This is a genomic window from uncultured Campylobacter sp. (assembly GCF_938039205.1).
In the GTDB taxonomy this organism is placed as follows: Bacteria; Campylobacterota; Campylobacteria; order Campylobacterales; family Campylobacteraceae; genus Campylobacter_A.
This window is the reverse complement of record NZ_CALHVM010000010.1, coordinates 1-44796: the sequence shown is the minus strand read 5'-3', so window position 1 is coordinate 44796 and position 44796 is coordinate 1. Positions and strand designations below refer to the sequence as shown.

Annotated in this window: 46 protein-coding genes; 36 read left to right on the top strand and 10 right to left on the bottom strand. The window is 38.4% G+C overall.

Going from position 1 to position 44796, the window contains the following annotated elements; genetic code table 11:
• Window positions 1-5414 (top strand): SNF2-related protein (locus Q0394_RS01520; protein WP_298945226.1); only part of this gene is annotated, 5414 nt, incomplete at its 5' end.
• 47 nt (window positions 5415-5461) lie between these two features.
• Here Q0394_RS01520 and Q0394_RS01515 read toward each other — a convergent pair.
• The 4 genes from Q0394_RS01515 to Q0394_RS01500 form a co-directional block, all read right to left on the bottom strand.
• Window positions 5462-5719, bottom strand: coding sequence for a hypothetical protein (locus Q0394_RS01515; RefSeq protein ID WP_122866309.1), 258 nt, complete (start codon window positions 5717-5719; stop codon window positions 5462-5464).
• A gap of 3 nt (window positions 5720-5722) precedes the next feature.
• Window positions 5723-6280, bottom strand: a complete 558-nt coding sequence (locus Q0394_RS01510; RefSeq protein ID WP_298945225.1) for a hypothetical protein — start codon at window positions 6278-6280, stop codon at window positions 5723-5725.
• Window positions 6281-6408: 128 nt separating this feature from the next.
• Complete coding sequence (mobP1, locus tag Q0394_RS01505; RefSeq protein WP_298945224.1) at window positions 6409-7590, bottom strand: MobP1 family relaxase; 1182 nt, start codon at window positions 7588-7590, stop codon at window positions 6409-6411.
• A complete protein-coding gene (locus Q0394_RS01500; RefSeq protein ID WP_298945223.1) occupies window positions 7591-8151 on the bottom strand; it encodes a hypothetical protein in 561 nt (186 codons plus the stop codon).
• A 238-nt stretch (window positions 8152-8389) separates the two neighbouring features.
• On the opposite strand from Q0394_RS01500, the gene Q0394_RS01495 reads away from it, so the two are divergent.
• The 3 genes from Q0394_RS01495 (at window position 8390) to Q0394_RS01485 (ending at window position 10766) form a co-directional block, all read left to right on the top strand.
• Window positions 8390-8650 (top strand): hypothetical protein, encoded by a 261-nt coding sequence (locus Q0394_RS01495; protein ID WP_298945222.1) that lies wholly within the window; start codon window positions 8390-8392, stop codon window positions 8648-8650.
• 25 nt (window positions 8651-8675) lie between these two features.
• Window positions 8676-9332, top strand: coding sequence for a hypothetical protein (locus tag Q0394_RS01490; RefSeq protein WP_298945221.1), 657 nt, complete (start codon window positions 8676-8678; stop codon window positions 9330-9332).
• 519 nt (window positions 9333-9851) lie between these two features.
• Window positions 9852-10766, top strand: coding sequence for an Abi family protein (locus Q0394_RS01485; RefSeq protein ID WP_298945220.1), 915 nt, complete (start codon window positions 9852-9854; stop codon window positions 10764-10766).
• Between the two features lie 84 nt (window positions 10767-10850).
• On the opposite strand, the gene Q0394_RS01480 is transcribed toward Q0394_RS01485, so the two are convergent.
• Both Q0394_RS01480 and Q0394_RS01475 read right to left on the bottom strand, forming a co-directional pair.
• On the bottom strand, window positions 10851-11423 hold the full coding sequence (locus Q0394_RS01480; protein ID WP_298945219.1) for a GNAT family N-acetyltransferase: 573 nt from the start codon (window positions 11421-11423) through the stop codon (window positions 10851-10853).
• 82 nt (window positions 11424-11505) lie between these two features.
• Entirely contained in the window at window positions 11506-12432 is a 927-nt protein-coding gene (locus tag Q0394_RS01475) for a helix-turn-helix transcriptional regulator (RefSeq protein WP_298945218.1), read from the bottom strand.
• A 183-nt stretch (window positions 12433-12615) separates the two neighbouring features.
• Between Q0394_RS01475 and Q0394_RS01470 the strand changes: the two genes are divergently transcribed.
• From Q0394_RS01470 to Q0394_RS01420, 11 genes are all read left to right on the top strand, one after another.
• Entirely contained in the window at window positions 12616-13569 is a 954-nt protein-coding gene (locus Q0394_RS01470) for a hypothetical protein (protein ID WP_298945217.1), read from the top strand.
• The gene (locus Q0394_RS01465; RefSeq protein ID WP_298945216.1) at window positions 13562-14131 is read left to right on the top strand and encodes a hypothetical protein; all 570 of its coding nucleotides are present in this window, start codon (window positions 13562-13564) and stop codon (window positions 14129-14131) included. Before Q0394_RS01470 ends, Q0394_RS01465 begins: the two co-directional genes overlap by 8 nt.
• Window positions 14132-14139: 8 nt before the next feature.
• On the top strand, window positions 14140-14826 hold the full coding sequence (locus Q0394_RS01460) for a hypothetical protein (protein ID WP_298945215.1): 687 nt from the start codon (window positions 14140-14142) through the stop codon (window positions 14824-14826).
• A 27-nt stretch (window positions 14827-14853) separates the two neighbouring features.
• On the top strand, window positions 14854-15099 hold the full coding sequence (locus tag Q0394_RS01455) for a hypothetical protein (protein ID WP_298945214.1): 246 nt from the start codon (window positions 14854-14856) through the stop codon (window positions 15097-15099).
• Between the two features lie 615 nt (window positions 15100-15714).
• Window positions 15715-15996: a hypothetical protein gene (locus tag Q0394_RS01450; RefSeq protein ID WP_298945213.1), complete on the top strand. Its 282-nt coding sequence runs from the start codon at window positions 15715-15717 to the stop codon at window positions 15994-15996.
• A gap of 284 nt (window positions 15997-16280) precedes the next feature.
• On the top strand, window positions 16281-16859 hold the full coding sequence (locus Q0394_RS01445; RefSeq protein ID WP_298945212.1) for a hypothetical protein: 579 nt from the start codon (window positions 16281-16283) through the stop codon (window positions 16857-16859).
• 80 nt (window positions 16860-16939) lie between these two features.
• A complete protein-coding gene (locus tag Q0394_RS01440; protein WP_298945210.1) occupies window positions 16940-18142 on the top strand; it encodes a Cj0814 family flagellar-dependent secreted protein in 1203 nt (400 codons plus the stop codon).
• Window positions 18143-18188: 46 nt separating this feature from the next.
• Window positions 18189-19040 carry a hypothetical protein gene (locus Q0394_RS01435; protein ID WP_298945208.1) on the top strand — a complete coding sequence of 284 codons (852 nt, stop codon included), beginning with the start codon at window positions 18189-18191 and terminating at the stop codon, window positions 19038-19040.
• Between the two features lie 32 nt (window positions 19041-19072).
• Window positions 19073-19684 (top strand): hypothetical protein, encoded by a 612-nt coding sequence (locus Q0394_RS01430; protein WP_298945205.1) that lies wholly within the window; start codon window positions 19073-19075, stop codon window positions 19682-19684.
• 67 nt (window positions 19685-19751) lie between these two features.
• Window positions 19752-20852: a hypothetical protein gene (locus tag Q0394_RS01425; RefSeq protein WP_298945204.1), complete on the top strand. Its 1101-nt coding sequence runs from the start codon at window positions 19752-19754 to the stop codon at window positions 20850-20852.
• Window positions 20845-21435, top strand: coding sequence for a cysteine peptidase family C39 domain-containing protein (locus Q0394_RS01420; protein WP_298945203.1), 591 nt, complete (start codon window positions 20845-20847; stop codon window positions 21433-21435). Before Q0394_RS01425 ends, Q0394_RS01420 begins: the two co-directional genes overlap by 8 nt.
• Here Q0394_RS01420 and Q0394_RS01415 read toward each other — a convergent pair whose 3' ends face one another.
• Window positions 21436-22137 (bottom strand): XRE family transcriptional regulator, encoded by a 702-nt coding sequence (locus Q0394_RS01415; RefSeq protein WP_298945201.1) that lies wholly within the window; start codon window positions 22135-22137, stop codon window positions 21436-21438.
• Between the two features lie 425 nt (window positions 22138-22562).
• Between Q0394_RS01415 and Q0394_RS01410 the strand changes: the two genes are divergently transcribed.
• The gene (locus tag Q0394_RS01410; RefSeq protein WP_298945199.1) at window positions 22563-23714 is read left to right on the top strand and encodes a hypothetical protein; all 1152 of its coding nucleotides are present in this window, start codon (window positions 22563-22565) and stop codon (window positions 23712-23714) included.
• A 91-nt stretch (window positions 23715-23805) separates the two neighbouring features.
• The gene (locus Q0394_RS01405) at window positions 23806-25641 is read left to right on the top strand and encodes a response regulator (RefSeq protein ID WP_298945198.1); all 1836 of its coding nucleotides are present in this window, start codon (window positions 23806-23808) and stop codon (window positions 25639-25641) included.
• A gap of 96 nt (window positions 25642-25737) precedes the next feature.
• Here the strand turns inward: Q0394_RS01405 and Q0394_RS01400 are convergent, their stop codons facing one another.
• Complete coding sequence (locus Q0394_RS01400) at window positions 25738-26409, bottom strand: hypothetical protein (RefSeq protein ID WP_298945196.1); 672 nt, start codon at window positions 26407-26409, stop codon at window positions 25738-25740.
• Between the two features lie 2 nt (window positions 26410-26411).
• Entirely contained in the window at window positions 26412-26585 is a 174-nt protein-coding gene (locus tag Q0394_RS01395) for a hypothetical protein (protein ID WP_298945194.1), read from the bottom strand.
• 753 nt (window positions 26586-27338) lie between these two features.
• On the opposite strand from Q0394_RS01395, the gene Q0394_RS01390 reads away from it, so the two are divergent.
• Window positions 27339-28646: a replication initiation protein gene (locus Q0394_RS01390; RefSeq protein ID WP_298945192.1), complete on the top strand. Its 1308-nt coding sequence runs from the start codon at window positions 27339-27341 to the stop codon at window positions 28644-28646.
• Here the strand turns inward: Q0394_RS01390 and Q0394_RS01385 are convergent.
• Window positions 28643-28903, bottom strand: a complete 261-nt coding sequence (locus Q0394_RS01385; protein WP_298945190.1) for a hypothetical protein — start codon at window positions 28901-28903, stop codon at window positions 28643-28645. The genes Q0394_RS01390 and Q0394_RS01385 overlap by 4 nt on opposite strands.
• A 150-nt stretch (window positions 28904-29053) precedes the next feature.
• Here Q0394_RS01385 and Q0394_RS01380 point away from each other — a divergent pair, with 150 nt between their 5' ends.
• From Q0394_RS01380 to Q0394_RS01295, 18 genes are all read left to right on the top strand, one after another.
• Window positions 29054-29314, top strand: a complete 261-nt coding sequence (locus tag Q0394_RS01380) for an EexN family lipoprotein (protein ID WP_122866326.1) — start codon at window positions 29054-29056, stop codon at window positions 29312-29314.
• A gap of 72 nt (window positions 29315-29386) precedes the next feature.
• Window positions 29387-29725: a TrbC/VirB2 family protein gene (locus Q0394_RS01375; protein ID WP_298945188.1), complete on the top strand. Its 339-nt coding sequence runs from the start codon at window positions 29387-29389 to the stop codon at window positions 29723-29725.
• 1 nt (window position 29726) lies between these two features.
• Window positions 29727-32486, top strand: coding sequence for a VirB3 family type IV secretion system protein (locus Q0394_RS01370; RefSeq protein ID WP_298945187.1), 2760 nt, complete (start codon window positions 29727-29729; stop codon window positions 32484-32486).
• Window positions 32487-32497: 11 nt separating this feature from the next.
• Complete coding sequence (locus Q0394_RS01365) at window positions 32498-33223, top strand: type IV secretion system protein (protein ID WP_122866324.1); 726 nt, start codon at window positions 32498-32500, stop codon at window positions 33221-33223.
• Between the two features lie 9 nt (window positions 33224-33232).
• The gene (locus Q0394_RS01360) at window positions 33233-34186 is read left to right on the top strand and encodes a type IV secretion system protein (RefSeq protein ID WP_122866323.1); all 954 of its coding nucleotides are present in this window, start codon (window positions 33233-33235) and stop codon (window positions 34184-34186) included.
• A gap of 1 nt (window position 34187) precedes the next feature.
• A complete protein-coding gene (locus Q0394_RS01355) occupies window positions 34188-34370 on the top strand; it encodes a hypothetical protein (protein WP_298945185.1) in 183 nt (60 codons plus the stop codon).
• A complete protein-coding gene (locus Q0394_RS01350) occupies window positions 34370-35050 on the top strand; it encodes a type IV secretion system protein (RefSeq protein ID WP_122866321.1) in 681 nt (226 codons plus the stop codon). Before Q0394_RS01355 ends, Q0394_RS01350 begins: the two co-directional genes overlap by 1 nt.
• A gap of 11 nt (window positions 35051-35061) precedes the next feature.
• The gene (locus tag Q0394_RS01345) at window positions 35062-35388 is read left to right on the top strand and encodes a hypothetical protein (RefSeq protein ID WP_298945184.1); all 327 of its coding nucleotides are present in this window, start codon (window positions 35062-35064) and stop codon (window positions 35386-35388) included.
• A complete protein-coding gene (virB9, locus tag Q0394_RS01340) occupies window positions 35385-36299 on the top strand; it encodes a P-type conjugative transfer protein VirB9 (protein ID WP_298945182.1) in 915 nt (304 codons plus the stop codon). The genes Q0394_RS01345 and virB9 overlap by 4 nt, the downstream gene beginning before the upstream one ends.
• Window positions 36296-37492: a type IV secretion system protein VirB10 gene (gene virB10 / locus Q0394_RS01335; protein WP_298945180.1), complete on the top strand. Its 1197-nt coding sequence runs from the start codon at window positions 36296-36298 to the stop codon at window positions 37490-37492. The genes virB9 and virB10 overlap by 4 nt, the downstream gene beginning before the upstream one ends.
• Window positions 37482-38423 (top strand): ATPase, T2SS/T4P/T4SS family, encoded by a 942-nt coding sequence (locus tag Q0394_RS01330; RefSeq protein ID WP_298945178.1) that lies wholly within the window; start codon window positions 37482-37484, stop codon window positions 38421-38423. Before virB10 ends, Q0394_RS01330 begins: the two co-directional genes overlap by 11 nt.
• Window positions 38424-40271, top strand: coding sequence for a type IV secretory system conjugative DNA transfer family protein (locus Q0394_RS01325; RefSeq protein ID WP_298945176.1), 1848 nt, complete (start codon window positions 38424-38426; stop codon window positions 40269-40271).
• Window positions 40271-40705, top strand: coding sequence for a cag pathogenicity island Cag12 family protein (locus tag Q0394_RS01320; protein WP_122866315.1), 435 nt, complete (start codon window positions 40271-40273; stop codon window positions 40703-40705). The genes Q0394_RS01325 and Q0394_RS01320 overlap by 1 nt, the downstream gene beginning before the upstream one ends.
• Window positions 40706-40715: 10 nt before the next feature.
• Window positions 40716-41402 (top strand): TrbM/KikA/MpfK family conjugal transfer protein, encoded by a 687-nt coding sequence (locus Q0394_RS01315; protein ID WP_122866314.1) that lies wholly within the window; start codon window positions 40716-40718, stop codon window positions 41400-41402.
• Complete coding sequence (locus tag Q0394_RS01310) at window positions 41402-42214, top strand: hypothetical protein (protein ID WP_298945174.1); 813 nt, start codon at window positions 41402-41404, stop codon at window positions 42212-42214. The genes Q0394_RS01315 and Q0394_RS01310 overlap by 1 nt, the downstream gene beginning before the upstream one ends.
• A 1-nt stretch (window position 42215) precedes the next feature.
• The gene (locus Q0394_RS01305; protein ID WP_298945172.1) at window positions 42216-42899 is read left to right on the top strand and encodes a hypothetical protein; all 684 of its coding nucleotides are present in this window, start codon (window positions 42216-42218) and stop codon (window positions 42897-42899) included.
• A gap of 39 nt (window positions 42900-42938) precedes the next feature.
• A complete protein-coding gene (locus Q0394_RS01300) occupies window positions 42939-43952 on the top strand; it encodes a toprim domain-containing protein (RefSeq protein ID WP_298945170.1) in 1014 nt (337 codons plus the stop codon).
• A gap of 252 nt (window positions 43953-44204) precedes the next feature.
• The coding region (locus Q0394_RS01295) for a hypothetical protein (RefSeq protein ID WP_298945168.1) at window positions 44205-44796 on the top strand (592 nt) is incomplete at its 3' end.

Genomic DNA, 44796 nt, shown 5'->3' with positions numbered 1-44796 from the left:
AATCTTTATCAGGGATACATAGAGATATTGCGAACGATGAAAATGGGCAAGGACAGGATATATCCATACTCCAGGCAACTCCTGGAGGAGAAGGTTTTTATTATGTAACGAGCACCGGCGATACATCGGACTTCGTCCCGGGAGACGAAGTCCCGGTCTCCGGAGCAAAAGATAGATTCAAGAAAAATATCAAAGCCTTAAAACTCGTCAAAGAGTTAAACTCCATAAAACTGCCACAACCGTTAAAAGATAAAAAAATATACGCTACGAAGGAAGAACAAGAAATTTTAAACGGCTTTTCGGGCTGGGGATCTTTACCACAAGCATTCGACCCAAGCAACGAGGAGTGGCACAAGGAATATCAAGAGCTAAAAGGGCTTTTAAGCGATAAAGAATTTAAAGAGGCTCAAAGCTCTACCCAAAACTCATTCTATACCCCAAGAATCGTCATAAATACGATATACAAAAGCCTGGAGCGGTTAGGGGTAAATAATGACGACAACACAAAGGAAATATTAGAGCCTAGCGCCGGAACGGGTCTATTTTTAGGTTTTAATAAAGAGAAAAAATACCATTTTACGACGATTGAGCTCAATGAGCTAAGTCATCAAATTTGCGAAAAACTATATCCAAATCAACTTAACATTTATAGCGGTTTTCAAGACTATAATCCGCAAAAAAGATTTGATGCGGTAGTCGGCAACCCTCCGTATTCTCAAGCTAGGGTTTACGACGGAAATTTTAAAAATCTTAATGGGGCGAGCATCCATAACTTCTTTGCCGCAAAGAGTATTGAGCTTTTAAAAGACGACGGCATTATGGCGTTTGTCATTTCTAGCCACTTTTTGGATGCAAAAGATACGCAAATACGCGAAATGATCGCCCAAAAAGCTACTTTTTTGGGTGCGGTGAGACTTCCCAATACCGTTTTTAAAAGTGCCGGCACGACGCAGCCGGTTACCGATATCGTTGTATTCAAAAAGGGCGTTTCAAAAGAACTTGACCAAAACTGGGTCGGTACGAAAAAACTCAATGATGACAAATTTCACATAAACGAGTATTTCGCCGACAATCCGCAAAATATCCTAGGAAATTTGGAGATCAAAACAGGACGATACGGAGAGGAGCTCACGTGCGGCGAAAATAAAGATATAAATTTACAGGAGGCCTTGAGCTTATTTGTTGATACCTTGCCGAAAAATATTTATAAATTTAAAGAACAAGACGTCGACAAAAACATCGTCTATATAGATAAGCAAAACCCACTATATGTCAAAGACAAGGAATATTTCGATAGGTTAAAATCCGAAAACTACCTGGTCTTTGACGGCAAAATATATCTAAAAGAAAAAGCATACGATAATGACGACAAATTCGTTATTAGAGAAACTAATTTAAGCAAGCTTGAAGAAAAACGCGTCTTAGCGTTCATTGCAATGAGAGATACGTATAATCAGCTACTAGAGCTTGAAAAAAGCGATATAGCAGACGACGATCGAGTTTTAACGGCCGCCAGGACAAAACTAAACGAGCTTTACGACGACTACCATAAAAGCGGCGACTTCTTGCATAATCCTAGAAAAAACAGAGCGATTAGAGCCGACGTCGAAGCTCAAAAAGTTATTTCGCTCGAGGCTAATTACGACAAAGGTATAACGCAAAAAGAAGCAATACAAAAGGGCTTAACGCCTAGAAACGAAAATGCCAAAAAAGCAAACATCCTAGTAAATCGCGCCATACGCTCGCAAGCGGATATAAAATTCGACAATGCCCCAGACGGCCTTTTTGCTAGCATTAATAAATTCGGCAAAGTAAATATAGACTACATAGCAAAAGAGCTAAACAAGGATCAAAAAGACGTAATAAGCGAACTTATGCGTAAAAATATGATTTTTTTAAATCCGGACAAGCTTATCGCCGGAGAAACGCGATACGAATTTGCTCCCAAGTATTTAAGCGGCAACGTCAAAGAGAAGCTAAGGCTCGCGTCAGAAGTCGCAAAAACCTACCCCGAGATAAACCACAACGTTGCCGCGCTTACGTCTGTTTTACCCAAAGATATCGAGGCGAGCGAGATATCCGCTCCTATGGGTGCGCCGTGGATTCCACTAAAACACTATAACGAGTTTTTTGAGAAACAATTTGGTATAACCAGGGACAATTGGCAGCTAAGCTATAACGAAAAAGTCGGCTCCTGGAGCTTCACAGGTAGCGGCTATAGGATGAGCCGCTATAATATAAGCAAATTTTCATACGGCCACATAAACCCGAGGCAAAGCCTTAGCGTATTTCAAGTGGCCGAAGCGGCCTTGATGCGTAAAAGCATAAGGATAACCAAAGATAGCGAGACCGAGACATACGTAAATTCTAAAGGTGAGGCGGTGCCCAAAAAGGTTACCGACGTCGAAGCCTCTCAAGCGGCTAATCAAAAAGTCGAACTGATCAAAAATCTATTTGACGACTGGATTATGGACGATCCCAAAAGAAGAACCGAGCTGGCTAATATCTATAACGAAAAATTTAACTGCTATGTAAAAAAGAGCTACGACGGAGAGAGATTGAACATAAAAGGCTTAAATCAAGCCTATACCCTCAGAAAACACCAACTCGATGCCGTAGCTAGAGCCGTCAACGAAAGAATTTGCCTATTTGATCACGAAGTGGGAGCGGGCAAGACGCTATCGTCTATTTGCTCGGTCATGGAGCAAAAACGGATAGGGTTAATAGATAAACCGCTCATAGCCGTCCCAAATCACTTAATAAGCCAGTGGGAAAGCGAATTTATGAACGCGTATCCGGGCGCAAATATATTAGTGGCCGAGGAAAAATCGACAAGCCCAGACAACCGAGACGAATTTTTTGCAAAAATCGCAAACGGCGGCTACGATGCTATCTTGATAACCCACTCGCAGCTCGAGAGACTCCCCGTCCCTCTTGAAATAACGCAGCAAGTGCTGGAAGAGCAAATAAACGATTTAAAGGAGAGCATAGAGCTCAAAGAAAGAGATGAAAACGCGCCTAGAGTATCCATAAAAAGGCTAGAACAAAGAGTAGATAGCTTGGAGGCAAAGTTAAACGAGCTATTAAACGTCAAAGACAAGACGAAACTGCTCGACTTTTCCGATCTTGGAATAGACTGCCTAGTGATCGACGAAAGCCATATGTATAAAAATTTACCATTTTCTACCTCGCTTGATAAAGTTAAAGGCCTGGGATCTCCGGCGGGGTCTGCAAAGGCTATAAATTTGTTTGAAAAAACGACCTATCTGCACGAGAACGATAAAAAAATTATATTTCTTACCGGCACGCCGATCAGCAATAGCTTGACCGAGCTTTACGCAATACAAAAATATCTATCGCCCGATCAACTAAAAGCTCAAGGCATTTATTCATTCGATGCTTGGGCGGCGACCTTTGCCAAAATAGATACTACCTTCGAACTTGACGCCTCTGCCCAAAAATACAAAGCCGTTACCAGGTTTAGTGAATTTGAAAATTTGCCCGAGATCGCGGCCGCGTATTTAAATTTTGCGGACATAGTCACCAATGACGATATCAAACAATATCACGAGCACTACGTCCCGGAAGTCGAAGTTATTAAAAGCGTATCTAAACGATCTGATGAAGTTGCTAAATTTATCGGTATACAAGACGATAGAGGAGAATTTAACGAAGGCTCAATCATTTACAGAATGGAACACATGCCCGACGATCCTTCGGAGGATAACTACTTAAAATGTACCGGCGATGCCAAAAAGGCGGGGTTAGATTTTAGGCTTATAAATCCAAATGCACAAGACGCGCAAGATTCAAAGATCAATAACTGCGTCGAAAATATTCTCAAAGAGTATCGCGAGTGGAATGTCGATAAGGGCACCCAGCTCGTATTTTTAGATATCGGAACGCCAAGAACCGGGCAAACTTCTCAAAGCATATCTCTAGACGAAAACGCTACCGCGCAGCAAGATATTAACGCAAACAAATTCGTCAATATAAATCAATCCTTGGAAATGGAAGACGAATCGGAGGCCGCCGATATAACAATGCCGAACGATACCTTCTTTTTATACGGTGATCTCTATAAAAAACTGGTCGCAAAGGGCATACCTCGCGAAGAAATAGCCTTTATCCACGATACCAATGGCAGCAACACTAAAAAGATCGAGCTATTCGGTAAGGTAAATCGCGGCGAAGTTAGAATTTTAATCGGATCGACCGCAAAAATGGGAGCGGGAACGAACGTGCAGCAGCGGGTCACGGCTATTCACCATCTCGACGTGCCGTGGAGGCCGTCTGATTTCGTGCAAAGGAACGGGCGAGTGATCAGGCAAGGGAATTTTCTATTTATGCGCGACCCCAAAAATTTCAAAATCAAAGAATTCAGATATATCACGGAACAAACATACGATGCCGTTTCATGGCAGATCATCGAAAACAAAACTAAATCCATCGTAAATTTTAGAAAAGGGGTGATCGGCGGCGACAGGTCATTAAGCGGCTTTGACGAAGATATCGCAAGCGTGGCCGAAATGAAAGCCATCGCGACCGGCAACCCGCTCATGCTAACGCAAATTCAAATCAAAACGGCGCTCGATAAAGAAGAGATGCTATATAAAGAATTCAAAAAAGAAAGACATAGAAGCGAGGATATCCTAGCCTCAAACATCAAAAAGATCGAGCATATCGGTAAAGAAAATGAAAAACTCGTCCGCGCAATCAGAGAAGCCGCCAAATTTGAGAGTAGCGATTTTAAGTGTAACGCATACGTCGATAACGGGAATTTCACGGACATAATCCCCGTAACGATCCCCAAAGACGACGCCTCGGAAGCCGTCAAAACTATGCAAGAAAAGCTGGAAAAAACATTCAAAGATAATTTAGACAAGCTTTTCGCCAAGGATGGGCAAGAGGTGAATTTCGTCGATTTTAAGGGCTTCAAGGTCAGCGGATATTATGAAAGAACGCTCAACGCCGTAGTATTTGAGCTAGAAAATCTGGCGACCGGGGACACTCTAGCTCCATCAAATTTGACCTACAACCAGCAAAGCAGAACTTCTCTCATACGCGACGAGATAAAATTTAACGGCTTTTTTAGGCGTTTAAATAATTTCATAAACTCTATGGAAGAAACTATCGGTAAAAACGAAAAAAGAATATCCGAACTAAAAACGCAAAACAATGACTTAAGGCAAATCATCTCAGAAAGTCAAGAGTATGGCCGCATGAATATCTTAGAACTCCTTAGAGAAGACGACAGGAAGATCAACGCGGAACTTGATAAAGTAGCCGCCAACAAAAACTATAAAAGTAGCTTCATCGCTAGATCGCTGGAGCTTTTAAAAGAACACTCGGAAAAAGCCGTGCAAAAGCAAAAAGCAGGCGATATCGAGAAAAATGAAAGCTTTGAGCGGTAGATATATCAAAAGGACAAGGCTCGCATCTTGTCCTACGATCCCAAATTTTATTCCTCCATATCCATTTTTTTGTTGATGAGCGAGCGTAGGAATAAATTTTTGCTGATGAAATTCTTCTTGCAATATTCCTCTATAAAATTATATTCGGCCTCTGTGCAGTATAGGGTTATACGCTTATTGGCTTTATCTGCTTCTTCGAGCCTAGGCCTCCCCATCCTCTCTTTTTTATCCTCCGAGCTGAACGTGCGGTTAGCCCCGGTTCCTTTTAAGACTGAGTCTATGTCTAATTCCATATTTTTTGCCATAGTTTATCCTTTCAATTTCGTAAGTAGCGATTGATATTCGTCGAAGAATACCTGGTAGCTTCTTTGCGATAAAGCGTTTTCATTATAAAGCTCTGTAAACGATAGCCCGGTATTAATAGCGTTATTTACTATTTTGGAGTTCTTAAAATAAAACATCGGGATATTTTGAAATCTGTTCTTTAGGTTAGAATTTAGAAACTCTAACTCCTTGTCGTCCTTGTAGTTTGTAGCTATTACCACGATATTTGGATTGATGTGCGAGATCTCCTCGATAGTTTCAACCGTTCTCAATACGGCGTTATAAGAAGGCGTGCAAGGCACTATGATAGCTTTGCAACCCTTTAAAATATCCAGGACGCCTCCTGCGACGAATCCTCCAAAATCATAAACGCAATCGTCTATGCTTTGGACTTTATCTAAAATTTTAGCCTTTTTGGGATAAATGTTCTCTATACACGATTTATCGTTTGATTGCAAGAAGTATCCTAAATCCTTTGCTATACTAAAAGCAAACGGCGTCTTTCCTACGCCGCCCTTCTTGTTGATCACGGCTATTTTCATTTTTTGTCCTTATAAATCATAAGATATTTTACTTTAACATATTCTAAAGTAAATTGATGTATTCTAAAATAAAATATCTTGCAATATTCTTAATTATATTAAAATACCGTATTTTATAATACTAAAGTCTAGATTTCGCCTCTTTCTTTTTTGTCTCTATCGTCCCTCGAGTACCCCTTACCCGATCTACTTTGCTGCAACGTCGGAGCAATATTTACATCAGTCGAACTTTTTAACCTATGTGCCGCGCTGCCGTCTATGGTTTTAAATTGCGATTTGCTAAATTTGACTAAGGGCTCGAGTTTCTTTTCCGCGCGATCTAGGATAGAAGCGTCCCATTTCTTTTTAAAGGCCGTCTTTTCCACCACTATTTGATCATACACGCTTTGGCCAAGCTCGTTCGTCCTCTTAACTCTTTTTCTAAATTTGACCTTTACCTCTTCTTCGCCAGTGATCACAAACCTGACGAATTCCCCCGTATGGATATTATTTTCTTTGATAACTCTTTGTAGATCCTTACTCCAGATATTTACCAGCTTTCCGGAGCCGGTTTTGTATTGGACGTAATAGCTTTTTTCGCCGTTTTCATCAAATTTGTAATTGGCCTGGCCAAAAGATACTACTTCATAATAGTGGGGTTTTGTCTCGCGCTCTCCTATCTTTCGTTTAATGGTAGCCGTGGCCTCTATACCCAGGTTATTTAACTCGAGCGCAAAGCTTTTTCGTAGATCGGCTAAGTCTTTTTTATTTGGGTTGATCCTCTCTCCAAAGTTATTACTCATTTTTAAACACACGTGGCAATGCGGGTTGTCCGTATCGTTATGGACGGCTATAACAAAATAGTTGTCCGGGTATTTTTTCTTGATGACCTGAATTGCGGCCTTTTTGATTTTAGCACCGGGAGCAAGCTTGTGATCCTTCATAGAAAACACCAAATTTAAAGTTTCTCTCTTTTCCTTTAAAGATAAGGACTTTATTTCGGACGTCTTTGGAATTTGGATAAAGCTATTAAAGCTTTCGCCCATATCTTTTAATTTATCTTTACCTGAAAAAATCTCTTCGTCGCTTGATTCCACTTCAAGATTTCCATTCCTAGATATATATTTCAGATGAGCTTTTAATTTTTCAAAATTTGTAGAAGATCCGGTTATTTTTACGACAACTTCCGTATTTTTCCGCGTCGATGGCACATAAGATCTTTTGGCGCTTTTTAATCTATATGCGCCTGAGCTATTTTGTTTTTGGCTTGTTTGAATGAATACTTTCTTGGCAAACCACTCACCTTCTTTGCTAATCTTAACTTTTGGCATTTACACTCTCCTATCCAGGCGAGTTTTATACTCGGTGATTATGCCGTTCACCTTTTTGATTTGTAAATTTATATCATTTAGAACATCCAACATTTTTTCTAAATCTATATTAAATTTTACTCCTAGTCTCTCTTTCAATATAGCTACTAAAGAGTTGATGTTTCTACCTAGTTTATTAATATCCGCTAAAGCAGAGGCTAGTTCTTTCATCTCGATATTGTTATAAAATTTATCATTATATATAGTATTTTTTATCCTCCATCTAGTCTCTTTTGTTACAGAGGTAAAGCCGTGAGACTTTGCGCTATTTTGCAAAAATGAATATTCTTCTTCAGTCAAATTTATTCTGATCTCTCTTGAAAATACCGGACTATGTTCGCTTACTTGTTCTATGTCATTTTTTTCCATAAAAGAAATTATGATCTGATTTATTATCTCGTTCATAGACACCTTGTTATCTTTTTTAATTTTTTCTAAAAAAGTATAGGCATCTTCATCTATCTTTATAAGTTTTGCGACTCTAGTTCGGCGATGGTCTAAGGTCATTTTTTTATCGTTCATTGTTTACTTCCTTGTGAGCCTCGCAGAGAATTTGCATTTTACGTCGATAAAAATATATATTTTTTAGGCGTAAAATGCTATCCTGCATTAAAACAAATATCTTATTGATGTGATTATAGCAATATTTTCTGAGACTGTGATAAAATTTCATTGAGTATAGACTTGTATATTATTGCAAATTTTAGAACATTGAAGTATAATCTCATATACATTATCTAATATCTATAAAGGAGTCGTTATGACTGAAAACAATAATAGTACCAAAAAGCGTAAGGCGGTAGATATTGATGAAAATATCAAAATTTTACAAGAAAAAATCAATAAGCTAAAAGACAGGAAGAAGAATCAAAGTAAAAAGAATATTGATAGAATGGGGGCTTTACTGGCTCAGGCCATAGGCAAAAACGATCAGCTACTTACCGAGCTGCTAGAGCTGCTAGAGAAACATAAAGAAAATGAGATCATTGAGACAATAAAAAGTATTCTTGATATAAAATAATTCAGAATTGTTAAAGAGAGCGCCATTGAACCATTTTGTAAAAAACATAGAAAACCTGATATCGGCAAAAAGGCTAGAGTCGTATAATAATAGCGTAGAAGAGCATTCTAAGAATCTTGAGCTTATTTCAAAGCTTACGCCCGATATAGCGATGATAGAAATATCTATAAGGAATATTGTTGATTTTTATATCACTCAAAAATACGGCACAGATTGGATAGCAAATTCTAGCGATGAGGGGATCGTATCCGAAAGAGACAATATAAGTAGTAGATTAAAACGAGGGACAACGCTCACCCATGAACAATATTTATCAAATTTCAGCCTAGGTAAGATAATACATCTGGCCAAGGATAACTTTTTAGAACAAAAAATATTTAGTGACTTGAGCAAATTTAATTTTAAAGATTTTGCAACTAGTAATAGAAATTTTTACTTTTATAACAACAATAAAAACAACTTCACGAACTATGAAAAATCTGAAATAATCCTTTCGCTTCTTCTAACAATAAGAAACAGAAGCTATCACTGGGAAAATCTCTTAAAGACAAGACGCAGTAAAAATAATAACGATAACTTTCCTAGAATAACGCATAGGCTGCATGAAACCAATATAGGGATCATGCCGGACAAGATCGAGATATTTTTAAAAAGCGTTTTTATTGAAATTTGTAAAGAATAAAAAAATGCAGGATAAATTTTATCCTGCACCGGGCGTCATGTCCGCCCCTCGAAGTATGCTGAATTCTACCTAATAGTAGCTTAACTAGTTATTAATTTTCAATATTAATCTTATCGTTTTTTGCTAGATCCTCGCATTTTAAGAAAACTCACCAAAAAGCAAAATTTTATACCAAAACTTAAACAAATTTTGCCCATTTAAGCTTCTAAAACTTAAAATAATGGTTTTACCTTTTACGGATCATCGGTAAAAAGGAGGTTTTGATGCTTTTGTATTGAAAAGTGCAATTTTCATTGCGATACATTTTTGAATAAAACACTATAGCATAACTTTTAAGTCAATATTAAGTAAATTACGGTGATAATAAAAGTATAAAATTCTAAAGTTACAAAGATTAATGTATTATATTTTAGCATAATGTATACTACTATAGTATTATTTATAGTAAATAATACTACTTAGAAACTTTTGATTAGAAACTAGAAATTAACAGAATAAACAAAAATAAAAAGGATTTTTATGCAACATAAAGAAAAATATACTATTGACAAACAAATTGAACATATGAAAAATCAAAATATAAACTTTAAACTATATTCGGAGAAAGAAGCGAAAGATTTTTTAACAACAAATAACTATTACTTCAAAGTAAAGGCATTTGCAAAAAATTATAGAAAATATAACAACAAATATATAGATCTAGATTTTAGATATCTTAGAAAATTCACGATCCTAGATACGCTTTTTAGGGACTTGACTTTAGAACTATCTCTATTATGCGAACATTTGGTTAAAACCACTATATGCTATCAATGCAGTGAAAATTCTGATGATGATGGATACGAACCTGTTAATAAATTCATGCGAGAAAAATTTATTCCAAAAACTTTAAAAAATTATAATGAAGGTATTTTTAGTTTTTATTCAAAAGATCTTTTAGATAAATATCATAATGACTTACCAGTTTGGGTTTTTGTTGAAATCCTAACTTTTTCCGAACTTATCCAATTTTATAAATTTTATACTGAAAATTTCAATATGCCAAATTTTGTTAGTGATTTTGATCTGTATGCCATAAAGAGTTTAAGAAATATTGCAGCACACAATAGTTGTATTTTGCATACTTTAACAATGTTTCCACTAGGTAAAAACGTTTTCGATATATCACCTTCTCTCAAGCAAACATTACGAGAAAAAAAGCTTTTATCTCGCAAACACAATATACTTAGAATACCTATGATACATGATTTTTTATGTTTAATATTAACTTTCAATAAAATTTGCCCCAAAACGGGCATAAAAGATATCTCTAAACAGAATATTTTTAATTTTTTTAGCAAGTGCGAAGAGAAATGTGCATATTTTAACAATGAAGCCCTTATCAAGGAAAGATACAAATTTATTAAAGAGGCGACAAGGGCTATATTAAGCTAGTATTAAATTTTATTTGGTAGAATGGTTGCAAGGATAAAAATCTGAAAATGGTTTTAGCGGTCGGCGCTGTGCCTTGACCGCTTTTTATATAGTTAAGCTTTTCTTATAAATATTATAATATAATTTTCCTTTTTCGTAATTATATATACCAAAATCAGTATAGCCTAGTCTCTTAAATAGCGCTATTGCATCTTTAGAATGAGTTTTTTCGCACCTAACATATAACTCATTAACCTCGAATTCCTTGAATTCTTGTTCGAGCTCAAGTATAGCTTTAGCCGCTATACCCCTTTTCCTATAGTCATCCGCAATATATAATAAATTAATCTCATAACCTTTAAGTATCTTTTTTCTTTTTTTATCTGATGTCATAATATTATATCCAGCATACAAAAAGCCTACATCCGCATCATTAAATTTAAGTATTCTTAAAACACTATTTGGCATATTTTTACCTGTTTCGATCATTTTACTTATTTCTTCTTTTGACATAAACTTAAAATGATGCTCCTGAGCACCTGCTTTTATGCACTTGGATATAAAATCAAAATCATCAACATCTGCATATCTATACCCAAGTGTTTTCTGATGTATATTTTTACAAAATTTAGGTTTGCTGTTTTTTCTAGAAAATATTTTTTTAAAAATTCCAAACACCATAAACTCCTTTTTAATATTTCATAAGATTATATTTTGCAGCCGGGTTCTTACACCGGCTGCCATAAAAAATTGTTATAAGCTATTTTTTACCCTTAATTTCTTTTAGGCTTTTTATAATATCCGTGCACCTAACAAAGAAATCGCCATATATTTCCTTGTGAAAATAATCTAAATCAAACAAGTCATACAACATATAAGAATAGTCGCCCTTTTCTAAAATATTTTTAGCATAAAAATTCCTTGAGGCTAGCTTATCATATTCATCTCTTTTTAAAGATACAAGCGCAATATAATTTTTATGTTTCATATAAAATTCATATAGCTCAAAAAGATCTCTGCATTCGGTGTTTTCCATAAAGAAATCCTCGCCTATACAAAAATCAGTTCGAAAAAAATCAAATTTCCCGGTTTTATCTTCTACTATTATTTTCGTATGTACTTTATTATCGTTACAATGAATTATGTATATTTTGTTAAAATCGTAAAAATCCTCATCAAGGGACTTAAGTGTATTCGATTTTATAAATTTTAAACCGAATGGGTGGTCTTTACCATTTACAAGCCAATCATTTGAAATTTGAAAACCGTTTGAGAATTTTTCTAAAAAATCAAAGCTAGGAACATTTTTTAATTTTAACACCCTATCCAGATAATCAAAACTGGCTTCACCCAAGCGCTTACTAGCTTCCACGACGTTTAACCCGTATTCTTGCAAGACATATTTCATCCTAGATATTAGATCTCGCCAATCATCTTGTTCCTCGCTCGCAACTCCATAATTAGATTGATCAAACTCTTTCAGTTTAGAAAAAACCTCATTAAATTTTGAGATCAGCTCAGACTTAGAGTGATTTTCAAGCATGAGCTCGAGAGCCAACTTTGTCGTTTGAGACATCCTGGAAGGGTCACTCCAGCTGTCGATCGTAGATTTTGAGATACCGAGCTTTTCAGCTAACTCTAACCTAGTTATGCCGATAGTTTCGCATACTTTTTGATGCAGTAACATTTTTCTCCCTTTTTAGAAATTGTGATATTATAGCATAAAATATGTAAAACACAAGTATTATACAAAATTTTGTATATTTACAAATATACAGTAATATTACTTATTTTTCCTTGACATTATAGTAATTTTACTGTATAATTACGCAATAACTTAGTAAAATTACTAAGAAATGAAAGGAAAAACATGGAAACTTACGACATAGCCGCTCTAGGTAAAGAGCTTTATGCTATCAATTCTTCTGACAAATTTCTCAAAGAAATTTATTCTAATTCAAAAATCGTCGATCTAAAAGAAGTCGGCGATATGCTCGTAAAAGTCCAAGAGCAAATCGAAAGTATCAGCAAAAGCAAGGGGCTAGTAAAAAGCGTCATAGAAAAAATACCGCTAATCGGAAAACTAAGCAAAAACGTAGGCCATGAAGTAGCGCTACAGCAAAATTTAACCGATTATATAACCTCTACGCTCGAAAAATTTGAAGATAAGCACGAAGAGCTAATACAGCATCTGCAAAATTTCGAGAACACCAAAAAGAAATTTCAAAGCGACATAGCACAGCTTGACGAATGGATAGTCAAAGCCGAAGATCTAAAAAAATCAATAAACGATGTTCCTAGCATTGCAAGGCTCGACAAACTTTTAACCGAAGCCAAGTCCGAGCTAAAAAGAAAATTCGATACTATTGATAGCTTAATCTCTCCGATGATACTAGCGGCCACGAATTTAACTCAAAACATCAATGAGCTTACGCCGGTATTGCGCAATATCCTTTATGCCGAGCTAAAAACGATGGTAGGCGTAAATTCCTTTAAAGACGCGGCCAATATGATGATCACGCTTAAAAACAGTATAGTGGAGATCCAAAAGCTTAATATCATCAACGCCAACGAAACCATCGTAGATATTCTCGATAATACTAGAACAAACCTGCTTTCAAACCAAGATATGGAAGAGATGAATAGGCTAAGAATCGAGGGCAAGAAAAAAATACAAGAAAAAGCCGCCGAGATCAACAAGCTTCAAAAAGAAAACGCCGCATATATGGAAAAACAGTATCTAAATTTGAAGAACTCCGGCGCGCTCATGCTCGAAGATAATAAGGAAAAATACATCGAAATAGAGGAGATCAAAAATGCTTAACGAACTTCTAAGCGAATATTCTATAGTTAAAAACCTAAAAATCGCAAAAAACTTTTCGGAACCCCAAGAGCTAAAGCTTAAGGAGTTAAAAATAGTGCTAGATAAAATAACCCCGAGTAATTTCAAAGAGTTTAATAACCTAAATTACAAAAGCATACTTTTAAATAGACTCTATACGATCCCAGAAACCGGAATAAATTTTATACTCAAAGTGCCTAAAATTTTAGAAGCCAAGAAAAAAATGCTTGAAAAAGAGAAAGACGCTACGCTTGAGCTTGGCAAATTTATTCCCAACGAAAACGTGCAACCAAGCGACGATACGATAAATTTTTTCAGAAATTATTTTGAAAAATTATATATCTCGACGCTAGATAAAAACGGAACATTTTATAAATTTCTCCTTCTTATAGACGAAATTAAGGAAGAAATAACCGGGCATTCTTTCGTATTTCTCGACAAACGATACGGAGAGCCTTTGGCTAAAAAATTTATAAGAGAGTATGCCGACAATCAGTTTGCGGTATTTTACGGACTCGGATTTAACATATTAATTGAAGAATAGGAAAAGAGATGATAAAAACAAATAATGCAAGCATAATAAATAGTAAAATATTAAAAGGATTTTCGATCTTTTTTACTATTTGCGCTGTATGGACAGCAATTTGTCTTTTGTGGAGCTTTAAAGACTCTACTCAAACGCAAATCGTTGTTAAACATAGTTTAAGCCCCGCAGAAGCCGCAATGAACATAGTAGGGCTTATAAAATATTTTCCTGCACTGTTGGGCGGTATGTTAATAGTTTTCGCGGCGCACAGAATACTTCAAGGCATACGCGAGGGCGAGTCAAGTAGATCAGGCTTTATTATGGTTATCGGCGGAGTTTTGGCAATGAGCACGTCCTTTCTTTTGGATGGAATAATAGGAGACGGCGGCAGATCTTCTATGCCGGAACCGACGACCACCGAAAAAGTCGAAGAGAACGTATTTTTATTTAAATTGTATTTTGCTAATTTCAAAACGATGTTTGGTGCAAGCATTTCAACACTTATCAAAGTAGCCATAGCGATGAAAATATCTATAGTCCTTTTTACCGCTTATGAAATAGTTCGTTTGAAAAATTTAGAGTATCTAGCAAAAAGATACATAAAAGAATTTAAAAAACACGAGGGAGATCTAAACAAGCTTACTATCTTCAAGGCCGACAAATGGGTAGATCCAAAAGAGATGGGTAGAAATTTGGCTAAATATTTTGTATAATGCAAAAAATTTAGCAAAGGCTATAAAATGGCGACAAAATCGCAAAAACTCGATACTCTAGTATGCAATACCCTCGGCATTTCAAAAGAAGAATTAGCGAGTAAATTTGAAATCTCGGTGCTTACAATGGGCGGATGGGCCAAAAGTATGCCAAAGCCGGTAGAACTCGCCCTTAAGCTCATGCTCGAAAACCACGAGCTTAAGCAAAAAATTAGTAAAATATGCGAGGCTCACGAGATCGTGGCCTCGTTTAAAAAGGACAATAATGAATGAAAAACATAATTTTTTGGTAGAAGCAAAAGGGCTTATGAATTTGGAACCTAATAAAAAATTATGTAACAGAGAAATAATATGAAAGAACTAAATCCTGAAGCAATCAATTCTATTTTAAACATATTAACGTTTTTTTCATATACGACAATCCTTTTTGGATTGGTATTTTTATTTTACTTTATTCGATACGAATTTTTAGGACATGAACTAACAAGGCAACAAAAAATACGCGCCTTGATATTTTTACTAGCGAGTATCGCGCCAAATTTTGTGATTTCTCTTGTCGCTCAAAAACTCGATGCCGGACTATACATAAATTTCGGGATCTTTTTCTTTGCGCTTTCATGCGTGAGCGCAAAGGCCGTTTTTAAGAAAAATTACAAAATATTCGGCGAAATTCCGTTTGATAAATGGTATGGAATAGCATTTTTAACCGCAATAATCTTAAACTGCGCATTAATATATACAACTATTTATAAGCTACACGTAGAGTCGGCAAACGTTTTATTTAAAATTCTAAATTACGGATTTTTATCCTTAATAGCGGCCTCTATCGTCATAGCTTTATTGGAAAAATTATTCAAAAGCAAGCAAGTAGTATATTTTTTAAAATGGGTGCGAATACCCATTACAAGCCTTGCTTTCGCCAACATCACGCTTACCGCGTTTTTTATGTTTCTACTCTTTACCGCTCCAGCGATGGATGCGTTGTCTCACGCGTATTCTCCGATTAGCGGATTTGTAAAAGTCGGAAAAACCGAGATAAACACAAGAGCTTTTGAAAAAGAAGAGATCCTTTTTTTAGAAGGCGAGGTAAATTCCGGTAAAGATCCAAAAGAGATCGAGCACGAATTTCTAAAAAAATATACAACTTTTTATGAAAATAGTGCCGAATAAGTTTATAACGTTATTTATATTATAGAATACTTTTATATAATAAAGTAACGTTATTTATATTAAATAACGTTACTTAAAGACTACCAATTAACTAGTTTTGCAAGGAATAGCCAAACTGCTGTATTATTAATACTTGAATATTAAGTCCTATATTTTATATACAGTGGAAGTGTATGGCTAAAAACACTCTGTAAATATTATAGAAATGTAATTTTTATTTTTTATTATATTTTTATTGCTATAACTATATAATTTGATATTCAATCTTAAAAAAGGAGATAGAAATGAATAGGTTTCTAAAAGTTGCACTTATTGGTGCAGTAGTGGCTACAAGCATTAGTGCTGAGGATTTCTTGGCAAAAGCCACCAATGGTGCATTAAGCGATACTCAAATAGGTGTAGTTAAACTTGACAACAATCGCATGACTAATGTTAAAGGGGGATATACGGTTTCTCGCAACACTTTTACATTAATTAATAGAGTGGTAGGAAGTAGCTCAATCAAGCAAATTGGAAAAGTTATTTTTATATCAGAGGCAGAGCAAAGAGCTAGGGCTCTTGGCTATTATGGATCAGAAGCGGCAGGAAGCGGTTATTACGCTGGACAAAGATACAATGAGGCAGTTTCTGTAGCCGACCCCCAAAAAGGTGAACTGTTAGCTATTACAGCCACATTAACAAAAATACCAAGTTATTTTGGAACTCCTATACCAAAATTTGAATATGGTGCAGTGGTTTTAAAAGTTACTTCTGATGGCTCTCTTTATAGATTGAGAAGTGCTAATCTAAGTAGTTATATAGCTTCAGATGCAATGAGATACGAGAAAAATAATCTTTCAAGAGAATTGGTGATTAATCAATAAATACTATTTAAAATTTACTTTAGTCTAAACTTAGACTAAAGTAAATTAAATTTTGGCCGATATAATATTAAAGGATTAATATGATAAACGCTCTTAACAACTATTCCGCTTTTTCTAGACAAAGTTTTTCCCTAAACGTAAATGTTAAACATGGCTCAAAAACTGAGATTTTAAAACAAAATGAAATCTCGCAGCCGGATACGGTCGAGCACAAATTTAACGAAGTTTTAGGCTATAAAGTCGATGAGGACGGATATTTTACGTCCGAATTTAACGAAGCCGCAGGTATCCCAAAGGACTACAAAATCCACTCTGATACCTTAAAATCTCTCGTGAACGTGAATGATAAGGCTATTGCATTTAATAAAATGTTTTCAAAAATCGACATAGCAAAAACCGTCGGCAATGCATATAAAATTTTATCCCAAGTAGTCGGCGAGGACGTTTTAAATTCCAAAGAAAGTTTTAACAAAGAAGACCTCGCCAAATTTCCTCAAGGATACGAGTACGAGAAATCAAGTCTAAAAGTAACTAAAGTAAATAAAAACATCTACGACTATGCGTCGGCACGTAGCGCCTTTAACGATAAGTCCGGGAAAACCAATATGGAAACGCTATTTTTTAACAGCTCATATCATGAGTTAACAACAACGCCGCAATATAAGCCGTCAACCAATATCTTTGATAACAATAACGGCGGCAAAGAGAGCGAAAACGTGAGCGTGTTTATAAATCCTCACGGCGAAAGATACACCAACCCTGACGGTAGTATAACCAAAGGAGGCTTGATAGCAGCCGTAATAAACTCAAATTTAGACGTACGAGAGGGGGAAACTACGGTTTGGGGCAAAATGCAAGGTTATGACAAGAGTATAAGCGGCAAAGAATACAGACAAAAACTGGACGCCTTTATTGATTCGCGCAACATCTACGGCATCAAAGGAAGCGAACTTGACGGGCTTAGCAAGGATTACCGAGAATATGTACTAACATTTCAAAAAATGCAAGAGTCGCTTTTACCCGGTAGCACTGCCTTAAGCGGCAACTCTAACGTTACTTCCGACGGTAAAGAATCAAAAAGCCTCTTTGAAATAATGCAAGAGGATATGAAAGAGGCGCAAAAACGCCTAGAAAAGCTAATCGAGCAAGAAAAGCGAACGCAAAAGATGCTGGATAAAAATAGAAAATACAACAAAGAGCTAGAGCAAAATACTAGAAAAAATTTAGAAGAACTTGAGGCGATAATGAAATTTAACGCTAAGAGCGTGGATATAAGAGCTTAAGTTAAGTTTTTATAAAATAACATAAATTTAACAAAAGGAAAATTAGGTGAAAAAAATAGTTCCACTACTATGCATGGCTGGTCTCTTATATGCATCAGACCCGGTTACAATAGATAGTTTATTTAAAAAACAAATCGGGCTTAGAAGCACAACAAGTCTATCCATACTAAACACCGGCAATTCAAATTCTTATATGACATATCCGAATTTAAGTATGACGGGGGATCCGATTATATGGAACGACACAAAACAACTCAATCTTACTCAAACATTTATGTATGCGCTAAGCCCCAAATTCGACCTTTTAGCAAGCTTTAGCGGAAGCTATGCAAGAAGGGAGTATACAGATATTAGAACTTATGAATTTAAACATCAGGATAAATCTGGATTTGATTCAATGTGGCTAGGCTTTATATATACGGCTGATCGTATAGGCGAGTTGGTACCGCAGATGGTTTTTCAAACAGCAATAATACAAAGAGAAAGAGCCATTGATGAAACAAAGAATTTTAACTTCAAGTCATATTCACTCAAAGGAACTTTAAGGGGATACTCTGATCCGGTAATCTACTCAATTTATAGTGGCTTTGGTTACAATGCGGAACGTAAATTTGAATCTATGAAAATTAAATACGGGCATAGCTTTTATTTTGGCGGCAATCTATCAATAGCACTAAGCCCAAAAATTACTCTTGATATGGGAGCAGAACAAAGATATCAGCTCGAACAAAAAATAAATGGAAATAAAAATTCTAACGTTCGTTCAATACCAACCTATAGTATAGGGTCAACCTACAGCATAAATGAGGACACTGCAATTAGTTTTTCAGCTGATTTGGGCGGCTCAAGTTCTGCGCCAGACAGTATATTTGGAATAAGTATTTGGAAAAAGTTTTAATATATAAGAAATTTCATCTTAAAGGAAATAAAATGAAAAAGTTATTTAAAGTTGCGCTTGTGAGCGCTATCATGGCAGGCAGCCTCGGAGCAAACGACTTTTTGGCAAAAATCACGAATGGCACATTGAGTGATAATCAAACCGGAGTTACCACGCTTAATGAAACGGCTATGGGTAAAATTAAGGGTGGTTATGAAGTGGAAGCTTATAATTTAGGCTCATTTGCTATTGCCGTAGCATTACCCCATTTTACAAACGAGCTCGGATATCACCCTAATTATGATACAATGATGCAGATGGATAGAGGGTTATGCCCTATGGGTGTAACAGAATGTTTCTATAATAAAGAAACCAAGAGCCATCTCGAACAAAATAGAAATAGGCTTAGAGCATACGTACAAGCCCTAACTCCATCTTATGTTCCAGCACACTACGCATTAGCATTTACAGTAACAAAACATCCTATAATAAAAAAAGACGGTAGTCGCGATGTATATTTTAGTTATGGCGTCGCAGCTGTAAACTACCAGCATGGAACTGTTCATCCAATCAGTGTTCCCACTGGAACAATAGATAACAATGTAATATTAAGAGAATTAAGGGATGCATACAAAGGCACTCTTGAATGGTCATTAAAAAAGTAAATTAAAAATAGGCTTCTTATTCTTTTTATTTTGAAAAAGAATAAGAAGCAATTTAAAAGGATTTTAAATGATAAACGGCTTAAACGGATTTAACGCAAACGTAAATTATGATTTTAGTAGCGCTCACGAGCGAAATTTAAAAGCACGCGAGGAGAAAGAGGCTATAAATTTAACCTCAAATTCGGCGCCGTCTCGATCAAATTTGACCGAACCTATTAATTATGACGCTCTTGATCCAGAAAAACTAGACCGAGATCAGCTCAAAATTTGGGCGGAAAATGTCGATCCAGGGAAGCTAACGGGTAAAAACTTAAGCAAATGGCTGGGAATAAAAATGGGGTTTGAAAAGTTTGAAGATAGCTGGCGTAAAGAGCTTGGTCTAAATCCGAACGAGCCAGTAGCCATAAGGAGGATATTTTCGCTAAGCGGCTACACTAAGGACGATAAAATCAGCGTGTGGGGCAAGATAAACGGGCTTGATTCTAGTATCGACAAAGAAAAAGCTACCGAGCTAAAAAAATTTATAGACAGTACTAAAGCTTTAGCGGCGAACGAGGGGCTAGCCGGATATAAAAACTTAAACGTCGACGATATTCGCACGGATTTAGGCGGCGTAGGAACTGGATTTATGCCGGGGTTTGTTATGCTGCGCGAGATCACCGACTTACTCGACTCCGATATGGACATAGATAAATTTAAAGATAAATGGCTCGAATTTACCGCCGAAAAGATACTGGGGGATCACGCAAACGTCAAGATATCACTCAAAGATGGAAAGCTAAATTTTGATCAAACGCCCGAAAAGGTAAGGCTAAGATCTCTTAATCAACCACTTGAAAAAAGAGTGAGCTACGCAGATGAAGCAACTAAAAAAGAGTTTTTAAATTTCTTAAAAGATGCATTTAAAAAAGGCGAGAGCATCGCAGACGTACTACAAAATATAGCTCTAAAAGAAAGTGCAACAAGCGATCAAGCTCCTAAAGAAACGCCCGAAGAGAATAAATTTAAGCCTATCCAAGCCGTTAGCAAAAGCCAAACCTATGTTTATAAGGATATAAAGCGCGAGTTTTTCGAGAAATTTATCAAAGTTGAGCAGGAAAAGGGGATGGATATAATGGAAATACTGCGCAAAGTGGGCAAGATTAGTAAAGTGAATATTAGTGCCTAGTAATATATTTATAAACTATATATTACTGTTTATTGCTTTAAACTCTGCCTTAAAGGCAGAGTTTGCTGTGAGTTCATATAGAGAACTCAGGAGTCAAAGTGTGGTCAGGCAAACCTATGAGGAATCTTGTGGTGCAGCCTCTATCGCTACTCTAATTAATAATCTCGACTTTAAAAATATATCTGAAAAAGATACATTGGAGCAGATGAGGGAAAATCATAAGGATTTAAATACCGATATGGTAAGCTTTAAGCAACTTCAAGACGCTGCAGCAAAACTAGGGTATGAATCAAAAGGTTATCAAATTAGCCGCGAGCTGCTAAATAAACTAAATATTCCAGTTCTCGTAAGGATAGAAAACGATCCGCGATATCCTCATTTTGTCGTAGTTATAAATCATCCAGGGGATTTTATAACAGTTTTAGACCCAAGCTTTGGAAAGTATATCAGCAGTAAAAATGAATTTTATAGCGTATGGGATAAAAACAACCAGGGCGGCTATGCTCTAATTCTTGCTCCCAACAATGATTTTAAGAGAGAGTATAATATAGAACTGCCAAATAAAAGCCTATTTCAAAAATAACTATTTAAAAGAACTTGGATTGACACTAAATTTAGCTCTAACTTTACCTATAATCTTTAGTTGTATCTGCTCTTGCGGCTTTATAATGATATCTTGATAAAAATCATTAAGTGATGTAAGCTTAATGATTTTTCGTATTGGATCAAACAAGTATTTTTTTACATATAAACTGTCTTCAAGGATAGCAATAACTATATCGCCATTTCTTGCCATTTCATTCCTGTCCACCAAAACCAAGTCGTTATCTTTTATAAAAGGTTCCATACTATCGCCCATAGCTCTTATGATATCATACTCTTTTACTGGTACTCTTAAAACATCTCTCAAAAACTGTGCGCTAACCGGTATTTTCTTTGCCACACTATCATCAGTAAAAGAACCATACCCGGCACTTGCCCTAATATTATCGTAGAAATTTAGATAGATTTTTTTATTTTCGGTATCATTAATAATACTAAGAATATTAGCAAGATTAGAACTTGGTAGGCTCGGTTTTTTAGAAACTGGGATAAAATAGCTTAATGGAACTCCAAAATGAGCTGCTATAGACTGAAGTATAACTCTTCGCGGCTCCACTTCCCCGTATTCATAGCCTTGAAGGGCACCATAAGATACACCAATAGCTTGAGCAAATTCTTTTTGGCTCATGCCTACTTTTTTTCTTAATTCTCTAATTTTTTCACCTATTTTAGGAGTTTCCATTGTTTTTATACCTATTTATTAAGAGATTACCCTTGACTAAAACACAATTTTGGAGTATAATGCCACTACAGATTTAGGTATTGTACCCTAAAAATACATAAAAATCAAGCTTTCTATGTATTTTTATACAACTTTTGCCTAGATTTGGAGATTAGAATAAGGAGAACAGCATGCAGACATAAATAACTAAATCTTTGAATATAGCTTTTGGCCCGCACGCCGTCGAATATTGAAACATTCTGATTATAGTGTGACAAAAATTAATATTCAATAAAATTATCCACGTTTTTATCATTGTTTAAGGAGAAAATTATGAAAAAAATATTTTTTGTAATTTTTGTTGCACTAAATCTTGTTGGTTGTAGTGCCTTAATTAGTGTTGGTGATAATAATACCAACACATCAAAATATAATAAGGAATTAAAATGAAACCTATTAACAAAAAACTAGCTATAACACTACTTTCTGTTACTGTTGGGCTAAGCGCCTTTGCCTCTGAATATCAAATAAAGCCTGTTCAAAATATAGATGAGGCTGTTAAATTGATAAAAAATCTTAAGCCAAAAACAGACAAGGCTAATGAAGTTAAGAGCAAAAACACATCTCCATATGGCTATATACACAAGAGTGATAATAGCCCATCACCAATGAGCTATACTCCAATACCCATAAACAACTTTAGTTATGATTCAGTCAGAGATACAATAACCACTATTTATGATAGTACAAACAACCCTATACTTCATATAGTGCATAACAAAAAACAGAATGATCCAACTTTGACGGCAAAAGATTTAACAAAACTCAATACTACAGAAATATATAAAAAAACAGGCTACACTTGTGATAATGAAGGAAAAAAACCATATAGTTGCAGTGCTTACCATTTTTATACAGGTATAATTCTTAATTCAAACAGTGTTGGAGCCAACATAAATCTAAGTCAAACTAAACTAGCACAATACGGCAAAGATATTGTTCTGCTCGATCGAGAATCGAGGCTAGGCACGTATATGAAAGTATTTATTGATCAAAATGGCTATCTTTGCTCAAAATTTACACTAACAACAGGAGGAACAACCACTGCCAGAACAGCCCAACCTATACCATTTAATGAAAACGTATATATTCAGGCAAATGATTTAGGCCAAGCATATCAAGTTGGATGGAAAAGCTTAGATACCGGTAATAGTTCGATTGGTAAGGCCGGCCATCAGATAAAACCAGTATTTACTCCGATACCAGGAAAGCCTAATGGAGTTAATGATGATGCAAATGCTGTTATTAGTTTAGACAGACACTTTTGGCAAATATTCCCTGACACAATTGTAAAATTTGGTATAACTAATTATTTTTGGAATACCAATATACCAATGTTTGCCAATATAGGCAAGGATGATCTAAGCGATATGGTTGTTTATCAACAAAGCCCCGCTTTAAAAATGGACTTAACTTTTGTAAATAAAGTTATAGGTGATTTACAGGGCAATACAAACTATTTTCCATTGGGTAAATTAAGAGCATATGTTGACGCAAACGGCAATCTAGCTGCAGCAGACGTCAGGGAAGTTTACTAACTAGTATTCTTATGGGGCGGATTATCCGCCCTTGCCTAAATAAATTTTAAAATTTGCCGATTTGGTATTAAAACATTTAAAAGGATTTTAAATGGATATTCTGTTAAGAAACGGCTATGACGTAAATTTATCATTATTGAGACAAGGCCAAATGCAAGCTTCCGCATCTAGACTCGCCGGACAAGAGCTAGTCAAGGTGGGCAATGAGGCAATAAGTAAGGATGAATATATCAGTAGGCAATACGATCTTTTAAAAACGGCCAACGATATACTAATGCAAAATTCGCAAGCCTATCTATATAAAGGCGGATCTGATAATGTAAATGGATATTCTACCGGGTTTTTAGGATCAAGCGCTCATAGGGCAAATATGCCTATGTGGTCCAATATGGACGACTCGGATAGAGTTACTCAAGACGGATATAATGGATTTCAAGGACCGTATGGGAATGACGGATATTGTTTTTCTATCGGTTTGCCAGATTCCGGGGGGGCCGTAATAGAAGAATTTGCCGGCGGCGGATATTTTAAAGGCAGCAAATCAAATACCATCCTAAGTCAAGACAGAAACAATCTAAACGACTATGCAAGCGAAAATATACTAAAAACTAAATACGGCGACGTAGAGGTATTTTTAGATCTATACGGCGATAACGACAAGCTAGGTATCGGCAAATTTAGCTCAAATGCAATGCTTTTTAACTTCGACAGCAACGGCGACGGAATTTTAAATAGCTCCGATAAGCTATTCTCAAAGCTCAAGGTTAGAGGATACGATAAGGACGGCAACGAAAAGATAGCAAATTTAAGCGACGTAACCAGCGGTATAGATCTGACGCAGTTTATTAAAAAAGATATAGATATAAACCATTGGCGGAAGCAAATAGAGGATCTAAATACTAAAGGTGGTACTCAAGTCGACATCTCAAAGATCGATAATCGCTTTTTTTACTACAACGAAAACCCATACACCGTATTTGCACCAGAAAGCAGATACAAAAAGATAGAAAGCGACGGCGTCAAAAATTTCTTTGATGCATACGCGGATAAAGACGGCTGGGTAGACCTAAGAAATAATAACGTATTTAATAAAAATAGCCTATTTAACAATTTTGCTTACGCTAAGGCTGGGTTTGACGGCAACCTTAAGCTTAATGAATTTAATCCGATCATATCAAGCAAAAAGACGAGCGACGACTTCTCGTATGAAAACTATCAAAGAGATAGCTTTATGAAATTTTATAGAGACTACGAAAAAGAATCCACCGCCCACGCAAAAGACATAGAGTGGCTATCAAAAAATCTAAAAGAGTATAACGTAGAAAATGCAGACGAATATATAAGCAGGCTAAACGGTAGCAAGTCGTCATACATGATCGCCATGGAAAATGAATTCCAAAAGGCTACAAGGCTAGAATTTAGCCCAGAAAACTTAGAGAAAGTAAAAAGAGCCTTTGATACTAATCCGAATAAAGCGGCCTTAATGATGAACGACAGCGATAGCGTAATAGCTATGAAGCTAAACGATAATGGATCTATAACCTTAAAATTTGATAGCGGTAGAGAAATAGAAGTAACGGAGCTGTATTCTGATACGGGTAAGCTTTTAGGAGATAAAACAAGAAGGGCAAGCCTAAATTTAGAAACTAAAGCCATGAGCGACATCGAGCTTGGCTCTATAAGCTTTAATAATATAGGCATACTAGATACCGACGGCAAATATAAGACGCTCCAGGAAATAGGAGCTAGCGCTATAAAATCCTTTTCTACTAAGCATGGAAAACAGTTCTTGATATACCTGGGGGATAATAAAACCCTAACGGCAAAGGATTTATATAATATATCATTTTTAAATAACGAGCTTGAGGCAAATACAAAAATAGATGAAAAAGATAAATTTTATAGAAAAGTTAATATTTTAGCATAAAAAATGTTTATTTATAACTTTATACTATACTTTAGTATAGGAAAGTTTTAGTTATTATTTTATATCATAAAGTAACGTTATTTATTATAAAATAAATTATTTAGTAATATCTAGTTCTTTACTATGCTCTTTTACTCTTTCGCCCTTCTTAACGAGTTTTTCGTTATTGTCTTTTCCATTTTTAGCCAAAATTTGAAGAATATTTTTTATATCTTTTTGTAACATCGACTCTTGGTCTTTTTGGTTTATGGCCGATTTCATAGTAGCTACAAAAGAACTTACAAATTGCGATGTTTCCTCGCCGGCGGTTTGTGATATAGTTTCGATTGTCTTTAGGCTTCCGGCCAACACCTTATCAAAAGTGCTTTCTCGCTCCGGGTTTTTAAATTTTTCAATGCCCCCGTCTCCAAATTTCTCAATTATCGCTTGATACTCTTCTTTTTCTTGCCGCGTCGGCCTATTTCTTGATATATCCTTGCTCGTCAAATCTATCAAGCGATCAAGCTGTTTTGAAAAGTTGTCTTCACCCATAGGAATTTCAAGATCATACGTGCCGCTCTCCATTTTTAGCTTGACGTCGATCTTGTCTTTTGAAAATTTCATATCTTGTTTGTTTTTAAAATTTAGCATTTTATCGACGACGCTTAGCGATTGTATAAGAGCTCTGGCTTCTTCGCCCCTATAGGCTTCATTGGTCTTAAAAAGCGTTTTAAGCTCGTCTCTGAGGTTATCGGTAGATTTAACAGTTATTTCAAAGTCTTGTTGCACGTCTAGCCCTTATGATGAATTTTGCATTTCAAAGCATATGCGATCCTTTTTATGCCTTTTTTGTCTGCGTAGTATACGGTTTGACCGCTAGCAGCGACTATAATACCGTGTTTTTGCCTGATTTCGTCAAATATTTTGAGTTTCGAATAGTCTTTGTTCTGTTCTAAAATTTCCATATTTTCTCCTTTTTACCGATGATATTTTACCAAATTTGATTTATTTGTCTAAAAGTGGGCTTTAATGGGGGGCTTTAATACAAATTTTTTTAATAAAAATTAAGTTGTTTTATTTTTAGGATTCTTATTAAATTTAAATTCTTATAAATTTAGGGGGTGTGAATAACTGAGTTTTTCACATGCGTTTTGAGCCGAGTGGAGCGGGTTAAAAATGAGTTATTCACTTAAATTTTTTTCTTAGCTTTTTAGGGAGATAAACTTTAAATTTCTTAGCTTTTTAGGGAGATAAACTTTAAATTTCTTAGCTTTTTAGGGAGTTTTACTTTTTTTCTTAGCTTTTTAGGGAGATAGATAGCCATTTTTACTTATAATAAGCTTAAAATAAGCTATATTTAAGCGCTTACTCCTCAAAATGCTATGATTTTTTATTGCAAGTCCCTAAAAAGCTAAGATTTTTTGATTTTTCTTAGCATTTTAGGGAAAAAATTTGACAATAGCAAAAATTGCGGCTATAATTCTTAGCATTTTAGGGAAAAAATTATATTTTTACTGAATATAGACTTAAAAATAAGCTATATTTAAGTAAAAAATGGCCGAATTCGATCATTTTTTGAGCGTAACTCCCTAAAAAGCCAAGATTTTTTGCAGCATGTCATCAAAAACCTATGATTTTTGAGTTTTTTCATAGGTTTAAGGGATAAATTTCGGCGAAGTTAAAAAACGACGCCTAAGAATTTTCAATAAAGGAAATAAATGCCTCAAGATATACCCGATATAGACGACGATCTGGATGAAGGGCAGGGTTATGACGATTTTTTCGCTCCGGTGGTGATAGATCCGCAGGAACAAAGAATTTATGAGGCCGATTATTTAAAGGACGATAGTTATATCAAACTTTTAAAGGCCAACTCCGTCATTAGAGGCAAGGTAGTAACCGACAAAAGAGGGCTAAAGATAAACATATACGACCTAAAGGTCTTAAATTTCTTACTAAAAACCCTTCAAGAGTGCGTTAAAAAAGATACTCAGCCTGTAAAATTTACTACCCTGGTGATCCCTTTGGAGCTATTTAAGCGCGTAGTGGACGATGCGAAAAATTGGAGGACTAATTTTATAAAGTCCGTCGAAAAGCTCGAGAATATAGCATTTGAGCTAAACAATTACAGAGACTGGGAAAAGGACGAATTTATCATCTGGCAAAAGACCAGGCTCGTTATAACTCCAAATTTCAAGACTAAGGGCGAGGAGCGCAAGAAAGCTACCTGCGAGATCAGCTTCGCAAAGGAGTTAGCTACGGCTTGCTGGCAAAAGACCGATTATACGCACCTGGATTTTAAGACGCTAAACAGCTTTACGAGTAAATACGCCATCAGGTTTTACGAAGCCTTGGTGGCCAAGATCCAATACTATACGAATTCTAACAACTATAAAACCGAATACGACTTTAAACAAGAGGAGCTAGAGGGGATATTTGATGTAAAATTATCAGATTTGCCAAATGGATTTATATATTTTTTAAGTAATAAAATCCATTTTGACGATATTGTTATTCCTGATCTCCAAAGCAAGTTACATTTCGACTATGAAATACACGGCAAGGACAAGATCATCACGTTTAAATTTCAAAAAGACTATCTCGAGCAGTTTAGGACTAGAAAGGCCGATACGGTGGATCTAGCTATAGAAAAATTTAGAAATCTCATCGACGCTAAAAAAACTTATGACGACGGTCATACGAGAGTTTACGAGATAGATACGGATAAACCCGAAAACGCTATGATGGATTTTTTATTAAACATCAGCCAATACTACTACGGCGTTTCGCTATTTAAAAGGCCTGAAGAGATAAACCGGTTCGGAGAGGTCGCTATGAGCCGCGAAGGGGATTTATATTATATTAACACCCATAAAAGGATTTCATACGGCCGGGCAAAGAAATTTTTGATCTATCTCTATAAAAATTATTACGAGCAGATCACGCACGAGATAAGGGCGCTGAAAGAAAAAGGGGAGGTTGCCGCAAAGGCTAAGCAAGAAAGAAGCTTGTTTGACGATATCTAGGGTTTTGATTTGAGGTTTCTAAGCTTCATCTCGGCCGTTTGTATCTCTTGGTCTTTGTTGCTAAGTTCTCTAAAATACTTCAGCATCTCTTGTTCTAGTGGAGTCAGGCTTTCTAGTTCGCCTTTGTAGTATGAGCAGATAAGGTCAAAAACTTTAGGCCTATATTTGCGCCAGTTGTAAAAAGTCGTCAAGGACATATCCAAGTCCTTGACCATCTCCCTTTTATTGAGCGTATAAATCCTCTCGCGATCGTCCATAGTTAGCTCTTTCTTGATTTTAGTAAAAAAATACGCTACGATTTTAATAACGGCAATTTTAGAATTGATTGCGAACAATTATAACACATTGCGGATTTTAGCCCAAAAAGTTATGTTATAATTAAACAAAATCTATACAAAGGAGCGCGAATGAAAAAAATCATAGCCGTTTCGATTATCGGCGCTTTTTTCTTAGCGGGTTGCGGGAAGGAAGAAATATATACCGTGGACTACTATGAGAAAAACGACGATGCTAGAGCGGCCAAGATCGCAAAATGCGAAAAAGCGTCAAAAATGAACGCAGAAGAAATGGCTAACTGCCATAACGCCAAAAGGGCGCAATATCTGATTGATGAAAGCAAGCCAATAGGCCTTTCAGCTAAAAAATCTGAGAAAACCGATGAAAAATAATCTTAAAAAAGGAGCAATTAAAGCAATGATTTCAAATAAGTCCGCTGAACTAAGCCTTGTTTCAGCAAACTCTTGCGGGGGGGGGGGGCAACCTATAAGCGAAATTTAACCTCTTTTGATTTCTTAAAAATATCCCTTCTTTTAACTCTTGCGATTTTAATTTTCTTTCCGACCGATATCTTGGCCGCGCCTGCGAGCGGTGGTCTAGAAAAAGTCAATACTCTGCTCGAAAACGTCGTTAGTTGGCTCAAATACGCCGCCGTAGCCGTCGTTACCATAGCTATATTCGTGGTAGGCTATAAGGTGCTATTCGGCGGCCAAACTATCAGGGAGTGCGCCCCAATCATCATAGGCGCCGTTCTCATAGCTTCGGCTGCAGCTATCGCCGATCTTTTGGTAGGAAATATTTAAGATGCAAACAGAGGCGATGTATAAAGGACTCACCAGGCCGGCCATGTTTTTTGGCGTCCCCATCATCCCTCTGTTTTTCGTTTGCGCCTTTTTCGGTCTGATGTCCATATACGTCGACTTAAAAATGTTCGCATTCACGGTGCCGTCGGTTTTGATTATGAGGGCGATCTCTAAAAAGGACGAGTCTATTTTTAGGCTACTGTTCTTAAAAATGAGATTTCTCTCAAACCCGGCAGCAAAGAAATTTTATAAAGTCAAAACCTACAACTCTCAAAGTTATTCAAAAATGCCGTTTAACAACGATTTTCCTAAAATCAGCGCGATCGGTCTACATAAAAATCCAAGCTTTGATAAATTTATTCCCTACCAAACCCTAATAGGCGACATAGTAGTCACCAAAGACTACGAGCTGCTCGCCACTTGGCAAGTAGAGGGAGTTTCGTTTGAAGTCGAGGACGAGATAGATATTGATCAGTTTAAAAATAGGCTCAATATGCTTTTTAGAAGCGTTACGGATAAGCCCGTATCGTTTTATTTCCATAATTGCAAAGTGCCTAGCGAGGATAGGCTCGAGTCGAATTTTAAAAATGAATTTTTGAATGACCTTGATAAAAAATACTATGACGGCTTTAGCAAAGAAAACACCAAGTCAAACAAGCTATTTTTAACGATGGCCTATTCTCCACTAGGACGCCTGGAGAGATCGAGCTTCAAAAAAGACAGCGTCGAAAAACGCGTCAAAGAGCTAAACGGCTACGTAAAAACCATGCGCGAATATTGCGACTCCATAAGCGCTAGCCTTGAGGCCTTTAAGCCTTCAAGGCTTGGAATTTATAAAAAAGACGGGGTCGATTTTTCATCCCAGCTCGAGTTTTACAACTATCTGATCGGAGGCGAGTTTAAACCAGTCAGAGCCTCTAACGCTCCGTTATTCGAGTATCTTAACGGCGGTCTTGATACGATCATGTTTTCAAATTCGGCCATGCAGTTAAATTTCAGCGACGGCAAGAAAAGATTCGCCAAAGCCGTAGAGTTTAAAGACTATACGCAATTTACGTATTCGGGCATCTTAGACGCGCTTATGTATATGGACATCGATTATACGATCACGCAAAGCTTCACGCCTATGGCCAAGGTGGACGCTAGAGACGGCCTGGTCAAGCAAAGAAAAAGGCTCGTAAGCGCCGAAGACGAAGCTATAAGCCAAATAGCCGAGCTCGACGAAGCGCTCGACGAGCTTGCTAACGGCAGTATATGCTTCGGCAAATACCATTTTTCGGTAGTCGTATACGGAGACACGTTAAGAGACGTCGAAAAAAAGACCAACGCCATGGTCTCCAAACTGAGCGATATAGGCTTTTTGGCCTCGATCTCAAATATCGCTTTACCGGCTACTTATTTCGCCCAGTTTCCAGCAAATTTCGCCATCCGCCCAAGGCTTCACAGCATTTCAAGTAAAAACTATGCCAGTCTAATGGCCATGCACGGGTTCGCATCTGGTAGAAAAAATAAAAACTGTTGGGGAGACGCGGTCACGATACTAAAAACTCCGAGCGGGACTCCGTATTATTTTAACTTTCACGAGATAAAAACCGACGATGATTTCGGCAAGGACGATATTTTAGCCAATACTTTAGTGGTCGGCCAAAGCGGTAGCGGAAAAACAGTCTTAATGAATTTTTTGCTCGATCAGCTATGCAAATTTCAAGACAGATCCACTTTCTTAGACTCTCTCCCCGAAAACAAGAAAAAAGCTACGTATTTTTACCTGGATAAAGACAAGGGCGCAATGGGCAATATCATCGCTCTTGGGGGCAAATACATTTCCATAGACGGCGGAGCGCCTACTGGGTTTAACCCGTTTATGGTCGATACTACGCCCGAAAACCTCAGAAAACTTAAAATTTTGATCAAAATGCTCGTCACTAAAAACGGCGAAATTTTAACGACTTTGGAAGAGAAAAATTTAAATGCGGCCATAGAAAGTGTGATGTTCAATTTTGAAAAAGAGGAGAGAAAATTCGGTATTTCTTTAGTCCTAGAGCATCTTACGGAGGACTCTAACGAGACCAACTCTTTAAGATCGCGCTTAGAGCTTTGGCAAAGGGGCAATAAGTTCGGCTGGGTATTCGATAATGAAACGGACGAGCTAAATTTTAACGACGAGGATATCAACGTCTACGGCATAGACGGAACTGATTTGCTAGCCGACAATGAGATCAACGGAGCCGTCGCGCACTATATCCTTTGGAGGATATTTGATCTAACGGACGGCAGACGCTTCGCCCTTTTTATAGATGAGGCCTGGGACTGGATCAGGAACCGCGTCGTAGCCGATGAAATTTTTAACCAGGAAAAGACTATCAGAAAGAAAAACGGCTTTATAGTTTTAGGCACTCAATCCGTCGAAGACTTCTCCGAAATCCCTATAGCTCCTGCCATCATACAACAAAGCGCGGCCGTGCTGATCCTGGCAAACCCAAAAGGCAAGAAAGAAAACTACTGCGGCGTCTTAAAACTTACCCAAGAAGAATACGAATTTGCTATTAACACAGACCCGGCCGCATATAGATTTTTGATCAAAAAGGCAAACGAAAGAGCCGTGGCCTCGATAAATTTAGCTCACGTCGGAAGGACGAATTTAAAAATACTTTCTACTACCAAGGGCTATATAGAGAGCATAGAAAAGATCAATAAAGACAAGAATCTAAATTACGAACAAAGGCTTCATAGCTTAAAAAAGCTATACGAAGCGGCATAAAGGAGACATCTATGAAAAAATTGGTTTTAAGCTTGGCTGTAGCTTTAAATTTAGCGGCTTCGGGCATCCCCGTTTACGATGGAGCGGCATTCGGACAAAGACAGACCGAATTCTTCGAGCAGGTCAAAACTTGGCTGGAAGAGGCCGATAGGTGGGTGAGGACTACGCAGCACTATAAAAATCAAATAGACGCCTACGCAAAGGAGCTCGCCACGAAAACGGGCATCAGAGACGCCGTAGCCTTCGTCGAGGAGCTAAAAGATATCTATGCCCAAGCAAAAAGCCTAAAGGGCTCTATCATGGGCATATCGGGCGCTTACGGCAACGAAAGCGAGCTTAGCCCTAAAGAAAAAGAGCTTATGGACAAATTTCTAAAATACGACTATTGCGACGATAAGCTCATAGAAAAAGACCAGCAAACCATTTGTCGCCAAAAACGTCAAGATACATTCAAAGAAGTTCAATTTTACATAGAGCGCAGCGAAGATATCAGCGATCACGTCTCTACGATCAATAAGCTTTCTAAAAAACTCAAAAGCTCGAAAGATATCAAAGAAAGCGTAGATATCGGCAACGCTATCCAAACCCAGGTAGCTCTTTTGGAGGCCGAAAAAACTCAAATAGAAATTTATCAGCTTACCAGGCAAAGGCAAAAGGATGCTCTAAAAGAGCAAGAGAGGGAGCTTTATCTTAAGGGTGAAGCACAGCCCGTCGGACTATCGTTTAGAGGAAAGTAAAGCAATAATATGAGCGGTTCAACCTTATTTCAAGACCTTGGTAAAGAAATAAATGTATTTCTTGACAAGGCTGCGGACAAGACCGTAACCGACAAGATAGACACCTTGGGGCTAGTGATAGCCTCCTGCGTTTTGATTTCTATTATCTATCAAGGCTTAGAGGTTATGTATGGCAGGACTCAGGAGCCGATGAGGACTATACTTTGGAATATCTTCACAAAGGCCGTGATCTGCTCTATTTGCCTAGGCGGAGGCGCGTATATAGCTATCATTACCGATGCCTTTAAAGGCCTTAATGCCTGGGCCGGGGGCGGCGATTTGGGATTATATAAATCCATAGATAGCTTATATGGTGTCGCTCATAAAATTAGCGATACTATTCTAAAAAACCATGAATACGTCGGCGGATTATACGCCCTCTTGTTTTGGGCGGGGTTTCTTATAGGGTTATTGCCCGCATTTTTTACCGTTTTAGGCACGTCACTTACCTTATCGATTTTGATACTAGTGTTTCCTTTAGCTTTCATATGCTTTCTTTATAAGCAGACTAGGCAAATTTCGATCCAGTGGTTTAATCTATTTTTAGCCAACGTCTTTACCGTATTTTTTGTAGGTCTTTTTATGAAAATAGTTACGGAAATTATGAGCAAATGGATAGTTGGTATATCTGGAGATCAAACTATTAGGGTTATCTTTCAAATGTTTGTTATTGGCCTAACTATGGGTAGTCTTTTAAGCCTTGCAAAAGGCCTTGCCCAGGGGCTCGCTCAAGTTTCGTTCGATACCGCAGTCGGCTCTGCCATAGGCTCTAGCATGAGAGGCGCGGGAGCCGTAGCCGGAGGCATGGGATACGCGGCATATAAATACGGTCAATTCTTGCGCGCGCCCGGCGCGAACGGGGTGGTCTCTAGGATGGGGCAGGCTATGGGTAGAAGCATAGGCAAAAGATTATACAGGAGATGATATGAGAAATTTGATATTTATTTTTATCGCGACGTTTTGTTTCGCGGGATGCGCGGCGACAAATAAAAGCTTGCCCAGCAACGCGCCGCAGGAAAGCTCGGCCGCCAAGTGGGAGGATCTATTCGATAGCAAAGATTGGTCTCCCGTCAATCAAACCAAACAAGAAGAAGGCAAGGTTCTTTGATGGCTGCTAAAAAAGACGACTACGATATAAACTCATCGCTAACATACGAGGCCAGCATCAGGTATTTGGTGGCCAAATCTAACGGCAGAGCTTGGCTTGTAGCCTTTATCTCTCTTTTTATCGCGGCCATTTCGGTCGGGGCGGTGGCGCTTTTGACGCCTTTAAAAACCGTAGAGCCTTACGTTATCAGGGTAAACGATACCACTGGAATGGTAGATATCGTAACCTCCGTAAAAGACGAGGTGTTGACCAAAAACGAGGCTTTGGACAAATATTTCATAGCTACATACGTAAAGATCAGGGAAGGGTATTACTACGAAATTTTGCAGCAAGACTATATAAAAACTCAAATTCTCTCCAGTCCTAAAGTGGCCGAGGAGTATAGAAGCGTATATGTCGGGTCAAACGGCAGAGCCGAGAGATTAAAAAACAAAACCGAAGTGAAGATAGACATAAACTCGGTAGTTTTAGGCGAGAGCAACGGCGTGAAGACTTCTACCATACGCTTTAACGAGGAAAGCGTGGACGTTAGCTCAAAAATCTCTACAAAAACGGCTAAGATAGCTACTCTAAGCTACGACTACGCGCCAAATGAGCTGATCACCGAGCAAGAGAGGCTGGAAAATCCGCTAGGCTTTAAGGTCTTGACCTACCGCGTAGATATCGAAATTTCGAGATAAAGGAGCAAAAAGTGATCAGAAAAATACTAAATTTCGGGGTAGTAAGGACGACGATCTATATCTCGGCCATAGTCTTACTCGTATTTTGTCCAATTTTCCTTTTACGGATCGATCAAGCGTCTGAGGGCTTAAACATCTACGCCGTAGGCATCGTCATAGGCCTTCTACTAAGCAGCTTTATAAATGCCGCCGTCAATGCCGAGGAGACTAAGTTTAGAAATAAAATCAGGCAAGAGTCTATGGATGAGTTTAAAAAACGTAGAGAAGAACTCATCCCAAACGTATTATCCGCTATCAGAAAATTTAATGAAAACAATAAAAAGGGTATCGACCGATGAAAACAAGCATTATCTCATCTTTGCTTATTTTAGGACTTGGCGCAAACTTATACGCCCTAAACGTCCCGGAATCCGCTAAAGCCGACAAAAGGATGACGTTTGCACAATATGACGCGAACGACGTATTTTTGATCAACGCCAAAAACGGATACGTCTCGATGGTCAAATTTGCTGACGACGAAAGGATAGTAAATATCGCGACGGGTTTTAGCGACGGCTGGGATCTAGTCGATAAGGAGAATTTTCTTTTCATCAAGCCAAAATCTTACGTCGCTCAACCTACCGAACAGCAACAGGCCTACGACGAGGACGGCAACCAAATTCAATACGATCAATCTTTGGTGATCCAGCCTAATGAGGAGGATTGGAAAACGAACCTCATAGTTACGACCAATAAGCGTATTTACGTATTCGACCTCTCTTTGCAAAGCTCTAAAAAGACCAATTACCGCGTCGAATTCCTCTATCCTTTGGATCTTCAAGCCGCGGCCGCAAGCGAACAGCTAGCTAAAGAGCGCGCCAAGGCCGAAGAGGAGATAGAAAAAGATTTAAAGCGCACTACGATACCTAGGAATTGGGAGTTTTATATGCATGTCAATAAAGGCAGCGAAACGATAGCTCCCGATTTTGCTTACGACGACGGAGTATTCACGTATTTAGGCTTTAACAGCACTAAGACCATCCCGTCGGTATTCTTATACGATGAGACCAATAAGGAGAGCATTTTAAACACTCACCTCAAAAAAGACGGAAAATTCGACGTATTGGTCATTCATCAGACTGCAAAACAAATACTTCTAAGAAGCGGTAATAAGTTAGTCGGGATAATGAATAGCGGATATGCCAAAAATCCGCTCGAGCAGACTAGAGAAACTACGGGCAAATCCGTAAATAGGGAGATCACGCAATGAGCGATCCCGATAAGAAAAACGATACCGCAAGCGACGAAAATCTAAAATTTGAAGAACCCGAGCTTAGCGTAGAAGAGGTAAATACTAGAAAACTTCAGGCTATCGCGGTCATAAGCTTTGGCTTGATAGCCTTGCTGGTGGTCGGGTTGTATTTTTTCAAGGGCAACAAAAAAGAAGAGGTCGCGCAAGACAAGATAGGCACTCAGGTCAAAAAAGCGAATTTCGATTTTAAAGACGACGAGCCCGAACAAAAATCGTTTAAACAGCTAATGCTGGAAAAAAACGAGCCCGAGCCTCCCAAATTTGAAGAGCCCAAAGATAATCCGTTTATCCCTGCCGCAAAGAGCAATACCCCTCCTCCAAAGCTCAAAGTTCTCAAAGGCTCCAGCTTCGTGATGGTATCGAATCAAAAAGCGGCCGCGGGCAAAGTTAGAGAGATGCCCACGGATCTAACGAGCGACGAAAGATATATGGTCGATGAAAACGGAAACGTTATCGGTAAACGTAGTATCTTAAAAGACGATACGGACAACTCTTATGCCGGGCAAACATTCACTCCTACGGCTGCCAAAAAAGGCGCGTTCAATCCGAATTTACTTCTTCCTAAAGGCACGTATATCGGATGTTCGCTAGATACAAGGCTCGTTTCGTCCATAAAAGGAGGAATAAGCTGCACGGTAAGCAACGACGTCTATAGCAGTAACGGAAGCGTCCTGCTTATCGAGAAAGGTTCAAAAATAACGGGCTTTTTCGAGGCGGGACAGATGAAAGACGGAATGAATCGAATTTTCGTAGTTTGGCAAGAGATCAGGACGCCAAATCATATCAATATCCCGGTATATAGCGGCGCGAGCGACGAGTTGGGCGGAAGCGGCATAGAGGGCTGGGTGGATCATCACTGGCTCGAGCGTTTCGGCGCGTCCATCCTTCTTAGTGTTATAGACGACGGCTTTAACGTGCTCTTTAACGGCAAGAGAGGCAGAGATAACGTCGATTATACGGAAAACACCAGGGAAACTACCAAGCAAATGGCAAATACCGCTCTTGAGAAATTTATCAACATCGAGCCTACGCTTTATAAAAATCAAGGCGATATCGTAGGCGTCTATGTTAACCGCGATATAGACTTTTCAAAGGTCTATAGGCTTACTAAAAATAACAAAAAAGTAAATAGGGCAAATTATGGAAACTAAAAACGTGGTCTTGAATAAATACGCCAAAGACTTTTTCGGAAAATACCTAGACGACGACAATATCAACGAAATATGCTACCAGGGCGGAAATTTGATTTGGTTTGAGGACGTACTAGGTAACTGGGGCAGCGAAGAAAGTTCTATGGACGAGCAAAAGGCGAATTCGTTCGCGCAGGCTGCGGCCAGCTTCAAAAACGACAAAATAGATAAAACCAAGCCGATCATGTCTTGCGTATTGCCCACCGGCGAGCGCGTTCAAGTCGTGATCCAGCCCGCGACCTCGCGCGGCGTCGTGTCCATCACCATCAGAAAACCAAGCAAGGTGCGCTATAAGCTTGACGATTATATAAGAAACGGCTCGTTAGACGGCGAGACGGCCGCAGCATTTGCCGAAGCCGTAAAAAACGGAAAAAACATAGTTATCTGCGGCGAAACGGGAAGCGGAAAAACGACCTTTATGAAAACTCTCATAGACTTTATCCCTTTTACCGATCGTATCATCACCATCGAGGACGTCGAAGAGATCAAATTTTACGAGCACAAAAACTACGTTCAACTGTTTTATCCCAGTGAAGCCAAGCTAGGAGACCCCGTAACTTCTTCTACGCTACTAAAATCTTGCTTGCGTATGAGGCCTGATAGAATTCTCCTGGCCGAGGTTCGCGGCGGCGAGACCTACGATTTTTTAAACGTTATTTCAAGCGGCCATAACGGATCTATGACCAGCTGCCACGCGGGCAGTATAGAAAGCTGCTATAACAGGCTCGTGATGATGGCTATGCAAAACGATATGGCACGAACGATCGGCAAGGATATGATACTAGACATCGTAAAAACCGTTATAGATCTAATCATCGTGTTTAAAAAGCACGAAGGAAAAAGAAAGGTCATAGAGTATATCTATGACGGAAAAGTCGCCAAGGTAAGCTAAATGGGTTTAAACAAAGGGCAGGTCGTATTTTTATTCGTGATCGCTGCAACAATGGCGTATTTTTTGACCGGTATTTTGTGTTTTGCCCTAAATGACGCGGTAAAGATGATACCGAAGAAATTTAGTCTCGATTTTACCTACAAAGCCGTCATCAACGATTATCCTCAAATTTATAAATCTCTTGGCATAGCCTCCGTTTTTAGCCTAGCTTTAGTATCCATCATCCCTTTTTTACCGAAAAAACAAAGCCTATACGGCAAGGCGAGATTCGCTACCGCGGCCGAAGTTAGAAAAATGAATTTATTCGGCGACGAAGGCATAATCATAGGCAAATTTTTAGGCAAGCTGCTACGTTTCGGCGGGCAACAATTCGTATCGCTCGGTGCGGGTACCAGGTCGGGTAAAGGCGTAGGCGTGATAATACCGAATTTACTAGACTGGAAATACTCGGTAGTATCTCAAGATATCAAACAAGAAAATTTCGATTTTACTTCGAAATATAGACAAAAAGTGCTTAAAAACGAGGTATTTTTGTTTAACCCCTTCGATAAACGCACTCATAGATATAACCCTCTGCACTACATCGACATGAACGGAAACAACGCCGACGGCGAATTGATGGATTTTGCGAACATACTTTATCCTTTGATCGGCGATAGCAATACCCAGTTTTTCAATATGCACGCTCAAAACCTCTTTACCGGAATTTGTTATATGTGCCACGACTTATTAGACACCAGGTTGGGCGTTTCATTTTTAAAAGCCAATAATTTAAATTGTAGCTTTACTCTCTATGGAATTTTGGAGTTAAGCGAGGGTTTGAGATTTTATGTAGATAACGGGGAAGGGACTAAAACAAAGATAAACGGGTTTAAAGATACCTACGATACTCTCTGCGCCGCTGGCGTATTGAGAGAAAAAACTCAAAAATTTATAGACGCTTATTTTGCGATAGAAAGCGCCAACACCAGGAGCGGCGTTTTAAGCTCTTTTAATGCGCCGCTGATGATTTTTAGAAACGATAACGTGCGACTAGCCACGAGCGGGAACGATTTCGATTTTAGGGATTTGAGAAAAAAGAAGATGACCATATATATCGGTATAACTCCCGATCAAATCAATAACGCTAGGCTTATCTTAAATATCTTTTGGCAGCAGCTTCTTTTGTCCAATACCAAAGAATTGCCGCAAAAGAACCCGGATATCAAGCATAAGGTTTTACTGATAATGGACGAATTTACCGCCATAGGCTATTTGCCAATATACCTGAAATCTATCGCCTTTATAGCCGGGTATTGGTTGCGCAGCTTGATAGCTTATCAGTCCGACTCCCAAATAGAAGCGCCGCAGCCTGAGGGATACGGCAGAGAGGGCGCGAAGACGCTTTTAAAAAATCATGCTTGCCAAATTTATTATGCCCCCAAAGAAGAAGACGCCGAACGCATAAGCAGGTTGCTGGGTTACAAAACCGTAAAAAGCAGGTCTCGTAATATAGGCAGAGGCGGCGGAGGTAGCGAAAGCGACGTCAAAAGGGCGCTAATGCTGCCTCAAGAGCTCCAGGAGATGGATTTTAAAAACGAGATCATCAGGATCGACAACGGAAAACCTATTTTTTGTGAGAAAGCTTTTTATTATGTCGATCCATACTTTATCAAAAAATTTAAGACCGTGTCTCCTAGCTTAGCAAAAAAGAAAGGCAAAACCATCAGCGAAGACGACTTAAAAGAGGCCGCCCTTAACGGGGAAACTAAAATAGACGTTCCCGTTCAAAGCATCTCCGACCTGGAAGCGCGATTAAAACAAGACATCGAAGACAGACACCGAAATTTTATAAAAGGAAACAAGTAATGAAACCAACCGTAGTGCTCATACCGCTTTTAGTTTTAATGGCTGGCTGCTCCTCAAAAGCTCCCGATCCCGTTAAACTTGACGGCGGATCGAACATAACCATAAATCAAAATTTGCTTTTAAGGCACGAAAATATCGTTCCCAAAGACCCCTTTTTACAGACGAACAATTGGACTTACAATATACACGCCCAAAGGGGATCAGACGGAGAGCTACTTAAAAACGATCAGGTCGTAAAGACGTTTTTGCTCGCGCATAACGCTACAAAAATCATAATCATAGGAGCCGACGAGGTCTCGACCGAGTATCGAAATTTTCTTAGAAGTAACGGCGTAACGGCCGAAATAGAGCTTCAGCCCGTATCGTCTATAGAAATGAGCAAGGATAGGGTAAATATCCTATTTTTTCACAAAAAAGATCAAAAAACCCAATAAAGGAGTTACTATGAAAAAAGTCGGTAAAATGTTGCCTATCGTGGCCGGTATATTGATTTCGTCTTCGGCCGTTGCACTTGAGCTTCCAAAAAACGTTACCACTCCTCCCGATCTTCTAACGGGAGACGTGAGGTTGGCGTGCGAGGCCATACTTTGCCTTTCATCAAACCAAAGACCGCCCGAGTGCGATCCGTCCATCCAACGATACTACTCCATTAAACACAAAAAATGGCAAGACACTTTAAGAGCTAGGCAAAATTTCTTGAAACTCTGCCCAGTCGGCGAGGATGCCGAAAAAGACGGCAAATTTACGGATTTGCGAGATAACGTCCTCGTAAATTTACGAGACGACTGCACGGCAAAAGCCTTAAATTCCAGGATCGAAACCAAACACGACTTTGGCGATACTTACTACAGGATCGACCCGAAGCTACCGGCGTCTTGCAAGGCTTTGATAGCGCACGAATACACGAATTTGACATCTAGAAAATACGTTTGCTCGGACGAATTTTACGCCAAAAAAGATTGGGATAACGGATATAAGACCGAGCAGATCCAATACAAAGAGTATATGGATTTAAAAGCTAAAGACGGCGGCTCGGTTTGGCAAGAAGTCCACTCTCAAGGCGATAACGGCGGAAGCATCGTCAAGTATTTTAAAAAAGTACCAATAAATAAAGACTGCTGGGTCAATTGATGGATTTTGTTTCATTCGAGAATGAAGGCCAAAAAGAAATACTGGACTATTCAGTCCTAATAGAGCGTCAAAGGCAGCTAAAAGACGAAATAGCACGCCTAATATCCATAGGGATGCAAAGAGAGGCCTCAAACGGGCTCGATAAGTCCATATACGATGAGATATCGGTCAAATTTGACGATTTTTTAGGGCTTACGCAAAAATTCATTAAGTTTTTTAATGAGCCTCCAAGCGACGAAGATTTTAAAAGGCTAAATTATGCGGCCATACTGCAAAAAGCATATAACGAATTTAGACAGTTCTCGGATAATTTAGAGCTATTAAGGCTTGAGGAGCAGAGCAAGAAATTCTCGAATGAATTTACCAATTTCATAGAAACCACTCAAGCAAGGTTAGAAAACGTCGTTTCGGGCTACGATGAATTTTTAAAGAATTTCATCTCCAAACAAGAAAGTACGATAAAGCCGTTTGAAAATCACGTCGATAACATCGAAAAGCAGCTAAATGCCGTAGTAAAAATTTACGACGGATCTTTCGCAAAAATGCTAAAGATCACTAAAAACGGCGCGATAGCGGTTTTATTCTTGAACATTTTTATGTTTTTCGTTTTAGGGGCTTTGGCGGCAGGCGTATTCTTTAAAAGCGCCGAGTTAGAGCGAGTTATCGAAATGAGCTCAAATTTGGAAAATATCAAGGTAACGCGAGACAAAGATCGAATAATCCTAAATATCCCCAAAGATAAAATGAGCATCGTCGACGACGGCAAAAATCAAAAGATAATTCTAAAATCAAATTTAACTAAAGGAGAATGACGTGAACGTTTTTGTTACGACCGGCAAATATGCCGACAAGAAAACGGGCGAGCAAAAGACTCTAGTCGGTTTTGGGTCTTTGAACGAATACGAAGGCCAAAAGCCCAACGCTAAAGACGTTTTTTATAAGATCAGCGAGATCGATACGTTTCTAAAAGCCGTAAAAGCCGATAAAATTCCCGTCAATATGAGCGTTAAAAACGAAGTCGGGGAGAATATCTTTATGAAAGCCGACGCTTATTATCAAACCGGGATATCCAAGGAGGGCATGGCCTACGGATTTAGTAAAATAGCCATCGAGCTGCAGCCCGAAAAGCGCAGCGAGACGGGAGAGCTTATTCAAAATGCGGAAAAGCTATACGCCACAAAAGGCAAGGATGGGTATTCGTTCGATAAAAACTCCGATATGGAGCTTGTGGCTAAATTTAATAAGCTTATCTCTGAAGGGGTAGAATTTACCCTTTCGGCAACCAAAAACGATACCTTAGCAAAGTATCCTAAGCTAATGGAAGCCATTAACCAAATAGACAAATCGGCTAAATTTGAGATAGATTTTGAGAAAAACAGGGGAGCTTTCATAAAAAGCGTCCAATCCCCGGCAATAAAAACGAACAGCACCGAAGCTGAAATAGCGTCCGGAGAGAAGATGATCATAGCTCAAGCATCACAAGAACAAGAAAGATGACCGTAGCGGAGCTGCTCCGCTACGGCAAAAGGATTTTTTATGACGCAAGAACAAATGCAAACGGCCTATATCTTAAACAATTTGGGCTACGAAATAGACAAAAACGGCAAATTTAAGCTAAGGAGCGAGCATACGGCGTCGGCTTCAATAAATCCTCGCAACGGAAAAATCAAAGATTTCGGGAGCGGGTGGGGCGGCTCGGTGATCGATTTGATGGTAGAATTTCACGGCTACTCCAAAAAGGCCGCTTTCGACAAATTTCACGAACTCTCGAATCAAAAAATAGATCTATGCTTCGATACTCATACGGATTTGAACGATAAAACCTATAAAGAGGGGTTTATTACTCAAGACTACATAGACAAATTTCAAAAAGAAAGGCTTGAAAATTTTTCGCACTTCTGGGAGCTTTTAAGCGCCGCGCTGCCCACGGCCACAAAGGAACAAAAAGAAACTATAGCCAAAAGATACCAAATAGGCTACTCCAAAAAGGCCGATCGACTGATAATGCCTATACGCGATGAATTTGGAAACTGCTTGACTCTTTGGAAATACAACAAAAACCCCGCCCCTTTTATGGGTCAAGACGGGAATATGATCCAGCTACCAAAGCTTATGTTTTCAAAAAATAGGAGACGTTGCCCATTTAATATGGCCGACCTAGTATCATACAGAAACGATCTGCAAGCGCCCATATTTTTAATGGAAGGCGAAAAAGATTGCCTTAACGCCTTGGCCAAAGGTTTAAGGGCGGTTACTTTGGGCTCGGCCAGCGCAAAAATAGAAGATAGATATTTGAATTTATTCAAAGATACGAATATGACGATATGTTACGATCACGACGAAGCCGGGGCAAACGGCGCAAAAGCCGTAAAAAAGCAGCTAACGGGCATTTGTAAAAATATAGAGATAATCGACTGGGAGAGAATATTTAAAAAACTGGGCTGGCCGCAGCCGATCAAAAAAGGCTTTGATTATACCGATTATCTCGTGGAAACCAAGCTGGCCAAAGAACGGAGCAAACAAATTCAACAAGATACTAAAGAAAGATAATACGCTTAGTTAAAATACTCTATCTTATACTTATTTAATGTTATTAGTAATAAATAAGTATATTTTAAACTTCAGTATACTAAAATAACATCAAGTATTTTAGCTAAGCGATTTTATTAAAAGGCTAAAATATGGCAAAACGTAAAAGAGAGTGGAACGAAGGCGGCGATAATTTATTCAGCGAAGCAAATTTAGCTCAAATGGATGCTATAAACCAGCGGTTAGACGAAGCGATAAAGGAAAGGACGGAAGATGGAAAAGAAGATCAAGATAGGCAAATACGAGCTAACGCAGGAGGAGATGAGAGAGGTATTGATGCTGTATCCTCGCCCGTCCCGGGAGGGGATGACGCCGGAGGAGGAGGACAAATATCTAGAAGCATACCTGGACGCACAGAAGGAGCAGGACGAGGAGGCCTTGAAGAAATACCGGGAATATCTTCAAATCAGGGAGGATATGAGCAACGGAACGGGGATAGAGCCGATGGAATTTCAAGTGGATTGGACGATGCTCAAAAGGACTTTGAGCGAGAAAACATACGACCAAATCTTCAACGAGTGGATGAATACGGACGTGCCGTATTACCGCATGATGATAATACACAGATGGTGCAGGCACCTGGAGCTGATGGGTTACAGCCAGGAGAGCTTGAACGTAACCGCGACGGAGCTCTTGACGGCAGCGCAAATTCAAGAGAACGTAGAATTCAAAGTCTTTTCGACTCCGATAGCCAAACAAATGAGGGAGGCGGGCAGTACGGATCTGGAGATACTAAAAGCGGCGGAGATCAATCTTTATCAGGGATACATAGAGATATTGCGAACGATGAAAATGGGCAAGGACA

Bases quoted from the DNA above. Each gene is read 5' to 3' on its own strand.
- Q0394_RS01515 (WP_122866309.1), bottom strand. From the start codon at position 5,719: ATGGCAAAAAATATGGAATTAGACATAGACTCAGTCTTAAAAGGAACC.
- Q0394_RS01510 (WP_298945225.1), bottom strand. From the start codon at position 6,280: ATGAAAATAGCCGTGATCAACAAGAAGGGCGGCGTAGGAAAGACGCCG.
- mobP1 (WP_298945224.1), bottom strand. From the start codon at position 7,590: ATGCCAAAAGTTAAGATTAGCAAAGAAGGTGAGTGGTTTGCCAAGAAA.
- Q0394_RS01500 (WP_298945223.1), bottom strand. From the start codon at position 8,151: ATGAACGATAAAAAAATGACCTTAGACCATCGCCGAACTAGAGTCGCA.
- Q0394_RS01495 (WP_298945222.1), top strand. From the start codon at position 8,390: ATGACTGAAAACAATAATAGTACCAAAAAGCGTAAGGCGGTAGATATT.
- Q0394_RS01485 (WP_298945220.1), top strand. From the start codon at position 9,852: ATGCAACATAAAGAAAAATATACTATTGACAAACAAATTGAACATATG.
- Q0394_RS01475 (WP_298945218.1), bottom strand. From the start codon at position 12,432: ATGTTACTGCATCAAAAAGTATGCGAAACTATCGGCATAACTAGGTTA.
- Q0394_RS01470 (WP_298945217.1), top strand. From the start codon at position 12,616: ATGGAAACTTACGACATAGCCGCTCTAGGTAAAGAGCTTTATGCTATC.
- Q0394_RS01465 (WP_298945216.1), top strand. From the start codon at position 13,562: ATGCTTAACGAACTTCTAAGCGAATATTCTATAGTTAAAAACCTAAAA.
- Q0394_RS01460 (WP_298945215.1), top strand. From the start codon at position 14,140: ATGATAAAAACAAATAATGCAAGCATAATAAATAGTAAAATATTAAAA.
- Q0394_RS01455 (WP_298945214.1), top strand. From the start codon at position 14,854: ATGGCGACAAAATCGCAAAAACTCGATACTCTAGTATGCAATACCCTC.
- Q0394_RS01445 (WP_298945212.1), top strand. From the start codon at position 16,281: ATGAATAGGTTTCTAAAAGTTGCACTTATTGGTGCAGTAGTGGCTACA.
- Q0394_RS01440 (WP_298945210.1), top strand. From the start codon at position 16,940: ATGATAAACGCTCTTAACAACTATTCCGCTTTTTCTAGACAAAGTTTT.
- Q0394_RS01430 (WP_298945205.1), top strand. From the start codon at position 19,073: ATGAAAAAGTTATTTAAAGTTGCGCTTGTGAGCGCTATCATGGCAGGC.
- Q0394_RS01425 (WP_298945204.1), top strand. From the start codon at position 19,752: ATGATAAACGGCTTAAACGGATTTAACGCAAACGTAAATTATGATTTT.
- Q0394_RS01415 (WP_298945201.1), bottom strand. From the start codon at position 22,137: ATGGAAACTCCTAAAATAGGTGAAAAAATTAGAGAATTAAGAAAAAAA.
- Q0394_RS01410 (WP_298945199.1), top strand. From the start codon at position 22,563: ATGAAACCTATTAACAAAAAACTAGCTATAACACTACTTTCTGTTACT.
- Q0394_RS01405 (WP_298945198.1), top strand. From the start codon at position 23,806: ATGGATATTCTGTTAAGAAACGGCTATGACGTAAATTTATCATTATTG.
- Q0394_RS01395 (WP_298945194.1), bottom strand. From the start codon at position 26,585: ATGGAAATTTTAGAACAGAACAAAGACTATTCGAAACTCAAAATATTT.
- Q0394_RS01390 (WP_298945192.1), top strand. From the start codon at position 27,339: ATGCCTCAAGATATACCCGATATAGACGACGATCTGGATGAAGGGCAG.
- Q0394_RS01385 (WP_298945190.1), bottom strand. From the start codon at position 28,903: ATGGACGATCGCGAGAGGATTTATACGCTCAATAAAAGGGAGATGGTC.
- Q0394_RS01380 (WP_122866326.1), top strand. From the start codon at position 29,054: ATGAAAAAAATCATAGCCGTTTCGATTATCGGCGCTTTTTTCTTAGCG.
- Q0394_RS01370 (WP_298945187.1), top strand. From the start codon at position 29,727: ATGCAAACAGAGGCGATGTATAAAGGACTCACCAGGCCGGCCATGTTT.
- Q0394_RS01365 (WP_122866324.1), top strand. From the start codon at position 32,498: ATGAAAAAATTGGTTTTAAGCTTGGCTGTAGCTTTAAATTTAGCGGCT.
- Q0394_RS01360 (WP_122866323.1), top strand. From the start codon at position 33,233: ATGAGCGGTTCAACCTTATTTCAAGACCTTGGTAAAGAAATAAATGTA.
- Q0394_RS01355 (WP_298945185.1), top strand. From the start codon at position 34,188: ATGAGAAATTTGATATTTATTTTTATCGCGACGTTTTGTTTCGCGGGA.
- Q0394_RS01350 (WP_122866321.1), top strand. From the start codon at position 34,370: ATGGCTGCTAAAAAAGACGACTACGATATAAACTCATCGCTAACATAC.
- virB9 (WP_298945182.1), top strand. From the start codon at position 35,385: ATGAAAACAAGCATTATCTCATCTTTGCTTATTTTAGGACTTGGCGCA.
- virB10 (WP_298945180.1), top strand. From the start codon at position 36,296: ATGAGCGATCCCGATAAGAAAAACGATACCGCAAGCGACGAAAATCTA.
- Q0394_RS01330 (WP_298945178.1), top strand. From the start codon at position 37,482: ATGGAAACTAAAAACGTGGTCTTGAATAAATACGCCAAAGACTTTTTC.
- Q0394_RS01325 (WP_298945176.1), top strand. From the start codon at position 38,424: ATGGGTTTAAACAAAGGGCAGGTCGTATTTTTATTCGTGATCGCTGCA.
- Q0394_RS01320 (WP_122866315.1), top strand. From the start codon at position 40,271: ATGAAACCAACCGTAGTGCTCATACCGCTTTTAGTTTTAATGGCTGGC.
- Q0394_RS01315 (WP_122866314.1), top strand. From the start codon at position 40,716: ATGAAAAAAGTCGGTAAAATGTTGCCTATCGTGGCCGGTATATTGATT.
- Q0394_RS01310 (WP_298945174.1), top strand. From the start codon at position 41,402: ATGGATTTTGTTTCATTCGAGAATGAAGGCCAAAAAGAAATACTGGAC.
- Q0394_RS01300 (WP_298945170.1), top strand. From the start codon at position 42,939: ATGACGCAAGAACAAATGCAAACGGCCTATATCTTAAACAATTTGGGC.